A 56,929-nucleotide genomic window follows, 5' to 3' on the forward strand; every position below is an offset into this window, starting at 1 on the left:
GCCACCGACGCGGGCACCGCCCCATCCGCAGACCCGCCCGGTCAGCCACCGGGCGGGCCCCCGAGGGACGCCCCGGGATCGCTCCCGAAGCGCCGCGGACAGGTGGCGGCTAATGAGCACAAAATAGGAACATTGTCAAGGCGTGGGGGGCCAGAGCCCATCCCGGTCGTTCAGATGGCTTTGACGATATCCCACAAACGGACTTTGCCGGCTGCGAGCGGCCAGCTGCTTGCATACCGTCGGCTTACGGAATGGGGCGCAGTGCGCTGGCGAAAGGCTGTTCTCGACCCGTGCGGGTCACTCAGCTGCCTTGGATGATGGCGTGTCGGCAGAAACGGTTGGCTGCACACCCAGTCCGTGCACCTGCCGGTACTCACGCGGGGTTGTGCCGTAGCGATCCTTGAAGCGGCGGGCGAAGTGCGCCTGGCTGCTGAAGCCGCAGCCGTAGGCCAGCATGCCGACGGACAGGTGGGCGCAGGCAGGATCGGCCAAGCGCCGGGCGGCCGCCGCGAGCCGGCGCTCCCAGATGTAGTCGGAGATGTGCCGGCCGCGCTCGTGGAACAGCTCCTGCAGCCGACGCAGGGACACGCCGACCGCGGCGGCGAGCTGCGGTGGATCGAGGGTGGCGTCACCCGAGTGAGCCTCGACGTAAGCCTTGGCGCGTTGGACCGTAGCGTTGCCGTGGACGGAGCGGGGCACCTCCTGCGCTATCCGTTCGGCGAGACCGGCCACGACCAGATCGATCCCAATCGACGCCATGCGCGCCGCGCTGTCGGGACTGAGCCGATCTCCTACGCGGATCAATTCCTGGACGTAGGTGCTCGCGAGCGTCGTAGAGGCGAGGTTGGCCTCGACCGCGAGGGCAGTGAACAAGTGAGACGGGCCCAGTACATTCTCCAGGCGCTCGCGCGGTAGGTCGAGGACCAGGAAGCTGCCGGTCTCGATCGCGCTCACGCCCGGGCGATGATCGAACACGACGAAATCGCCGGTCCGACAGACCGCCTCGCGCCCATTCTGCTGGACGGTGTGGCGGCCGGATTGGGTGAAGGCCGCGTAGAGGCGATCACCGCCGCTCCGCCGAACCGCCTCGGGTGTCACTTCGGCCCGGGTAGAACTTTGGACGCTACGTGTGATCGGCAATGATCCGATCCCGGCGAACTCGATGCGGCCGTGGAACGGCGCAGCGTCGAGGTTCTGGATCTCAGTCGGCACCGTCTGATCGCTTATCATCTCCCGCCATTGGCGGAAGGCGATCCTGGGATGCAGACCCTCGGTCGAGAAAAGCGGTTGCATCCGCGATCTTGCCCACAACTCGCCCAACGATGGCGGAGATTTAAGGGATTTCCCGCCTATTGTATATAATATATTTAATTTGACCTCGAGCGATAGCTGAGAACGGGCCGGAGGACGTCCATTCTGGCGGAGAGCCGGTAGCCTCAACCTCTATGTCCGCCAAACGATCGTTTTCTCGACCATCGCAGGAAATTGATGTTGAGCAGCGTAAATCTCTGCTGCCCGGTCGGCTATTCAGATGTCGGTAAAATGGGTGTTTCAGGCGTCCATAGCAGGAATGCCGGAACGTCGGGTTTGGTGCGTCGCGCTACCAAAACCGGATATTCGCCGTCCAGCCAGATCATGCTGAACGTAGACTGTCCGTTTTTTGAACGCGCCCTTCAAGCCGACCCGCAGAGAGCCCCCTCATGCCAGACTTGCTGGTCTGCCGGTGCATGACCGCTTTCGGGAAACCCCAAGCCTTGATGACACGGCGGGCTCGAGACGATACCGCCGCCCTCCGCCACCTCCGCCGGATTCCCGAACGGCGACAGACGCGGCGATCCACCTCTGCGTCGGCAGAGCCATCGAATCGCAGTTCGAAAATCCGAGCCCGCGGCCCGATCACCCCACCAAAAGTCTCGTCACCACGCCGAAGCTTGGTCTAAAGCAGAATCCGGATGGGCGTCCGATCGAAGGCGCCTCGACGTTCGTGGGGAGCGACCTTGGCCGACGACGCCACGCTGCGGCGGCTGCTTGCGGGGATCGCCCGCGGAGAGGCGGACCAGCTGGCCGAACTCTACGATCGCACGAGCCCGAAACTCTATGGCCTGATCCTGCGTATCCAGCGCGATCGGGCCTCGGCCGAGGACGTGCTGCAGGACGTCTACATGCGCATCTGGCAGGCTGCAGGCACCTACAGGCCGGAGGCCGGGCCGCCGCTGCCCTGGCTCTGCACCATCGCGCGTAACCGCGCCATCGACAGCGTCCGGCGGGTTGTCGAGCATCAGGGGCCGGACCTGGACACGGGCGAGGATTGGGTGGCGCGGCTGATCGATCCGCACGATGGGGCGGCGGCGTTCATGGACCGGAGCGCCCTCCTGGCCTGCCTCGGCCGGCTCGATCCCCTGCACCGGGACTGCGTGGTGCTGGCCTATTGCGAGGGGCAATCGCGGGAGGACCTCGCCCGGCACTTCGACAGGCCGGTCAACACGATCAAGACCTGGCTGCACCGGTCGCTCGCCGGCCTCAAGACCTGCCTGGAGGCGGTCTCGTGAGCGGCGGCGGCGCGCCCGGCCCGGGGCCGACGCCCGATCCCGAGTTGCGGGCGGCCGAATACGCCCTCGGGACGCTCGACGCCCAGGAGCGGGCGGCCCTGGAGCGCGATGCGATCCGCGATCCCGAGACGGCCGGCCGGATCCGCGCCTGGGAGCGGCGTCTGGCGCCGCTGATGGGGGCCGTGCCGCCCGTGGCGCCGCCGCCGCGGGTCCGCGCGGCGCTGCTGCGCGCGCTGCCCGACGGGGCCGCTGGGGCCGGGGACCAGCTCCGCCAGCTGCGCCTTCGGTTGCGGCGCTGGCAGGTCGCCGCGGCAGGAGCCGGCCTGCTCGCCGCCGGCCTCGCGCTGTTCGTGGCGATCGGCCCCTCCCGGAGCCCGGCGGGCGGGCGCTATCTGGCCGTCGTGCAGGGGGGCGGGGCGGTGCCGGCGCTGATCGTGCGGGTCGACACGCGGACCGGCCTCGCGCAGGTCAGGCCGGTCGGGGCCGATGCGCCCGCGGGGCGGAGCCTGGAACTGTGGTACGTCGGCGCCGAAGGCCCGAAGCCCCTCGGCCTCGTCGGCGGGGCCCCCAGCCAGGTGCGGCTGCCCCACAGCGCGGCGCCGGACGGGGTGATCGCCGTCTCGGTCGAGCCGCCGGGAGGCTCGCCCAGCGGCCAGCCCACGGGTCCGGTGATCTACACCGGCAAACTGATCGCCGAATGACCGGAGGCCCGCAGCCCTCGCGGGCCGCGGGCCTTTACGCCTTACGGCATCAGCACGGCGTTGATGACGTGGATGACGCCGTTCGACTGCATGACGTTCGGGATGGTCACCGTGGCGGTGTTGCCCTTCTGGTCGGTCACCAGAACCTTCTTGCCCTGCACCTCGACGGCGAGCGGCTCGCCCTCGACGGTGGTCAGCACGCCCTGTCCGCCGCCCTTCTTGGCCAGCGCCATCAGGTCCTTGGCGGTGTAGACGCCCGGGACGACGTGATAGGTCAGGATCTTCGTCAACGTCGCCTTGTTCTGCGGCTGCACGAGGTTCTCCACCGTGCCCGGCGGCAGCTTGGCGAAGGCCGCATTGGTGGGCGCGAACACCGTGAACGGGCCCGGGCCGTTCAGCGTGTCGACGAGGCCGGCGGCCTTCACGGCGGCGACCAGGGTGGTGTGATCCTTCGAGTTGACCGCGTTCTCGACGATGGTCTTCTGGGCGTACATCGGCGCGCCGCCGACCATCGGGTTCTTGGCGTAGGCCGCGCCGCTGGCGCCGAGGCCGAGCGCGAGGGTCAGGGCGAGCGCCTTGGCCGTGCGGCGGCCGGTGTTCAGGGTGAGCATCGTGTGTCCTTCCGTCCGAGCCCCGATCCGCGGGGCAGCGCGCGCCCTTACGGGGCCGACGGAGGGAAAGTTTCGCGGGGGTGATGCAAACGCGCGGGATCGCGACGAACCGCCCTACGCCACCTCCGCCAGATCCCCGAACAGCGACAGCACCACCGGGCGCCGGTCGAGGTTGTAGGTGGCGGCCTCCCGGGCGGCGCGGCCGAACCGCTCGGCGACCTCCACCAGGGCCGCGAGGCGCACCGGCGGCTCGTCGCGGCGCCGGTCGAGCTCGGAGGAGACGAAGCGCAGCACCGCGTCCTGGGCGGCCTCGAACCGCGCCTCCGCGTCGCGCCCCGCCAGGGTCTCGGCGAGCTTGAGCACCCGGCCCCAATCGGGATTGCGCGCCCGCGCCAGCAGGGTCTCCACCTCCGCCACGAGGCCGGCGGTCACCGGATCGAGCATCGCCAGCGCCCGGGCGACCGAGCCCTCGCTCAACGACACCGCCCGGGCGAGCGCCAGGTCGTCGGGCTGCGGGAACGGTTCGGGCAGGGCACGCACCACCCGGGCGACCTCCTCAGGACCCAGAGGCCTCAGCATCAGCGCCCGGCAGCGGGAGCGGATCGTCGGGAGCAGCCGGCCGGGCTGGTGCGACAGGATCAGGAACAGGGCCCGGGGCGGGGGCTCCTCCAGCACCTTGAGCAGGGCGTTGGCGGCGTTGGCGTTGAGATCATCGGCGCTGTCGAGGATGCAGACCCGCCAGCCGGAATCGGTGGCCGTCGACGCGAACAGGTCGAGCGCCCGGCGGACCATGTCGACCGCGATCTTGGTCGGCAGCGCCTTGGCGCCCGCCACCCGGTGGCGGCGCAACGCCACGAGGTTCGGATGCGACAGGCCCGCGACCTTGCCGGTGACGGGATCGTCCGGCGCCACGTCGAGCCCGGCCGGCCCCCCGCCCCCGGGATGGGCGAGCAGGCGGCGGGCGACCCGGTAGGCCAGCGTCGCCTTGCCGATGCCGGGGGCGCCCGCGATCAGCCACGCATGGTGCAGGCGGCCCGCCGCGATCGACGCCGCGAAGGACTCCGCCGCAGCCGTGTGGCCGACGAGCGTCAAGGTCTCGCGCGGACGCGGGATGCCGGGCAGGTCGCCGGGCTCGACGTCGTCGGCGGCGCGGTCGATGGGCTTCATGGCGCGTCCCGAAATCTCGTCCCCGCGGGTTCCAGCCCCTCTGGCGACCCCGCTCCGGCTCCGCTTACAAAGATCGGCAGGCGGCGCCCAGCGCCTCGGGGCCGGTGGTGCATTGGCCTCGCACGGTGGGCCTCACCAACCCACTCCGCGACGGCCGCACGCGGCCCGATGCGGCCGGGAGTGCAGAGAATGGTTCTCTCTCTGGCATTCTCAAGATCGGAAAATGGCGAGTGGAGGTTCCGTCTCCAGCTCGCCATTCATCCCATGATCTTGAGTTGGCTACACCTTAACGGGTGAATGCCAGGGATCGGCGGTAGCCCCCGCCGGTCCCACTCCCGAAGATAGCGCAGGTGGGACGCGCCGCAAACCGTCCGGCCCGGTCACGCCGCATCGCCCCGCGCGCCCGCCCCTGGCAGCAGATCCGGCAGCCGCGCCGCCACCGCGTCGCGGATCGCCCCCTCGACCGAATCGGGGTCGCGGCTCGCATCGATCACCGCGCAGCGCTCCGGCTCGGCCCGGGCGATCGCCCGAAAAGCCTCCCGCAGGCGGATGTGGAAATCGAGGTTTTCCGCCTCGAACCGGTCGGCCCCCTGCCCCGTCCGGGCCCCGCGGCCGGCCGCGCGGGCGAGGCCGGCCGCGGGGTCGAGGTCGAGGATCAGGGTCAGGTCGGGCCGGGTCGGGCCGACCACGACCCGCTCCAGGGCGTCGAGCACACCCGGATCGAGGCCCCCGGCCGCCCCCTGGTAGGCCCGGGTCGAATCGATGAAGCGGTCGCACAGGACGGTCTCGCCCCGGCCGAGCGCCGGGCGGATCAGCCGGTCGAGGTGGTCGATCCGGGCCGCGTTGAACAGAAGGGCTTCGGCGAAGGGGCCGTAGGGCTTGGCGACCCCGCCGAGCAGCGCCGTCCGGATCTCCTCCGCCCGGGGCGAGCCGCCGGGCTCGCGGGTCACGCACACGCCGTGTCCGGAGCGCGCCCGCAGGGTCGCGGCGAGGCGGGCGATCTGGGTCGACTTGCCGGCCCCCTCCCCGCCCTCGAAGCTGATGAAGGCGCCCCGCGCCCCCGCGGAGTCGCCGATGCGTGGCACGGTCACGGCAGCACGGTCACGACGGGTTGGCGGCCCCGGCCACGGCCTTGTCGCCCCCCTTGTCGCTCCCCTTGCCGGCCCGGTCGAGGGCCTTGCGCACGAGCCCGGTGCCGAATTCCAGCGCCGCATCCATGGCCCGCTGCGGCAGCGTGCCGGGCTCCACCGCGGCGCCGGCATAGAGCGGCTGGTCGAGGGCGACCGTGTCGCCGCGCTGGACGCGCAGCACGCCGACCCGCTGGCCCTCCTCCACGGGGGCGACGAGCGGCCCGGTATAGATCGCCTTGGCGCTCACCCGGTCGCTGGAGCCGCGGGGCAGCAGCACCCGCACCGGCTTCTTGGCCACCAGCGGCACCGAGCCCGCTTGTCCGCCGAACACCGAGGCCTCGGCCACGGTCTCGCCGGGCGCGAAGACCTGCCGGGGCTCGAACGCGCGAAAACCCCATTCCATCAGCTTGCGCGACTCGGAGGCCCGGTCGCGGGCGGTCTTGAGGCCCGAGACCACCAGCACCAGCCGCTGGCCGTTCTGCACCGCCGAGCCGGTCAGCGCGTAGCCGGATTCCTCCAGGTAACCGGTCTTGAGCCCGTCCGCGCCGATATCGAGGGCGAGCAGCGGGTTGCGGTTCTGCTGGCGGATCTTGTTCCAGGTGAACTCCTTCTCGGAGAAGATCTTGTAGTAATCCGGGTAGGTCTCGATGATGTGCAGGGCGAGCTTGGCCATGTCCCGGGCCGTGACCTTCTGGTCGGGCGCCGAATAGCCGGTGGCGTTGCGGAAGGTCGAGTTGGTCAGCCCGATCTCCTTGGCGCGCTGGTTCATCAGCCCGGCGAAGGCCTCCTCGGACCCGGCCATGTTCTCCGCGATGGTGATGGCCGCGTCATTGCCCGACTGGACGATCAGCCCGCGGAGCAGGTCCGCCATCTTGATGCGGCTGTTGACCTGCGCGAACATCGAGGAGCCGCCGCCCCCGGCCCCGCCGCGCTTCCACGCGTCCTCGGTGACGGTGAACTCCGTGTCCATGGAGAGGCGGCCGGATTTCAGCGCCTCGAACACGATGTCGGTGGTCATCAGCTTGGCCATGCTGGCCGGGGAGAACCGCTCGTCGGCGGCCTTCTCGAACAGGACCGAGCCGGAATCGGCGTCGATCAGGATCGCGTGCGGCGCCGCGGTCTGGAAGCTCTGCGCGCCGGCGCCGGCGAGGCCGGCCCCCAGCGCACAGGCGGCCGCGAGAAGGGTGAGAAGGGTCCTGCGCATCGCCGCTCCGTCCCGCGCTCGTCGCCCGGCCGGAGGCAATCCGGCCGTATCCAATAACAAGCGTGACCATATTACGGTTTCGGCGCCGGATCGAACGCGAAATGCCGCATCGTCGACCGCCGCTTCAGGGGCGGACGTGGCCGGGGGTCAGTAGATCCCGGCCATGCGGGACGGCCGCGCCTTGGCGGCCGCCTGGGTTGTCGCGCCCTTGGCCGCCACGCTCTTGACGGGGGCGGCTTTGGCGAAGGTGATCTTGGCCGGAGCGACCGGGGCGGAAGCCGTCTTGACGGCGGCCTTGGCCGGCGCGGCCGCGTGCAGCGCCGACGCGCGCGGGGCCGCCGCGACCTTGAACGGCATGATCCTGGCCGCCGGGCCTTTGGCAGACACATCCCGGGCGGGCGCCGCGGAGGCGAGGCGTGCCATGGCCAGCTTGGCCGGAACCGGCATCGCCGCCCCGCCCTGGGCGAGCCGGGTGGGCTCGTGGGCGCCGGCCCGGCCGGGGGCCGAACCCGGGTGGTGAGCGGCCTCCGCCACGGCAACACGGCCGGAGGCGGCTGGCTTCAACGCCCCGCCATGCCCGGTCGAGGGCGGGGCGAGGGCGGCCGGGTTGAGACCGGCGACCTTCAGGCTTGCGCCCTGGGCCGCGACCGGCATCGGGTGGAACTCCCGCACCCGCTGGGCGGTGGGCTGAACCGCCGCCGGGACCGTCACGGCCGCCGAGGCCAGCACGATCGGGGCGCGGATCGGTGCCGGCCGCGGCGCCGGGGCGGGTTCCTCGCGCGCCTGCGCGGGTTCCGGCAGGGGTTCCTGCACGCGGTCTTGCACGGGTTCTTGCACGCGGTCCTGCGCGGGCTTGAAGGCGAGCGGCGCGGGGGTGGCGCGTTCGTAGCGCTCGGTCTCCGCGGCGGGGCCGAGATCGGCCACCATCACGGCGGAGCGGCCGGCCGGGCGCCCGTCGGTGCGCAGGCTCGCCAGCAGCTTGCGGTCGTCGCTGCCGGCGACCGAGGCCTTGCCGACATACTCGACGCGCACATGCGCGGTGCCCTTGCGGTGGAAGCCCAGGGCGTCGGCCGCCTCCTCGGAGACGTCCATGACCCGCCCGGCATGGTAGGGGCCGCGATCGTTGACCCGCACCACCATCGAGTAGCCGTTGTCGAGATTGGTCACCCGGGCGTAGCTCGGCAGCGGCAGGGTCGGATGGGCGGCCGCGATCGAGTGGCGGTCGAACACCTCGCCGTTGGCGGTCATGCGGCCGTGGAAGGCTGAGCCGTACCAGGAGGCGAGACCCTCCCGCACATAGCCCCGCGGATCCTCCTTGGGCACGTAGGTCTGACCGGCGACCACGTAGGGCTTGCCGGTGTAGCGGCGTCCGCCGCCCTTCGGGATGACGTCGCCCTCGTTGTAGAGGCGCGGGCTCGCTTTGACCCCGTATTTCGGATCGACGCCGTTGCCGGCGCTGAGCCTTTGCTGGGGCTGGGTGGCGCAGTTGGCGGTGGCCAGGGCCACGCCCGAGACCGCCAGGAGCCGCAGGGCCAGGCGCGCAGGCCGGGGAAGCGTCGTGCGCACCATCGTGGGGATCACCAAACTCTACGCGTGACCAGGGTCCGGCAGCGGACCGGACCCGGCCGTGCGAAGAGGCACCGGCCGGGTCCACCCACACTTGTATTGGTTGCGTAAAGGAAGCCTGAACGCTGTCCGCAGCCGGGGTTCAGGCGCCGCGTCCGGCGGGGCCGGGCGGGTTTTGCATGATCGCAGGGTGGATCGGTAAGGTTCTGACAAGGCAACGAAAAGCGGCTTCTGCGACACGCCGCTCCCGCCCTGAGCCGAGAGATTCAAGACTCTGGGCCGGCATCAAGTTTCTCGACGGAACGTGACCGGCCCCCCTCCCGCTCGGGAGAGGGGCCGGTCGCGCTCTGCGGCCAGTGTCGATGTCTGCTGGAGATATGTGAAGATCGTAGCCCCTGGAGAGGGGGAGCGGGCATGCGAATCCGATCGCGCGTTCTCACGGGCGATGTCCGGAGCCGCGAGCCCGCAAAAGGGGAAAGGCCCGGCGCAGTGCCGCCCGCCCTCAGCGGCCCTGCGTCTCGGTCAGCTGTGCGATCGAGCGGGCGCCGCGCTGCTTGAACAGCAGATCCAGCCCCTCCAGCATCAGGGCATGCATCTTGGTCCGCTCGGCGAAGGCGAGGTCGCGGAGCTGGTCGTAGACCGCCGGCTCCAGATAGACCGACATCTGCCGGGCGCGCTGCTTGAGCGTGGCCGCCGGCTTCGGCGCCGGGGGCGCGAGGGTGAGCGCGACGATCTCGGCGCCCTGCGGCCGGGGCGTCGGGGCGGATCGGGCGAGGGGCTTCGCCTGCGGGCTCGCCGAGGCGACGATCGCCGCGAGGCTGAGCTTAGGCGGCTTGGACATGCTGGCCCGTCCTCAGGGACTGCGTGCGGCGCTCGATCCAAGACCAGAGGCGGCGGACCTCCCCGGCGGCCTGGCCCTTGGGGTTGAACTCTGTGACGCCCTGGCCGAGGCCGATCGCGTCCTGATGGTCGGTGCGGGCCACGATGTTGACGTCGGGCAGGATGCCGAGCACCGCGAGCCCGTCCGCGGCGTCGCGGACCCGGTAGGAGCGCGGCGGGGTCTGGTTCAGCACGAAGGCGAACTTCTTCTCCAGCCGGTAGACCGCCGCCAGGGTCGGCTTGAACGCCCGCAGGTCCGCGGGGGTCGGCCGGCACGGGATGATGCAGAGGTCGGCCGCGCGAATCGCCGAGAGCGTGCCGGTGGAATCGACGCCGGGCGTATCGATGAACACGTAATCGTAGGCGGAATCGCGCAGGCGCTCCATCACGGCGTCGATCTGCGTAGCGTCGATCTGTGCCACCTCCGGGCCGTCGACCGTGCGGTGGTCCAGCCAGTCCGAGATCGTGGCCTGCCGGTCCATCTCCAGGATGCAGACCGTATGGCCCGCCTCCCGGGCGGCCACCGCCAGGGAGATGCACAGCGTGCTCTTGCCGCTGCCGCCCTTCTGCGTGACGAAGGTGATCGCTTTCATCCTGGGCGTCCTCCAGAAGGCCCCGCGCGTCCGTCCGGGCGCGTGCGACTCCGGGTCACTGCGCCGTCGGGGCCAACCTCAGGTGACCGATTCGCATACGTCTGCGATCCGAAACCCGGGGATGCCCTGACGCACGGTGTGTCCGATATGGTTAACGGGGCGTTAAGATCGGCCCTGGCGGCGATCCGCGCGGCGCAATCCGCCGCCTCCGGTCCCTCATCAACTTTAGGTTAAGATTTTTGCCCTGAAATGGGTTAACAGACTTCCCATGGGCGCGGCGATACTTTAGCTTAGGCCGGGCGACAACAGGGAGGCAGCGGAGGTTGAAAACCTCAAGTTTAAAGACACTGGATGTTCCTGCGAGCGATGGCATGGCCGAAGCCCCGATCCCGCAATCCGTTCTCGACGCCTCCGGCGTGGTCGGCACGTGGGTCCACGATTACTGGGCCGGGCAGCTGGAACTCTCGGCCTCCTTCGCGGACCTGCTCGGCCTCGACCCGGAGGCCGCCGCCAGCGGCGTCTCCCTCGAAACCTTCCTCGACCGCACGCATCCCGAGGATCGCGTCCGGATCGAGAGCTATCTGCACGCGGCTGCGGTGATCGGCGGTTCGATGGAGGCGGAGTTCCGGACCCGGGACAGCCGCTCGGGTATCCGCACGCTGCTGATGCGCGGCCGGATCGAGCGCGATTCGGACGGCCGGGCCACCCGGGGGCGCGGCATCGCCATCGACCGGACCGAGGAGCAGGCGGCCAACCTCGTGCAGAGCGAGCGCGTGGTGAACCGGATGGCGGAGCACGTCATCGCCCTGCGCGACCTCGCCCGCGCCCTGCACCGGCCGGCGCTCACCGATCGGATCGAGCACCTGATGATCGAGATCGGCTTCGAGCTCGCCCGCTTCCTGCCGGAGCCCGAGGACGAATCGCGGCATTAGCGCGGGGATTCAAAGGGCTCCGTCCTCGGGCGGATTCTCAGGGCGGAGCCCTGGGGCTTGGTCCTGGGGCTTGGTCCTGAGACGGTCACCAGGGCTCCGCCCTGGACCCGCGAATGGGCGCGTCCTTTCGAAACCACGACTGGAGCCGCCGCCGCCGGCAAGCTACTGTCCCGGCAAAGACTTGCCGGGGAGGACGGGATGGCCCGCGATACGATCTACGACCGCGATCTCGATCGCGTTCCGGCCAATCACCAGCCGCTGACCCCCCTGCTCTACCTGGACCGGGCCGCGCGGGTCTTCCCCGACCAGATCGCGGTGATCCACGGCGCCCTGCGGCGGCCGTACCGGGCGCTCTATGCCCGGGCCCGCCGCCTCGCATCGGCACTCGCCGCCCGGGGGATCGGCCGCGGCGACACGGTGGCGGCGCTCCTCGCCAACACCCCCGAGATGATCGAGTGCCACTACGGCGTGCCGATGACCGGGGCCGTGCTCAACACCCTCAACACCCGCCTCGACGCCGCCGCGATCCGCTTCTGCCTGGAGCACGGCGAGGCCAAGGTGCTGATCACCGACCGGGAGTTTTCCCGCACGGCCGCCGCGGCGCTGGAGGGATTGGCCACCCAGCCGTTCGTGATCGATGTCGACGACCCGGTCTATGACGGACCCGGCGACCGGCTCGGCGCGACCGATTACGAGACGTTCCTCGCCGGCGGCGACCCCGAGCACGATTGGTCCCTGCCCGGGGACGAGTGGGACGCGATCACGCTGAACTACACCTCGGGCACCACGGGCGACCCGAAGGGCGTGGTCTACCACCACCGCGGCGCGGCTTTGCTGGCGCTCGGCAACGTGGTCACGGGCGGCCTCGGGCAGCACCCGGTCTATCTCTGGACCCTGCCGATGTTCCACTGCAACGGCTGGTGCTTCCCCTGGACCCTGTCGATCGTGGCCGGCACCCATGTCTGCCTGCGGCAGGTCCGGGCCGACGCGATGTACCGGCTGATGGCCGAGCACGGGGTCACGCATCTCTGCGGCGCGCCGATCGTGATGCAGATGCTGATCAACGCCCCCGATGCCGAGCGCCGGGAGCTGAGCCGGCGCGTCGCCTTCTTCACGGCGGCCGCGCCGCCCCCCGAGGCGGTGCTCGCCGGCATGTCGGAGGCCGGGTTCGACGTGACCCACCTTTACGGGCTGACCGAGAGCTACGGCCCGGCGGTGGTCAACGCGTGGCATGCCGACTGGGACGCGCTCGCGGCCGACCAGCGGGCGGCCAGGAAGGCCCGCCAGGGCGTGCGCTATCCCGTGCTGGAGGCCCTCGACGTGCGCGATCCCGACACGCTGGAGCCGGTGCCCGCCGACGGGCGCACGATCGGCGAGGTGATGATGCGCGGGAACGTGGTGATGCGCGGCTACCTCAAGAATCCGGCGGCCACGCAGGCCGCCTTCAAGGGCGGCTGGTTCCGCACCGGCGACCTGGGGGTGAAGCACCCGGACGGCTACGTCCAGCTCAAGGACCGCTCGAAGGACATCATCATCTCAGGGGGCGAGAACATCTCGTCGATCGAGGTCGAGGACGCCCTGTTCAAGCACCCGGCGGTGGCGGGCGCCGCGGTGGTGGCCAAGCCCGACGCCAAGTGGGGCGAGACCCCCTGCGCCTTCGTGGAGCTGAAGCCCGGGGCCTCGCCCAGCGCCGACGAGCTGATCCAATGGTGCCGGGGCCGGCTCGCGTCCTACAAGCTGCCCCGCCACGTGGTGTTCGGCGAGTTGCCGAAGACGTCCACCGGCAAGGTGCAGAAGTACATCCTGCGCGAACGGGCCCGTCAGGACGAGGCCTGAGCCCGGTCCGGCTCGCGCGGGCAAGGTCGGGTTTCGAAAGGGCGAGCCCTTTCGCGGGTCCAGGGCGGAGCCCTGGTGAATGCCTCAGGGCTCCGCCCTGAGAACCCGCCCAAGGGCGAGCCCTTGGGGAACCCCGGACTTCGATCAGGCCTGCGGCGGATCCCGACGGTCGGTGCGCACCGGGACGCGGACGGCCCGCAGGTCGGCCGCGATCTGGGCGAAGAACGCCTGGAACGACACGAGGCTGAACAGGGCGATGGAGGCGACCAGGGCGGCGGAGACCAGGGTCTTGGCGGTTGCGGGGTCCACGGCTTGAAGTCCTTGGCTCTAGTCTCGCCCTGGGAGATCCGGGCGAGGGACCGGCGAACACGTCGCCGGCACCGTCTCAAGGTGGGCGCGCGGGCGCCGCGGCGCCAGCACCGCCAAGGTCGCGTCTGGCATGCGCCTGGGTTCAGGCTCGTTAAGACCCATACAACCGGCCCGTGTGCAGCTTTCTGCGGTGGCCGAGCGTTGCGTTTCCCGCAATAAGCGCCCGCGCGGAGCAGGGTGCACCCGGGAGAGACGGCATGGCCGGAAACGGCATCGCGAACGGCGCCCGCGTGGCGCTGCTCGCCGTACAGGTTTCGGCCCTGGCCGTGGGGGCGGCCCGCGCCCAGGGGACGGTGCCGGCCGAGGTGCCGGTGCAGAAGGTGACACAGGGGCCGGCGCCCTCCCCCGCCGCGCCGCATTCCGGTCCGGCCCAGGGCGAGCTGGTGACCCGGGCGGGCTATTTCTACATCGGCGGCCGCTACCAGAAGCTCGGCGACAAGACCGTGATGGTCGGCCAGATGTTCGTGCAGTCGCGGACCCCCGCCCGGATCACCCAGCCCTATCCGGTGGTGATGGTGCACGGGCTCGCCCAGACCGGCGTGAATTACCTCGCCACCGCGGACGGGCGTCCGGGCTGGGTCCAGCGCTTCGTCGAGAAGGGATTTCAGGTCTACGTGGTCGATCAGGTCGGGCGCGGGCGCTCGGGCACCAACCCGGAGGTCTACGGTCCCTATGACCGGCTCGGGACCCGCAGCCTGGAGCGGACCTACACGGCCCCGGAGGTCTACGACCTGTACCCGCAGGCCAAGCTCCACACCCGCTGGCCCGGGGGACCCGGGGTGCAGGGCAACGCCGCCTTCGACCAGTTCTTCGCCAGCCAGGTGCCGTTCCTCGCCAACAGCCAGCAGACCGAGGAATGGGTCGACCCCGCCTTGGTCGCGCTCCTCGAGAAGATCGGGCCGGCGATCCTGCTGACCCACGGCCAGGCGGCCCTGTTCGGCTGGGCGGCCTCGGATGCCCGGCCCGACCTCGTGAAGGCGCATGTGGCGGTCGAGCCGAGCGGACCGCCGTTCTTCGACGTGCAGTTCCGCGGCGGCAAGGAGTTCTGGGAGAAGGCGGGTGACGGGCGCGCCCGCGCCTACGGGCTGACCCGCATGCCGCTGACCTTCGACCCGCCCGTCAAGGCGCCCGAGGATCTGGTGGTGGTGCAGGACGCCAAGGGGTCGGAACCCAAGGGGTCGGACTCCAAAGCGGGGGACGGGCGCATCCGCTGCTGGCTCCAGGGCGAGCCGGCCCGGGCCTTGCCGAACCTCGCGAAGGTGCCGACCGTGCTGGTGACCGCGGAGGCCTCGTTCCACGCCGCCTACGATGCCTGCACGGCTGCCTTCCTGACCCAGGCCGGCGCCAAGCCCGACGTGATCCAGCTCGCCGACCGGGGCCTGCGCGGCAACGGCCACATGATGATGCTGGAGACGAACAGCGACGCCGTGGCGGACCTGCTGGCCGAGTGGCTCGCGGGGCGGGTGAAGTAGGCGCCGGGCCTGTCCTTCGGCGCGGCGCCCTCCCCCTCTGCGCCACCGGATTCACACATCGCGCGTGGCGCTACGCCGGCAGGACGAGCCGCGGGTTCCCTCTTCCGCACGGGAGAGGGGGCCAGTCGCGCACTGCCGTCAGCCTCGGTGACCGCGCCAGATCCGTGAATGTCGTAGCCCCCTGCGGGGGAGGGAGACGCGCGGCCATCCGTCAGACCGATCGGCCGCGATCCGCCTCTCCGCGAGCCCACCACCAAGGCGTGTCGCCACAGCAACAGACCTCGCCCAAAGCGTGAAGGCCGCTTGCGGCCAAGCAGGGCCGCGCGTACTCCAGGCGTAAGAAAACGCAATTTAAACAGTAGTTTAGCACAATTCTAAACAGCCCGTCAGCAACGCTGGAGCCCGTTCCGGCGAACGCGGTCGGCTGCCCGCTTCGTCCGACACGGCCAGGTCCCATGCGCGTCGCTTACCCCCACCCGAAGATCCGCGGCGCCGCCCTGCGCGCCCTCCTCGCCGGCGCCTCGCTCGCCGTCCTGGCCCAGGCCGCGAGCCCGGCGCTCGCGCAGGACGCGACGCCGCCGCGGCGCGGCGCGGGCACCAACCCCCCGGCCGGGGGCAGCGTCCAGCTCGAGGAGCTGAGCGTCGAGAGCCAGGGCGGCGGCGCCCCGGTCGCGGCCCGGGCCGGCGCCGGTGCGCGGGCGGTGGAGAGCCCGACCGGCCCGATCGACGGCTACGTGGCCCGACGCTCGGCCACCGCCACCAAGACCAACACCCCGCTGATCGAGACCCCGCAATCGATCACCGTGGTCGGGCGCCAGCAGCTCGACACCCAGAACGCCCAGACCCTGACGCAGGCGACGCAATACGTCGCCGGCACCTACGCCGGCACCTTCGGCGCCGATACCCGCCTCGACTTCTTCCAGTTGCGCGGCTTCGTGGTCAGCGATTACGGCCTCTATCTCAACGGCCTGCAGCTCCTGAACTACGGCTTCGCCTACAGCCGGGTGGACACGTTCGGGCTGGAGCGGATCGAGGTGCTGCGCGGCCCTTCCGCCGTGCTGTTCGGCGCCGGCAATCCCGGCGGCCTGATCAACCAGATCAGCAAGCGCCCGACCGAGAATCCGTTCGGCTACGTCGAGGTCGGCGGCGGCTCGTTCGACCAGCGCTACGCCGCCTTCGACGTCGGCGGCCCGGCCGACCGGGAGGGCCACTGGTTCACCCGGCTCACCGGCTATGCCCGCAACGGCGGTACGCAGGTCCAGGGGGCGCCGGACGACAGCTACTACATCGCCCCGGCCTTCACCTATAAGCCGGACGGGTCGACCAAATTCACGGTCCTGTCGAGCTTCCAGCACGACAACACGGCGGTGACGGCGAACTTCCTGCCCTATTACGGCACGGTGCGGCCGACCGTGCTCGGCCTGCGCATCCCGCGCTCGCTCAACGTGGGCGATGCCGGCTTCAACACCTACCAGCGCGACCAGGCCTTCATCGGCTACGAGTTCGAGCACGTCTTCGACGACACCTGGGCGGTCCGCCAGAACGCCCGCTATGCCTACACGCAGAGCTACCAGAATTCCTATATCGGCCAGCTCGGCTACACCGACCCGTTGCAGACCCAGCTCGGCCGCTACCTGTTCCGGGACAACGCCAAGATCGCGCAGCTCGACGTCGACACCCAGGCCGAGGCCAAGTTCTCGGACGGGTTCTTCCGCCACGACTTCCTGATGGGCGTGGAGTACCGGAACTTCCAGATCCACGACAACCAGGCCTCGGGCTTCCCCGGCCCCGACCTCAACATCCTCGCGCCGTCTTACGGCCCGCAGGCGGTCTCGGCCTCGCCCTACCTGATCAACGCCGACTCGTTCCAGCAGGTCGGCCTCTACTTCCAAGACCAGATCAAGCTCACCCCGGAGCTGACCCTGATCCTCGGCGGCCGCCAGGACTTCGTCCAGAACACCGTCTACGACCGCCTGAATCCGGCCAACACCAACGGCCGCAACGACAGCGCCTTCACCTATCGCGCGGCGGCGATCTACAATTTCGACTTCGGCCTCGCGCCCTACATCATGTACGCGACCTCGTTCCAGCCCGAGATCGGCGTGGACATCAACAACCGGGCCTTCAAGCCCGATACCGGCGATCAGGTCGAGGGCGGCGTCAAGTTCGAGCCGCCGGGCCAGGGCTACTTCCTGACGCTGGCGGGCTTCGACATCCACCGCAACAACGTCCTTACCCCCAACCCGCTGAACACGATCTTCCAGACGCAGGTCGGCGAAGTGCGCTCCACCGGCTTCGAGGCGCAGCTGGTCGCCAACATCGCCGACGGGCTCAACCTCGTGGCGTCCTTCACCAAGTTCGACTTCAGCACCATTCGGGATGCCGATCCGGCGCGGGTCGGCAAGACGCCGGTCAACATCCCGCAGACGCTCGCGTCGCTGTTTGCCGACTACACCATCCCGGTCGGGCCGTGGCGCGGCTTCGGCTTCGGCGGCGGCGTGCGCTATGTCGGCAGCTCGTTCGCCGACGTCGGCAACACCCTGCGGGTGCCCGACTACGTGCTGTTCGACGCGCAGGTGCATTACGATGTCGAGAACTGGCGCTTCCAGGTGAACGCCTCGAACATCGGCGACCGGCGCTACGTCGCTTCCTGCCAATCGAACGTGTCGTGCTTCTACGGCGACGCCCGGCGGGTGCTGGCGAAGGTCAGCTACAAGTGGTGAGGTGAACCTGTATCGGGTCTCGGTTTGAAAGGTCGGGCCCCGGCTCTTTCAGGTGTCGGATTGAGGCCCGGGGCATGGCGTCGAGCCGACCTGCACCGACCCTGGTCCCGGGCGCGTGCAGCGGCAGCGGAAGGGGCGACCCGGGATCCAGCGCAGGACGGCGCGCAGCGTCGATCCGGATCGACCCGGGCCGCCGGCGCGGCGCATCCTGTGCTGGATCCCGGATCAGGGTCCCCTGCGCTCCATCTGTCCGGGACAGGGCGCGCGCGTCATGGCCCGGAGGCGCCCATCGCGCGCCACACGCTCGGCCCAACACCATGAGAGGGCCGGGGCGAGCCCTTTCGCGGGTCCAGGGCAGAGCCCTGGTGCCCGTTCAGGGTCGGACAGGCTCCGATGCGGGCCCCTTGTGCCCGCGGCCCCGCATCGCCCATAAGGCCCGCGATGACCTTCGGGGTTCGGCATAGGCGTTCCGCGCGGGCGCGGGGCTGGTGGGCGATCGCCGTCCGCATGCTCGCGCTCGTCCTGGCGCTGTCGGTCGCCGGCCCGGGCGTCGGTCTCGCGGCCGATCTCGCCTTCCACGCGGGCGGCCATCACACCGCGGGCGAGGGCGCGGCCCTCGACGCGCCGGCCGCCACGACCGCCGTCGATCCGGGCGTCGCCGCGCATGTCCATTGCGGCTGCCATCTGGTCGCCCGCCTGGACGCCGCGCTGATGGTACCGCCCTCTCCGCCGGGCCGTCCGCTGCGGGCCCGCCTCGCGCAAGGCCACAGCTCCATCGACCCCGACCGGCTGCCGCGGCCCCCGCGCGCGTGAGCTGACGCCGCCGATCGGCGCGCGTCCGCCCGGAGGCCGGAACCGGCCCCGGGCCCGCCCCACGCGAAACCTGACCGGGCTTTCCGGGACCGCCCTGCGCGGCATCCCGCCGTCCCGGCCGCTCCCATGGCCGATCCATGCGCTTCCTCCCGTCCGCCGCCCTCGGCGCGGCCCTTCTGGCCGCCGGCATCGCCCTCGGCGCCGCCGTTCCCGCCCTGCCCGCCCTCCTCCGGCAGGCCCTCACCGGCGCCGGGCTCGCCCCGGACAGCCATGACCGCCCCGCGGCGCCGGATCGTCCGAAGGCCACCGCGGATGGCTTGGCGCACGATGACCCTCCGCACGGCGCGGATCACGCGGCCGAGCACGCGGAGGACGTGATCCGCATGCGGCCCGACCAGATCGCCGGCCAGGACATCGCGACGGCGCGGGTCGGCGGCGGTACCCTGGCGCGCCACCTGCTGGTCCCCGGCACCATCACCCCCGACACCGACCGGATCGCCCGCGTCCCGGCCCGGGTGGTCGGCACCGTGGCGGAGATGCGCAAGCTCCTGGGCGATTCCGTGCAGAAGGATGAGGTCGTCGCCATCCTCGACAGCCGGGAGGTCGCCGACGCCAAGAGCGAGTACCTCACCGCCCAGGTCCAGGCCGAGTTGCAGACGATCAATTTCGAGCGCCAGCAGAAGCTGCTCGCCTCGCGCAGCGCCTCGGAGGCCGCCTTCGAGACCGCCCGGGCCGCCTATCTGGAGACCCGGCTGCGGGTCGACCTCGCCCGCCAGAAGCTGTCGGCCTTGGGGCTCGACGCCGCCGAGGTGGCCGCCGCCCAGAAGCGCGACGAGGCGACGCCCACCCAGTCGAGCCTGCGCCGCTATCCCCTGCGGGCGCCCCTCGCCGGCCGGATCGTCGAGCGCAAGGTCGATGTCGGCACCGCGGTCGGCAAGGAGGGCGATCCGGCCGACCTCTACACGGTGGCGGACCTCGCGACGGTCTGGATCGAGCTGTCGGTGCCGACGCTGGACCTCGCCCAGGTGCGGGAGGGCGCCCGCGTCGCCGTCACCCCCGGCCGGGCCGGCGCGGCGGGCGCCCGCGCCGAGGGCCGCGTGATCTTCGTGAGCCCCTTCCTCAACGCCGAGACCCGCTCGGCCCGGGTGGTGGTGGCCCTGCCGAACCCGGATCTCGCGTGGCGACCCGGCACCTTCGTCACCGCCGAGGTGGAGATCGCCCGGGACACGGTGCCGGTCCGGATCCCCAAGGCATCCGTCCAGACGATCGCGGGCCGGAGCGTCGTCTTCGTGCGTAGGGCCGATGGCTTCGAGAAGCGGCCGGTCACCCTCGGCCAGTCCGACGACGAGGCCTACGCGGTCACGGCCGGGCTCGAGGCCGGCGCCGAGATCGCGACCGGCAACACCTTCCTGCTGAAGGCCGAGCTCGGCAAGGCCGAAGCCGGCCACGACGATTGAGGATCGCGCCATGATCAGCCGCATCCTCGCCCTCTCGGTCCGCCAGCGCTGGCTGGTGCTGCTCCTCGTGCTGCTGGCCTCCGGCTTCGGCGCCGGCGCGCTGACGCGGCTGCCGATCGACGCCGTGCCCGACATCACCAACAATCAGGTGCAGATCAACACCCTGGCGCCTTCCCTGTCGCCGGTCGATGTCGAGCGGCAGGTCACCTACCCGGTCGAGACCGCGCTGGCCGGCATCAAGGGCCTCGACTACACCCGCTCGCTCTCGCGCAACGGCTTCTCGCAGGTCACCGCGGTCTTCGCCGAGAGCCTCGACATCTACTTCGCCCGCCAGCAGGTCGCCGAGCGCCTCGCCCAGGTGCGGGAGGACCTGCCCTCGGGGGTCGAGCCCCGGATGGGGCCGATTTCCACCGGCCTCGGCGAGATCACCATGTGGTCGGTCCGCTACGCGCCGCCGGGCGCGCGCGCGACCGTGCCGGCGGGCAAGCCGGGCTGGCAGCCGGACGGCTTCTACCGGACCCCGGAGGGCCAGGATCTCAGGACGGAGCTGGAGCAGGTCGCCTACCTGCGCACGGTCGAGGACTGGATCATCCGGCCGCAGATCAAGGCGGTGCCGGGGGTGGCCGGCGTCGACGGGATCGGCGGCTTCGAGAAGCAGTACCACGTCCAGCCGGACCCGACGAAGCTGACCGCCCTCGACCTGTCCTTCACGGACGTCGCCCGGGCGCTCCAGGCCAACAATGCCGACCAGGGCGCCCGCTACCTGGAGGACAATGGCGAGAGCTACGTGGTGCGCGCCTCCGGCCGGCTGGAGAGTCCGGCGGCGATCGCCGACGTGGTGGTGGCGAGCCGCGGCGGCGTGCCGGTGCGGATCCGCGACATCGCCACGGTGCGGATCGGGCGCGACCTGCGCACCGGCTCAGCCAGCGAGAACGGGCAGGAGACCGTCATCGGCACCGCCCTGATGCGGATCGGCGAGAACAGCCGGACGGTTTCGTCCGCGGTCGGCACCCGCCTCGACCAGATCCGCCGCGCCCTGCCCCCCGGCATCGTGGTCGAGACGGTCCTCGACCGGACGCAGCTCGTCGAGGCGACGATCCGTACCGTCGCGAAGAACCTCGCGGAGGGCGCGGCCCTCGTGATCGTCGTCCTGTTCCTGCTGCTCGGCAACATAAGGGCGGCGCTGATCGCGGCCCTGGTCATCCCGGTCGCCATGCTGATGACCGTGACCGGCATGGTCGAGGCAAAGATCTCGGCCAACCTGATGAGCCTCGGGGCGCTCGATTTCGGGCTGATCGTCGACGGGGCGGTGATCATCACCGAGAATGCGCTCCGCCACCTCGCCGAGCGGCAGCATGCCCTGGGACGCCCCCTCGCCCTGGAGGAGCGCCTGGAGACGGTGCGGGAATCCGCCGAGGAGATGATCAAGCCGTCCCTCTACGGGCAGGCGATCATCATCCTGGTGTATCTGCCGCTCCTGACCTTCTCGGGGGTCGAGGGCAAGATGTTCCAGCCGATGGCGCTCACCGTCATCCTGGCGCTGGCCTCCGCCTTCGTGCTGTCGCTGACCTTCGTGCCGGCCCTGATCGCCATCGCGCTGACCGGCCGGGTCACCGAGGCGGAGAGCCCGATCCTCCGGGGCCTGAAGGCGCTCTACCGCCCGGTGCTCGCCGCGGCGATCCGGGCGCCCGCGCCCTTCGTCGGGGCGGCTCTGCTGCTGCTCGTCGGCGCCGGGCTGCTCGCCGCACGGCTCGGGACCGAGTTCATCCCGCTGCTCGACGAGAAGAGCATCGCGCTCAACGCCACTCGGATCCCCTCGACATCGCTGACCCAGTCGCAGGCGATGCAGCTCAAGGTCGAGCAGGCGATCAAGAAATTCCCGCAGGTCGCCACGGTGTTCTCGAAGACCGGCACCGCCGAGGTCGCCACCGACCCGATGCCGCCGAATTCCTCCGACACCTTCGTGATGCTCAAGCCGCAGGCGGACTGGCCCGACCCGACCCTGTCGAAGGCCGAACTGCAGGCGCGGATCGAGGCGGCCCTCGGCGACCTCGCCGGCAACGTCTACGAATTCTCCCAGCCGATCCAGCTGCGCTTCAACGAGCTGCTGGCCGGGACCCGGGGCGACCTCGCCGTCAAGGTGTTCGGCGAGGATTTCGGGCCGCTGCTGGAGACCGCCAACCGGATCGCCGCGATCCTGCGCGGGATCCCGGGCGCCGACGACGTGAAGGTCGAGCAGATCGCCGGCCTGCCGGTCTTCGAGATCACGATCGACCGGGAGCAGGCGGCGCGGCTGGGCCTGAGCACCGGGGCGATCCAGGAGGTGATCGGCGCCGCCATGGGCGGGAAGGAGGCCGGAATCGTGTTCGAGGGCGACCGGCGCGTGCCGATCGTGGTGCGGCTGACCGATCAGGTCCGCGAGGACCGGGAGGCCCTGGAGAACCTGCCGGTGCCGCTCCCCGTTTCCTCGCCCGCGGGCCCGAACGGCCGGACCGCCTCCGTGCTGCTGCGGCAGGTGGCACGCTTCTCGGTCAGCGAGGGGCCGAACCAGATCAGCCGCGAGAACGGCCGCCGCCGGGTCGTGGTCACCGCCAATGTCCGCGGGCGCAACATCGGCTCCCTGGTGGCGGAGGCGCAAGCACAGGTCGCCGCGCAGGTGCCGCTGCCGGCGGGCGCCTCCCTGGCCTGGGGCGGCCAGTTCGAGAACCTCGCCTCGGCCCGGGCGCGCCTCGCCGTGGTGGTGCCGGTCTGCTTCGGGTTGATCTTTCTGCTGCTCACCGGAGCGCTGGGCAGCGCGCGCGACGCGCTCCTGGTGTTCAGCGCGGTGCCCCTGGCGCTGACCGGCGGGATCGCGGCCCTGTGGCTGCGGGGGATGCCGCTCTCGGTGCCGGCGGCGGTCGGGTTCATCGCGCTCTCGGGGGTGGCGGTGCTGAACGGCCTCGTGATGCTGACCTTCATCAAGCAGCTGATGACCGAGGGCCGGCCGCTGTCGGCGGCGATTCGCGAAGGCGCCCTCACCCGGCTGCGGCCGGTGGCGATGACCGCGCTCGTCGCCTCCCTGGGCTTCGTACCGATGGCGCTCGCCACCGGCACCGGGGCGGAGGTCCAGCGCCCGCTCGCCACCGTGGTGATCGGCGGCCTGATCAGCGCGACCCTGCTGACCCTGGTGGTTCTGCCGGCGCTCTACGCGCGGTTCGGCCGCCGCAACGCGGCCGGCTCCGCGGACCGCATGACGCCACCGGCTGGGGCGGCGCGGGCCACGATCCTTGGCGGACGCGCCAAGGTGTCCTGAAAGCGCCTGTTTCCATCCGGGGACGGCAGCATTTCCAGAGTCGCGGTCGTGAATGCTGTCCGACACACCATGAAGCTCTGACGGAATGTCAGGCGTCGATTCGGCGCGAAATAACGCGGGCCTCCGCATGGGCGGTTCTTCTGCTGTGCGACTTGACATTGCGGCGCAACATCAAGGAAGTAATTCCCGAAGCTGAACCATTCAAGACGTGGACGCGGAGCGAGTTCCTATGAAAATAGGCATCCGTCAGAGGATATACTCAGGGTTTGCCTTGATTATATTGTTGACCGTCGCTGTTGGTGGATATTCTATCTATCAGCAGGGTGTCGTGAACGATCAGTATGCTGTCCGCGGTCGTCTGGAGGAGATCGCGCGTCTGGTCCTCATAGACGATGGACTGTCCAGCCGCTTGGTCGACCTCGGTGAGGGTTACCGGCTTGCACCCACGCCCGAGCGGATCGCCGAGCTGGAGCAGATGCGAGGCGAGATCGAGGCGACCGGGGATAAGCTGGTCGCATTGTCGCTCTCGCCGGAGCGGCGCAAGATCTACGTCGAGATCCGCGACAACGCGCGCGCCGCGAAGCCGGAAGTGGGCCGCCTTGCGGCGGCCGGCACGGCCTTCGCCCAGGCCAAGGCGCGCCTGTTCACGGGCGGTGACGAACTGACCGGCGCGACCAATACCCTGGTGGACGACGTGCGCGCGCGCGGAGGCGAAGCGCTGCTGGGCCGGGCTCAGGTCGTCGAGAGCGCCATGCTGCTGGTGCGCGTCGCCAACTGGCGCTTCCTGGCGACGTTCGATCCGAACGGGCCGTCCATCTTCGCGAAGAATGTCGAGAAGGCCGAAGCGGCCCTGAAGGCGTTCCAGGATGCCGAGGGCGCCGCCGCCTTCGCCAACCCGATCAAGGCGGTGGTGGAGAAGCTGGCGGCGTACCGCACCAACTTTCAGGCGACCGTCGCGGCCCGGGATGGACTGAACACGGTGTTCGAGACCGGTCTCAAGCCGCCCGCCACCACGATCGACCTGCGCTGTGACGTCGCGCGCGACGCGGTCAACGCCGCGATCGAGGAGAACGGCCGTGCCGTGGAGGCCGTGGTGCGGCGGGCGCGGACCGTCCAGATTGCGCTCGTGGGGATGACGCTGGTTCTGGGGGTGATCGCGAGCCTCGTGATCGGCCGCGGCATCATCGGCCCGGTGGCCGGGATGACGGCGGCGATGCGGCGCCTCGCCGAGGGCGATACCGCCGTGGCAGTGCCCTCCCAGGACGCCACGGACGAGATTGGCGCCATGGCCAAGGCCGTCGCGGTGTTCCGCCAGAACGCCATCGCCCGGGCCGAACTGGAGGCCGCCCAGGCGGCCGAGCAGGAGGCCCGCCAGCGCCGGGTCGAGCGGGTCGACCAGCTCGTCCGCACCTTCGAGCAGAAGGTCGCCCAATCGCTCGACATCGTCTCCACGAGCGCCACCGAACTCGACGCCACGGCGCGCTCCATGACCCAGGTGGCCGACGACACCAACACGCAGGCGGTCGCCTCCAGCGCCGCCGCGGAGCAGACCGCCACCAACGTCCAGACCGTGGCGGCGGCGGCCGAGGAGATGGTCTCCTCGCTCCAGGAGATCGAGCGGCAGGTGGTGCGCTCCAACGAGGTCGCGGGCTTCGCCGCGCATGAGGCGGAGGCGAGCAACGCCGCCATGGCCAGCCTGCGCGCGGCCGCCGAGCAGATCGGCGCGGCGGTGACGACGATCTCGGGCATCGCCGGGCAGACCAACCTGCTGGCGCTCAACGCCACGATCGAGGCCGCGCGGGCCGGGGAGGCGGGCCGCGGCTTCGCGGTGGTGGCGGCCGAGGTCAAGGAACTCGCGGGCCAGACCGCCAAGGCGACCGACGAGATCGGCGGGCAGATCGCGGCGATCCAGGCGGCGACCGCCCAGGCCGCGGAGGCGATGGCGCAGATCGCGCGCACGATCGCGAGCGTGAGCGAGATCAGCGGCTCGATCGCCTCGACGGTGGTGGAGCAGACGGCGGCGACCAGCGAGATCTCGCGCAATGCCGGCCAAGCCGCGAAGGGGACGCAGGACGTCTCGTCCAACGTGGCGCGGGTGCTGGCGGCCGCTGGCGAGACCGGCAGCGCCGCCGCCCAGGTGCTGAACGCGGCGGCCGAGCTGGCCAAGCAGTCCCTTGCCGTCAAGCAGGAGGTGGACGGTTTCCTGCGCGACATCCGGGCGGCCTGAGTGGCGGCCTGGGCCCGGGTCCGTGGCGGCCTTAAACGGCCCCGCGGAGCCGGGCCGGGCGGCTCCGGAAAGCCGGACGCCGCCAGCGGCGATCCGTCTGACGCTGCGCCGTCACGGCTTCACCCGCAGCACGTTCACGGCCTTGGCGCGTAGGTGGACGGTGTCGCTCTCCTTGAGGCCGAACTCCTCCGGCGAATCGAGGGTCATCACCGAGGCCATGCGGTCGGTGCGCAACGCGGCACCGGGCAACGTCCGGCACCGGGCAACGTCCGGCACCAGGGCTCTGCCCTGGACCCGCGAAAGGACTCGCCCTTTCGAAACCATGACGGGATCGGTTCGCGGGGCTTGCCCAGGAGTGCGGCCGATGGTGGGCCCGGCAGGACTCGAACCTGCAACCAGACCGTTATGAGCGGTCGGCTCTAACCATTGAGCTACAGGCCCGGCGGGGGGAATCCCCCCGTCAAACCGATACCCGAACGGCCCGGTTTCGTCACCCCATCCAAATCTGGATGCGGTCGCCCGCTGCGCGACCAGCATAGGCCCTATCGGTCTTGGGGCCTGGGCCCGTGTGAGGCGCGTGTGGGGCCGGGAGCCGTCGCGGGACCGCAGCGGTCGGTCAAGCCTGCATAGTGGCGCAACCGACGCGATTGGTGATCTTGCGCACATCGCCTTCTCCCCAGCTCTCGCCCGCGAGTCCGGCCCAGCTATCTGAAATGGTTCCAGCCTTCGCAAAGCCGGGACCCCCATGACCATTCCCCTCAGGCTCACCCTGAACGGGCAGCCGCGCGAGATCGCCCTCGACGATCCGCGGGTGACCCTCCTCGATCTCCTGCGCGAGCGCCTCGGCCTGACCGGCGCCAAGAAGGGCTGCGACCGCGGCCAGTGCGGTGCCTGCACGGTGCTGGTGGACGGGCGGCGGATCAACAGCTGCCTGACGCTCGCCGCGAGCCTCGACGGGGCCGAGATCCTGACCATCGAGGGGCTGGCCGAGGGCGACCGGCTGCATCCGGTCCAGGCGGCCTTCATCGCCCATGACGGCTTCCAGTGCGGCTTCTGCACCCCCGGCCAGATCATGAGCGCGGTCGGCCTGATCCGCGAGGGCCATGCCGGCACCGATCCCGAGCGCATCCGCGAGGGCATGAGCGGCAATCTCTGCCGCTGCGGCGCCTATGCCGGCATCCTCGATGCGGTCCAGGACGCGGCAGCCCGGACCGAGCAGCGGGAGGACGCGGCGTGAGAAACTTCGATTACATCCGCCCGGAGAGCGTGCCCGAGGCCGTGGCGGCCGGGCAGGTTCCGGGCACCGCATACCTCGCCGCCGGCACCAACCTCGTCGACCTGATGAAGGGCGGCGTCGCGACCCCGGAGCGGATCGTCGACATCACCCGCCTGCCCGGCCTCTCGGCGATCGAGCGCCTGCCGGACGGCGGTACCCGGGTCGGCGCCCTGGTGCGCAACAGCGACCTCGCCTACGACCCGGGCTTCGCCAAAACCTACCCGATGGTGGCCGAGGCCCTGCTGGCCGGCGCCTCGGCGCAATTGCGCAACGCCGCCACGGTCGGCGGCAACCTGATGCAGCGCACCCGCTGCCAATATTTTACCGACGCGGTCTCGCCCTGCAACAAGCGCGCGCCGGGCTCCGGCTGCGCGGCGCTCGGGCACGCCACCCGGATCCACGCGGTCCAGGGCTGGAGCGCGCACTGCATCGCCACCCACCCGTCCGATTTCTGCGTGCCGCTCGCCGCCCTCGACGCGGTGGTGGAGATCGCCGGGCCGGACGGCGCCCGGGCGGTGCCGCTCACCGCGTTCCACCTGCTGCCCGGCGACCATCCGGAGCGGGAGACCGACCTGCGGCCCGGGGAACTGATCACCGCCCTGCGCCTGCCCCCCGAGGCGGCATCCTTCCGGGGCCACGCCCGCTATCTCAAGGTCCGCGACCGCACCTCCTACGCCTTCGCGGTGGTCTCGGCGGCGGCCGCCCTGACGCTCGAGGCCGACGGCCGGATCGGGCAGGCGCGGCTCGCCCTCGGCGGGCTGGCGCTCAAGCCCTGGCGGGTGGTGGAGGCGGAAGCCGCGCTTGCCGGACAGGCGCCCTCCCCCGAAGCCTACGCGAAGGCCGCCGACGCCGCGCTCGCCGGCGCCAAGCCCACCGGCGAAGCCAACGCCTTCAAGATCGAACTCGCCCGCCGGGTGGCGATCCGCGCCCTCGCCCAGGCCGCCGCGGGCACCCCCGCCCGGATCCCGGCGCTCCCCGCCTCCCCGTTCGGCATCGTCTGAGGAGACCCGCATGACCGCGACCGCCTCGCCTTCGAACCTCCCCGCCGGCGGCATCCGCCACGGCTCCAGCATCGGCCAGCCGCTCACCCGGCGCGACGGCCCGCTCAAGGTGACGGGCCAGGCCCGCTTTTCCGCCGACAACCTGCCCCCCGGCACGCTGCACGCGGCGCTCTGCGTCGCCCGGATCGCGAAGGGCCGCGTCACCGGCCTCGACGTGGCTGCCGCCGAGGCCCATCCCGGCGTCGTGGCGGTGATGACCCCGCAGAACGCCCCGAAGCTCGCCAAGGACCCGGACGCCAAGGACGGCCCGTTCACGTTCCGCCTCGATCTCCTGCAGAACGACCGCGTCCGCTACGCCAACCAGCCGATCGCCGTGGTGATCGCCGAGACCCTGGAGGCGGCGACCGAGGGCGCCCGCCTGCTCGCCCCGACCTACGCGGCCGAGACCCCGCGGATCGGGCTCGATGCGGGCGACGTGTTCACGCCGCCCTCGGTGGGCGTCGGCGCGCCCCCGGCCGAGTCTGACGGCGACGTCGAGGCCGGCCTCGCCGCCGCATCGAAAACAATCGCCGCGACCTACGAGACGCCGGCCCAGTACCACAACGCCATGGAGCCGCACGCGGCCGTGGCCAGCTGGGACGGGGATCGCCTGTCGCTCCTCATGCCGACCCAGGCGCTGGCCATGTCGCAGGGCCGCCTCGCCGGGCTGTTCGGCATCAGCCCCGAGGACATCCACATCGACAGCCCCTATCTCGGCGGCGGCTTCGGCTCGAAGGGCGTGCCCGCCGGGCCGCAGGTGCTGGCCTGCATGGCGGCCAGGCTCGTGGGCAAGCCGGTGAAGCTCGTGCCGACCCGGAGCCAGATGTACGGCCCGATGGGCCATCGCGGCCCGACCCGGCAGACGCTCCGCCTCGGCACCGACGCGGCCGGCAAGCTCACGGCCCTCGATCACCACATCCTCACCGCCTCGTCGAGCTTCGACGACTTCTTCGAGCCGGCGGGCCGGGCGACCAGCACCCTCTACGCCAGCCCGGCCCTCGCGATCCGGCACGAGGCGGTGCGCCTCGATACCGGCACGCCGCTGTTCATGCGCGCCCCCGGCGAGGCCACCGGCAGCGTCGCCCTGGAGAGTGCGCTCGATGAGATGGCGTTTGAGCTCGGGATGGATCCGCTGGAATTCCGCCTCGCCAACTATGCCGAGGTCGAGCCGCTCACCGGCAAGCCGTTCTCGTCCAAGGCCCTGCGGGAGTGCTACCGCCGCGGTGCCGAGGCCTTCGGCTGGGCCGGGCGCCCGCTCCAACCCCGTCAGACGCGGGACAAGGACGGGTTCCTGGTCGGCACCGGCATGGGCACCGCCACCTTCCCGGCGCTGATCTTCGAAGGCATGGCCCGGGCCGAGATCCGCGCCGACGGCACCGGCACGGTGGAACTCGGGGCGATCGACATGGGCCAGGGCGCCTGGACGGCGCTCGCCCAGATCGCCGCCGACGGGCTCGGCATCGGGATGGAGGCCCTGACCTTCCGGATGGGGTCTTCCGATCTCCCGAATGCCGGCATCGCGGGCGGCTCCGGCCACACCGCGACCGCCGGCGGCGCGATCCACGCGGCCGCCGCCGACGTGATCCGCCAGCTCACGGATCTCGCCACCAACGACCCCGCCTCCCCGCTCTACGGCGCGGGCAATGCCGGCGTGACCGTCGCCGACGGCCGTCTGACCCGGCGCGACGACCCGGGCCGGAGCGAATCGATCGCCGACATCCTCAAGCGGGCCGGCCGGGCCAGCATCGAGGGCCAGGGCAAGGCCGGGGCCGATCCGGCCGCGCAGGCGGCCTACGCGATGCACGCCCACGGGGCGGTCTTCGCCGAGGTGAAGGTCGATCCCGATCTCGGCCAGATCCGGGTGAGCCGCCTCGTCGGCGCCTTCGCGGCGGGCCGGGTGATCAACCCGCGCCTCGTCCAGAGCCAGTATTACGGCGGGATGATCTGGGGCCTGTCCTTCGCGCTGCACGAGCGGGCCGAGATGGACCCGCGCACCGGGCGCTTCCTCAACGACAACCTCGCCGAATACCATGTGCCGGTGAACGCCGACGTGCCCGCCCTGGAGGCGATCCTGGTCCATGAGGACGATTCGGTGGTGAACAACCTCGGCGTGAAGGGCGTCGGCGAGATCGGCATCACCGGCACGGTGGGGGCCATCGCCAACGCGGTCTGGCACGCCACCGGCGTGCGGGTGCGCGCGATGCCGATCACGCTCGACAAGCTGCTCGGCTGATCCCGGAGGCCGGACGCTTAAACTCAGACAAGTCCGGCGATCTGAAACACCCCGATGCGTCGTCCCGCGACGCATCGGGGTGACACAGTTTCTCCCTGCGGCTATTCAGCGCGTCGCCCATATGTCATACATATGCGGGCTGATCGCTCTGAAGAGGCGGCGGCCGCAATCAGGGGGGACGTGTCATGAGGGAATCGGTTTCCATCACGGCTTTGCTCGTGGGCGCGATGCTCGCGTGGGGCGGCGCGGTCCAGGCGGCTTCGCTGACCGTCGGCTTCTCGCAGATCGGCTCGGAATCCGGCTGGCGCGCCGCCGAGACCACGGTGACCAAGGCCGAGGCCAAGAAGCGCGGCATCACCGTCAAGATCGCCGACGCGCAGCAGAAGCAGGAGAACCAGATCAAGGCGATCCGCTCCTTCGTGGCGCAGGGGGTCGACGGGATCCTGCTCGCGCCCGTGGTCGCCACCGGCTGGGACGCGGTGCTCAAGGAGGCCCGGGACGCCAAGATCCCGGTGATCCTGCTCGACCGCGACATCGACCCGTCCGGCAAGGACCTCTACCTCACCGCCGTCACCTCCGACAGCGTCGAGGAGGGCCGCGTCGCCGGCAACTGGCTGGCCAAGACGGTCGGCGAGAAGCCCTGCAACGTGGTCGAGCTCCAGGGCACGGTCGGCGCCAGCGTCGCCACCAACCGCAAGAAGGGCTTTGACGCCGCCATCGCGCCCCACGCCAACCTCAAGCTCGTGCGCAGCCAGACCGGCGACTTCACCCGCGCCAAGGGCAAGGAGGTGATGGAGAGCTTCATCAAGGCCGAGGGCGGCCATTCGATCTGCGCGGTCTACGCCCACAACGACGACATGATGGTCGGCGCCATCCAGGCGATGAAGGAAGCGGGCCTCAAGCCCGGCCGGGAGATCCTGACGGTCTCGATCGACGCGGTGCCCGACATCTTCAAGGCGATCGCGGCGGGCGAGGCCAACGCCACCGTCGAGCTGACCCCCGACATGGCCGGCCCCGCCTTCGACGCCCTCAAGGCCTACAAGGAGAAGGGCACCGTCCCGCCGAAGTGGATCCAGACCGAGTCGAAGCTCTACACGGCGGCCGACGATCCGCTGAAGGTCTACGAGCGCAAGAAGGGCCTCGGGTACTGACGCGCCCCGCGCCGCGATCCCTGCGAGCGTTCCCGTGTCCGACACGCCCCTTCTCAGCGTCCGCGGGCTCTCCAAGAGCTTTGCCGGGCACTAGGCCCTCGCGGGGGTCGACTTCACCCTGCGCCGGGGGGAGATCCACGCTCTGCTGGGCGAGAACGGCGCCGGCAAGTCGACCTTCATCAAGACCGTGACCGGAATCGTCCGGCGCGATGCCGGCGCGGTCCGGCTCGACGGCATGCCGATCGCGCCGCGCTCGGCGGAGGAATCCGCCCGGGCCGGCATCGCCACGGTCTACCAGGAGGTCGGCCTGCTGCCGAACCTCACCGTGGCGCAGAACCTGTTCCTCGGCCGGGAGCCGACCCGGTTCGGCCTCGTCCGCGGCCGGGCGATGCGCCAGCGCGCGTCGGAACGCCTGGCCGAGTTCGGCCTGTCGATCGAGGTCGGGGCGCCGCTCGGGAGCTTCCCGGTGGCGGTGCAGCACCTCGTGGCGATCGCCCGGGCGGTGGACCTCTCGGCCCGGGTGCTGATCCTCGACGAGCCGACCGCGAGCCTCGACACCCACGAGGTAACGGTGCTGTTCGGCGTGATGCGCCGGCTCGCCGAGCGCGGGATCGGCATCGTGTTCGTGACCCACTTCCTGGAGCAGGTCTACGCCATCACCGACCGGATCACGGTCCTGCGCAACGGCCGGCTGGTGACCGAGCGCGAGACCGCGCAGTTTCCGCGCCTCGACCTCGTGCGCACCATGCTGGGGCGTGACCTCGCCGAGGAAGAGGCGCGGGCTGAGACGGGGCCACGGGTCCGGCGGACGGCCGGGCCTCCGGTCCTGCGCGCGGAGAAACTCGGCAAGGCCGGCTATCTCCAGCCCGTCGACCTGTCGGTGGCGGGCGGCGAGGTGGTGGGGCTCGCGGGCCTCCTCGGCTCGGGGCGGACCGAGACCGCCCGCCTGCTGTTCGGGGCCGAGCGCCCGGACCAGGGCCGCATCCTCCTCGACGGCAAGCCCGTCCGGATCGCCGGGCCCCGGGACGCGCTCAAGCACCGCCTCGGCTACTGCCCGGAGGAGCGCAAGACCGACGGCATCGTCGCCGACCTGACCGTGCGGGAGAACATCGTGCTGGCGCTCCAGGCCCGGCAGGGCCCGTTTCGGCCGCTCGGCCAGGCCGCGCAGGACCGGATCGCTCGCAACTTCATCGCCAAGCTCGACATCCGGCCGCCGGATCCGGAACGGCCGATCGGGCTCCTCTCCGGGGGCAACCAGCAGAAGGCGCTGCTGGCGCGCTGGCTCGCCACCGAGCCGCGGCTGCTGATCCTCGACGAGCCGACCCGGGGCATCGACGTCGGGGCGCATGCGGAGATCATCCGGCTGATCCGGAGCCTGTGCGAGGCGGGCCTCGCCCTCCTGGTGATCTCCTCCGAGCTGGAGGAGATCGTGACCTATTCCGACCGGGTGATCGTGATGCGTGACCGCGCCCAGGTGGCCGAACTCGCCGACGGGGCGATCGACGTCACCGCCATCCTCCGGGCCATCGCGGCGGAAGCGCCCCGGACGGCGTCCGCTTGCCAACCGGAGCCCGCTTGATGCGCGCCCTCCGGGCCGGAGCGCCCCAGCTCCTCGCCTTCCTGGCGGTCCTCCTGGCCGACCGACTGGTCGCGCCGCAATTCCTCGCCGTGCATTGGCAGGACGGGCGCCTGTTCGGCAGCCTCGTCGACGTGTTCAACCGCGGCGCGCCGGTGGCGCTCCTGTCGCTCGGCATGGTGCTGGTGGTGGCCACCGGGGGCATCGACCTGTCGGTCGGCGCCGTGATGGCGATCGCGGGCGCCGTGGCGGCCAGCCTCGCCGACAGCCAGCCCCTGCCCCTGGTACTCGCGGCGGCCTTGGCCACCGGGCTCGTCTGCGGGCTGTGGAACGGCCTCCTCGTGGCGGTGCTGCGGATCCAGCCGATCGTCGCCACCCTGATCCTGATGGTGGCCGGCCGCGGCATCGCCCAGCTGATCACCGAGGGGCGGATCATCACCTTCGCGTCCGCCGACCTCGCCTTCCTGGGAGGCGGCGCCCTCCTCGGAGTGCCGATGCCGGTGGTGCTGGTCTTCGGCATGCTGCTCGTGACCCTCGCCCTGGTGCGCGGCACGGCGCTCGGCCTGATGATCGAGGCGACCGGCGGCAATGCCCGGGCGAGCGCGCTCGCCGGCATCGACACGCGCGCGGTGACGCTCGCGGTCTATGCCTGGAGCGGGTTCTGCGCGGCGCTGGCCGGCGTCGTCGCGGCGGCCGACATCCTGGGGGCCGACGCCAACAATGCCGGGCTGTGGCTCGAACTCGACGCGATCCTGGCCGTGGTGGTGGCGGGCTCCTCGCTCCTCGGCGGCCGGTTCAGCCTGTGGCTGGCGGTGCTCGGGGCCGTCCTGATCCAGGCGATGAACACCGGGATCCTCCTCTCCGGCCTGCCGCCGGAACTCAACCTCGTGGTCAAGGCCGTGGTGGTGCTGGCGGTGCTGCTGCTGCAATCGCCGCGCCTCGCCGGCCTGTCCCTGCTGCTGCGGAGCCCGCGATGAGCCGCAACCTCCCGGTCCTCGTCGCCGCGCTGCTGTTCGCGGCCGGCTACGGCCTCTGCGCGACGCAATACCCCGCCTTCCTGACCACCCGGGTCGTCGGCAACCTGCTCGCCGACAGCGCCTTCCTGGGGATCGTCGCGGTCGGCATGACCTTCGTGATCATCGCGGGCGGCATCGACCTGTCGGTCGGCTCGGTGGTGGGGTTCACCACGGTGTTCCTGGCGCTCGCCATCACCCGCTGGGGCCTCCCGCCCCTCGCGGCCTTCGGGCTCGTGCTCGCCGCCGCCACCCTGTTCGGCGCCGCGATGGGGGCGCTGATCCACGTCTTCGCGATGCCGCCCTTCATCGTGACGCTCGCCGGCATGTTCCTGGCCCGGGGCGCCGGCTTCCTGCTCTCCACCGAATCGGTCCCGATCGACGCACCCCTCTACGGCGCGGTCTCCGACCTCGCCCTGGCACTGCCCGGGGGCGGGCGGCTGACCCTGACCGGGGGGATCATGCTCGCGGTGTTCCTGGCGGGCGGGGTGCTGCTGCACGCGACCCGCTTCGGCGCGACGGTCTACGCGCTCGGCGGCAGCCGCCAGACCACGGCGCTGATGGGCGTGCCGGTCGGGCGCAACACGGTCGCGGTCTACGCCCTGTCGAGCCTGCTGGCGGCGCTCGCCGGGATCGTGTTCTCCCTCGACACCGCCTCGGGCACGCCGCTCTCGGCGGTGGGGGTGGAGCTCGACGCGATCGCCGCGGTGGTGATCGGCGGCACGCTGCTGACCGGCGGCCAGGGCGGCCTGCCGGGCACGGTCCTCGGCGTGATGATCGGCGGCCTGATCCAGACGGCCATCACCTTCGACGGCACCCTGTCGAGCTGGTGGACGAAGATCGCCACGGGGCTGCTGCTCTTCGCCTTCATCGCCCTCCAGCAGGGCTCGGTGGCGCTGGCCGGCCGCTCGGAACGGCGGGCCCGGGCCTGAGGCGTTTACCGAGCAGCGCGGCCGCGCTCGCCGGCGCCGCGGGGCCTGCCCACCGGGGACGGAGACCCGGAATCCTCACGCCACATCCTCCAGTCGGATCGGCAGGCTGCGGATGCGGCGGCCGGTGGCGTGGTGGACGGCGTTGGCGATCGCCGCGTTCACCCCGATGATCCCGAGCTCGCCCAGGCCCTTCAAGCCGAGCGCATCCACCTGATCGTCGGGATCGGGCACCAGCAGCGCCTCCACCTCCGGCGCGTCGGCCGCCGTGGGCACGAGGTACTCGGCCAGATCCGGATTGCGATAGGCGGCGCCGTCGACCACCGTCTCTTCGAGCAGAGCCGAGCCGAGGCCCCAGATCATCCCACCCATGAGCTGGCTCTTCGCGGTCAGCGGGTTGAGGATCCGCCCCGCCGCGAAGGCGCCGGTGAGCCGGGCCACCCGGATCTCCCCGGTCTCGGCATGGACATGCACCTCCGCGAATTGCGCGCCAAAACCCCAGGACACGGCCTTGCCGCCCCCGCCGAGGGTGAGCCCGATATGGCCCTGCCGCAGGCCAGCGAGCGCCTTCTCCCGGTCGCCGCCCGCCGGCACGAACGCCGCGACCGTCTCGACACCCTCGGGCCCGACGGCCTCGGCGAGCGTGATCCCGATCCCGTCCGACGCCGCGAGCCGCCCGCCCGCGAGGCGGAGGCCGCCGGGATCCTGTCCGGCGAGGCGCCCGCCCTGCCCGGTCGCGGCCTGCGCCAGGGTCTCGCGGATCTGCCGGCAGCCGAGCGCCAGGGCGTTCATCAGGCTGGTCGTGGTGCTCGACCCGCCCGAGATGCCGGCCGCCGGCAGGTCCGTGTCGCCGAGCCGGACCGTCACCCGCTCGACCGGTACGCCGAGCCCGTCCGCCGCCCCCATGGCGAGCAGGGTGGTGATGCCGTTGCCGATCTCGTGATGCGCGCAGGCCACCTCCACGGAGCCGTCCGGGCCGAGCCGGACCCGCATCGTCGCGGCGGCGATTTTTACGGGTCGCACCGAGGTCGCGCAGCCGAGGCCGACCAACCAGGGGCCATCCCGCATCGAACCTGGGCGCGGCACCCGGCGCGACCAGCCGAAAGCCTGCGCGCCCGCCGCGAAGCAGGCCATCAGCGGCCGGGTCGAGAACGGTTGTCCCGAGACCGGATCGACCGCCGTATCGTTGCGCCGGCGCAGCTCGATCGGGTCCATGCCGAGGGCCACCGCCATCTCGTCGACGGCGCTCTCCAGGGCGAACAGGAACGGCACCTCCGGCGGCGCCCGCATCGGGCCGGGCGTGTTGCGGTCGACCCGCACGGCCCGCTCCTCCGTGCGGATGTTCGGGCAGGCGTAGAGGCTCGCGGTCACCTCCGCGCCCTCCATCACGAAGGGATCGAAGCGCGAGGTCACGGTCTCGGCCTCGTGGACGAAGGCGGTGAACCGGCCCGACCGATCGGCGCCGAGGCGGATCCTGTGGCGCGATTCCGGCCGGTAATTGGCGATGGTGAAGCATTGCCGCCGGCTCGGCACCAGGGAGACCGGCCGGTCGAGGCGCTTGGCCGCGAGCGCAACCAGCGCCGTGTGCTGCGACAGCGCGAATTTCGAGCCGAAATGGCCGCCGATCAGGCCCGCCACCACCCGCACGTTCGCGGGATCGAGTCCCAGCTGCGCCGCGAGCCCGTGCTGGACCGCGCCGACATAGCGGGTCGGCTCGTGCACCGTGAGCCGATCGCCGTCCCAGGCGGCCCGGGTGGTGAACAGCTCGATCGGGTTGTGATGCTGGACCGGGGTCTCGTAGCGCGCCTCGACGCGCAGGGCCCCCTCAGCCAAACCGGCCTCAACTTCGCCCCGTTCGATGTCCTCATGCTGAGCTTTCAGGTCGGCGAGGCGCACGGTCTCGGCGCCCGGGGCGTCGAAGCCGCCGGCGGCGGGCTCGGCCGCGTAGGAGACCTTGACCGCACCGGCCGCCGCCTCGGCGGCCTCCTGAGTCTCGGCGACCACGAGGGCCACGATCTGGCCGGCATAGGCGATCGCCTCGGACTCCAGCGGCCGGTGCGAGCTGTTGGCGTAGCCACGGGCCATCAGGTGCTTCACCGGGGCCACCGCGCCGGACAATTCCCGGTGGGTGAAGATGGCAAGCAGGCCCGGCACCGCCTTCGCGGCATCGCAGTTGAACCCGGTGATCCGGCCCCGGGCGATGGTGCTGGTCACCAGGGCGGCGTGGGCGGTATTCGTCTCCGGGCCGGTGCGATCGGAGCTGTAGAGGGCCCGGCCCGTGACCTTGTCGGGGCCCTCGACCCGGATGTGCGGTCGGCCGAGATAGCCCTCGGTGTCCTGCGCGCCCGAATCCATGCCGCCCTCCCCCGCCGCGGCCGGTGGGGCCGCGTCAGGGGGAGAATTGCCGCGGGGGCGGTTCGGCTCCCCGGATGGTGGGGCGACAGGATGCAGCGGCAGCCGTGCGAGGGCTGCCCTATCCGTCGTGCCGGCCCGCCTTCACGGCCTCGGTCAGGATCGCGTTCATCCGGGTCTGCCAGCCGCGCCCGGTCGCCTTGAACGCGTCGACCGTGGCGGGATCGAGCCGGATCGTTACCGGCACCTTCGGGTTGGGAGCGACGGGGCGTCCTGCCTTGCGGACGGAGGAGACGGCGGCGAACTCCTCCGCGGTCAGGACGTTGCGGGCCGGGCGCATCTCTCGCAATTCGGCCTCCGTCAGGACGGGGGCGTCCGAATCGATCAGGGGCGACTTGCGAGCCATAGCGCGCGTTCCTTTGGCTCTTGGCAGGGCCGAAGGTAATCGGCCTGGGGCCTTCATACGCGCGCGCCGCACAATCCGCAATAAGTGTACGTACGAAAATTCACCGACGACGTCGGATTGATCAGCCTTCGCCTGAAGCGGGATCCCGGCCGCGCTGGCAAGGGCCAGCGCGGCCGGGATCAGCTCAGTTCAGGACCTTCCCGTCCGGGCCGACCTTGACCTCCTGCTCCTTGTCGGCGCCGGCGACCTTGATCTCGTACTGGACCGCGGAGCCGTCCTTCTCGACCTCGGCCTCGTAGGCCTTGCCGCCGCCGGCCTTCTGCTCGGCGATGGTGAGGGCGTCCTTCAGGGAGGTCTTGGCGTTCTGGAAGTCGGAGGCCTTCAGGCGGGTGAAGTAGCGCTCGAAGGGCTGGTTCTCGGTCTTGTAGAGCGCGCCGGTGTCGGCGTTGATGCCGTACTCGACCAGCTTGCCGCTCGGGTAGACGACCTTCACGCTGTAATGGGCCGGGTCCTTGCTGTCGGCCTTCTCGAAGTCGGCGTCGATGGCGCGGCCGCCCTTCTCGTCGCCCTGCGACTCGGCGGTGGTCAGCGCCTGGGCGAGGCCGACCTTGGCGATCTTGGCGACCTGCCACTCCTTCATGTTGCTGTCGGCCTTGGAGGCCGGCTCGGCGGGGGTCGAGGTGGCGGTCTGGGCCAGCGTGAGGCTCGTGGAGAGCGCGAGCAGGCCGGCGGCGGCGGCGAGACGGGTGATCATGGCGGGTGTCCCTTTGGCGGGTTCATTCACGGGAGCGTGAAACGCCGGCTCCGGGATACGGTTGCCTCCCCAGGGGAAGAAAAGCCGTCCGCCGTCCGGATGGCGCGGCCCACCGCTCCGCCTGTATGACGGGCTGACCGAGCCGAGATGGAGCCGCCCATGACCGCGAACGAACCCGAGGCGCTGGACGAGTTCACGCGCCTGCACGCCAAGCTGTCCGCCCTGGAAATCGTGCTGGGCGTCCTGATCGGGCGCCTGTCGGAGGAGAATCCCGAGATCCGCGAGGACGTGAAGCGCGACGTGGCGGCGATCCTGTCCGACCTGCCGATCGATGGCCCGAGCGAGGAGATGATCGCCGCCGAGGTCCGCCGGGCCGCCGAGGTCCTGACCAGCGTCTCCATCGGTTGATCCCTGGTCCGGGGATCCCAAAGGGCGAGCCCTTTGGCGGGGCGTCGGGGCGGCGCCCCGACATCAGGCTTCGCCCTCAGCGCGGCGGCATCCGCAGCGCCCCATCGAGGCGGATCGTCTCGCCGTTGAGCATCGGGTTCTCGCAGATGTGCCGGACGAGGGCGGCGTATTCGGCCGGGCGGCCGAGCCGCGGCGGGAACGGCACGCTCTGGCCGAGCGTGTCCTGCACCTCCTGGGGGAGCCCCGCCATCATCGGCGTCTCGAAGATGCCGGGGGCGATCGTCACCACCCGGATGCCGTGCCGGGCGAGTTCCCGGGCGATCGGCAGGGTCATCGCGACCACCCCGCCCTTCGAGGCCGCGTAGGCGGCCTGCCCGATCTGGCCATCGAAGGCCGCGATCGAGGCGGTGTTGACGATCACCCCCCGGGCGCCCTGGTCGTCCGGCGCCTCCCGGGCGATCGCCTCGGCGGCCAGCCGGATCATGTTGAAGGTCCCCACGAGGTTGACCGAGACCGCCCGGGCGAAACTGTCGAGCCGGTGCGGCCCGTCGCGGCCGACCACCTTCTCGCCGGGCGCGATCCCGGCGCAGTTCACGAGCCCGTGCAGGTGCCCGAACGCGTCCAGGGCGGTCCGGATCGCCGCGGCGCCGTCGGCCTCGCGGGTGACGTCGGTCGCGGCGAAGCGCGCCGTCGTGCCGAGTTCCGCCGCCACCCGGGCGCCGGCCTCCCGGGCGATGTCGGCCACCACCACCCGGGCGCCCGCCGCCACGAGGCCGCGCGCCGCCGCCTCCCCCAGGCCCGAGCCCGCCCCGGTGACGATGAACACGCGATCCTGAATCATCCTGGCCTCCCCCGATGGGTCCGGGTCGCCGCGGATGCGCTGCGTCCGGCCCTGACGGACACGACGTAGCGCGCGCCGGGGGGACCCGAAAGCCGCCCGCCATGAGGTCTTGGACCCTCGACCGACAGTTGACGTGTGAAAAATTCCCACATATGACGTGTCCAAGTCGTCGCGTCGTATTGTTTCGTATTTCCATCTGTTTCTGGCGCCGATCGACAGACCATCGAACTATTCCGGGCCGTGTCTCCGGTCGAGGGCCGTCGACCCGCCGCGCTGGACCCGAAACCCTGCACGCGCCCGGTCTCCCGGGCGGCCGATGCCTCATGCCTGCACAGGATTGCCCATGCGCGCACCCTGGTTCGAGACCGCCGCCCGCCACTGGCGACATGGCCGGCTCGTTGGACGGTACTGGGATGCCCGGTCTCCGGCGATCCGCGCGGCCCTGCGCGCCGCCACGCCGGACAGCGTGCTGCTGGCGGGCAATTCCCATGCGGAGTATATCGGGAACCCGGATCTCGGCGGGCGGCCCAGCATCAACATCGCGGTCGGCGGCAGCACGGCGGCCGATTGCGCCCGGCATCTCGCGGTTCTGCACGGCACGGTCCTGCACCGCGCCGACCGGCACCTCCCGGTCCGCTGCGCGGCCTCCGTGCTGATCATCGGCACCAACGACATCATGGGCTGGCGCCATCCGGAACAGGCCCGGAGCGCCGATCGCTTCAGCGTGAAGGTCCGGCGCATCCTGGGTTTCCTGGAGGCATGGTCGACGCAGATCTTCGTCGCCGCGGTCCCGCCGGTCGGCGCCTGGGCGACCGGCCGGGATCCGGCCGCCGTCGCGGTCTTCTCCGACAGGCTCGCGGCGCTCTGTGCCGAGCGGGGCCACAGCTTCTTCGATCCGTTCGCTGCGCTCCGCGCCGGCACCGGGGGGCTGGCTGGATCGGGTCTCTACCGGGACGGCGTGCACCTGGCCGATTACACCCGCCTGGCCGCCGAGGTCGCCCGCTTGGCGGTGATCGATCCGGCCCCGTCCGGGCCGCCCGGGATCCGCCCGGCCGCGCCGAATCCGGCGGCCAATCTCCGGGTCCTTCGTGCGGCCTGGGTCGGCCGCCCGTGAGGGGACCTGCGCGCCTGTCCCCGCTCTTCCGGATCCGTCCGGGGCGACGTGGGATCGGGCGGCCCCGGCCGTTGCGCGTCTGGCCCGGGGAGGCGGCTTTGTGGCTCGCCGAGAACGGCGTCCGGCGCCCCCGGGCGGCCCGGCACGCGCTGGCGGCACTGGCGCGTCCCGGCACGCGGGGCCGATACGCGGCCCGCGCGGTGAGCGGCGGCACGGTCCTGATCGGCCCGGTCAGCGCCCTGGCCCTGCGTAACGCGGAGGCCGAGGTGCAGTTCGTCTTCCAGGTCACGCCCTACGGGTACGGCGAGGAGGCCTTCTAGGGCCAGCCGCCCGCGTCCGGCGGGTGCGACCGTACCTCCAGCCCCTCACGGCGGGCTCGTGCAGAGCAGGGCCGGCGCGCAGACCGTCCGGAAACCCGCCCGGGCGAAGAGCGCCTCGCTGGCGCTGCCGGTCGGGCCGTGAAGGAAGATCGGCAGGAAGACCTGGGTCGCCCCGCGCGCCCGCGCCGCGTGCAGAGCCGCAACGGTCACGGCGGTCCCCAGACCCCGGCGCTGCCGGTCGAACCGGGTGGCGACGTTGTACAGCCCGGCCGTGTCGCCGCGCAGGTAGAGGCTCGCACAGGCCGCCGGGCCGGTGACGTCGCGCAGGACGAGGTGAAGCCGCACAAGGCCGGGCCGCGCCTTCGCCGCGCGCAGGGCCGGCAGGTAGGTGCGGCGCAGATGCGTCCGCACCGCCGGATCGTCCGACAGGTTGACGAAGACCCCCTCGAAATCCGGTCCCGGTGCGGGCGTGGCCTGCAGGGCGACCGCGCCGTCCGCGGGGGACGGCGCCGGCGGCGGCCGTGCCACCATCCAGCGCGCCGGGCGGAGGATCGCGGGCTCGAACAGGCCCCGCAGCAGGGCGACCTCCTCGGCATCCCGGGCCAGGAAAGCCGGCGTCCGGGCGCGCCCCAGTGCCGCCGCGCCGGCCCAGGCGAACTGCTCGGGCCGGCGCACCCCGTAGGCGAAGTTCAGGCTCGGATCCGGGACGCTGCGCGACCAGACGTAGCCCGCACCCCCGGGCCCATGCGCGACGCCGTCGATCAGGGAGCCCGTGAGCGCCGCCACATGGGCGTCGCGCAGGGCCTCGAAGGCGGGCTCGTCATCCCGCATGGTCAGGCGACCGGGCCCGGCGTCCTCGCCGCGCCCGTATTGCTCAGGTTGCGTTCCCGGACCGCCAATCTCGACCTCGTAGGGATTCCCGATATGGCTCCGCTATCACGCAGGGGATCGGCCTAACAATGTTTATTGTCCAGAATTATAACGGTTAAAACCTGGGAAATATTGTGAATTTCGGCCATGGATTGTGATGTTTGCTGGTATTTTAGCGTATATCGTTGAATGATTGCTGATTTCGATCCGCCGTCCGGCGCGGCGCAGATCGCTTTGCGGCACGCCAGGAGGCGGGCGACCCTGTATGCTGGCGGCCCCTCGATTCGGATCATGCGGCGCGCGCGCACCATCGGTCCGCATCTGCGCGGCAGGAGAGTCAGCCCGGCGATGCCGTCCTTCGACACGCCTGTTTCTGTCGGCGCCTTCGCGCTGCTGTTCTTCGCCTTCGCGGTGAAGCAGCTCGGGGCGGATTTCCTGCTCCAGAACGCCTGGATGGCGCACGGCAAGGACCGGACCTCGGCCTGGGTCGCTCCGCTCTGTGCCCATACCGGCCTGCACGGGCTGGGCACGCTGCTGATCGCGCTGCCGGTCAAGCCAGCCCTCTGGTGGCTGGCGCTGGTGGATTTCGCCGTCCACACGGTCATCGACCGCGGCAAGGGCCTGATCGGCCAGCGCACGCAGTTCCCGGTCACCGACGCCCGGTTCTGGTGGCTGATCGGCCTCGACCAGTTCCTCCACACCGTGACCCATATCGGGCTGGCCGCGATCCTGGCGGTGGCCTGAGCCGGGTGGGGCTTTCCAGGTCAGGCCTGATCGGCCCAGGTGTGAGGTGGATGCCTCTGCAGCTTGAAAGCGGATCCGCCGAAACCCACGCATCCGAGCCGGTCAGGCGGGCGATGCGTGGCGGCAGATCCTGGCCGAGAGCCTCTGGACCGCTTCGGACACGATCCGTCGCAGAAGCACGACGGCTCACCGGCCCGTCGGGGGCCTGTGCTCCGCCACCGGGCCCGAGGGTCCGAGCTCATCCATGAACGTCGCGAGGTAGGAGCGCCACAGCTTGGCGTAGCGCAGGGATTGGTGACCATGCGTTTCGGAGGAGGCCGGGACCAGCACGAAACGCGCCCCCGATACCCGCCGGATCGCCGGCTCCATCGCGCCGAGCTCGACCGGATTGAGCGCATCGTCGGCGAAGTTGATCGCCAGGAGCTTCGCCTTGATCGCCCCGAGCTGGGGCGCCGGATCGTAGTCGAACGACGAATCGAACCAGTACAGCCAGTCGTTGGCGTCGACCTTGCCCGCGTAGGTGGCGGCGAGCCGGTCGTAGAGCTTGACTGCATCGGCGTTGCTCGGCGCCTCCCGCTGCTGGCTGAGCACGCTCTCGGTCATGATGTTGAAGAGCGGCAGCACCTTGGTGAACTGGGTCGGCGGCTTCTCGTAGTCCCCGCCCTTGTAGTCCGGATCCGAGCGGATGGCCTCGATCAGGAGGCGCCGCCAGAGCGCGTTGCGTCCGCTGACCGGGATCGGCTGGCTGGCGACCGCCACGAGGCCGTCCATCATGTCGGGGTGGCGCTCGCCCCACATCCAGGTCTGCATCCCGCCCATCGAGGTGCCGATCACCGCCCGCAGGTGCTTGATCCCGAGCCCTTCGGTGACGACGCGGTACTGCCCCTCGACCACGTCACCGTAGCCGTAGCGGGGGAAGCGGCCGCGCAGGCCATCCGAAGGCTTCGTCGAGCCGCCGCGCCCGAGGCCGTCGGTCAGGACGACGAAGTACTGCGCCGCGTCGAGCGGTGCGCCCGGCGCGAACAGCTCCGGGCCCATCGTCGGGGCGAGGAACTGCTTGCCGGTGCCGGTGGTGCCGTGGAGCACCAGCACGGCGTTGTCGATGTGCCCGGCCGCGTCGCGGTGGGGATTTCCCAGCGTCGTGTAGTGCAGCCGGGCCTGCGGCAGGACGGCGCCGCTCTCCAGCTTGAAGTCCGAAAGGACGAGATCCGCCTCGTGCGGGTTCAAGTAGGGTGCCGGTTCGCCCGCCGCTCCGGTCGCGAACGCGATCCCCCAAGCGGCGAGCGTAACCCGCGCGAGACCAGGCAGGCCGCCCGAGGCTGTCGTCGTCATGGATCCAAACCTCTTCCCTGTGGGTACACCGGTCGTTCCGGCCATCGCGACGAACGTCCCGGGCGGGTCACCACGCCCGGTTGGTGACCTGAATCTCACCGACACCGTCACAGGGGCCGTGCAGGACGTCCCCCGGCTTCACCCCACTCACTCCGGCGGGGGGGCGGTCATTTGCGGGTCGCCGGGGGGAACTCGACGGCCCGCGACAGGCAGGCCAGCGCCTCCGCGACCGATCCGGTCATCGGGTTGCGAGCGCCGCGCTGCCGGAACTCGCCGTTGACGCTACATCGCCGCCTCCGGCGACGACCGCACCGGCCGGCTTGGCGAAGAAGGCTTGGCGAAGAAGGCTTGGCGGAGAAGAACGGCGGTTCGCGGTCGGATTCGTGGCCCATCTCCCCGGCATGGGCCGCGGAGGTGCAGCCGACACACCAGAGCCGCCGCACCGGAAAGGCTGCGGCCGCGTCGCTGACGGGACTGGCCACGACGGCGGGTGGCCCGATGACGAAGCGCATCACGGCTTCTCTAACCAATCGTGCATATTGGTTAGAAGGTGGTGCGAGGGGCGTCAAGGCCGCCGTCCTTGGCTGACGGCCCCGGTCCCAGCCGCTAGACTGGAGCCATGGATGACGACGCGGCCCCGGTTCTGACGCTCCTCCAGGCCTACCTCGCGAAGACGCGGCTGCCTGCGGACGGCCGGTTGCCGCCGGAGCGGGTCCTGGCCGAGGCGCTCGGGACGTCGCGCGGCGCGTTGCGGAAGGCGCTGGCGCTGATGGAGGCCGACGGCCAGCTCTGGCGCCACGTCGGCAAAGGCACCTTCCTGGGGTCGCGCCCGCTCGCGGCCATCGATGAGGTGGCGGCGCTCGCGACGCGTGCGACGGCCTCCGACCTCGTCCAGGCCCGCCTGGTGTTGGAGCCCGAGCTGGCAGCCCTCGCCGCCCTCCGTGCCGGCCCCAGCCATGTCGCCGCGCTCTCCGACGCGCTGCGGGCGAGTTGCGCTCCCGGGCAGACCTGGCGCGGCTACGAATTGCAGGATGCGCGCCTCCACCGAGAGGTCGCCCTGGCTGCCGGGAACCCGCTCCTCCTCTTCCTCTACGACCACCTCGCCGCCATCCGGCGCGTGATGACCTGGGACCGCCCGCGTGTCGATGAGGATGGGCCGCCTGTCGATCATCCCTCCTTTGCCGAGCATGACCGGATTGTCGCCGCGATCGCCGCACGCGATACAGCCGCGTCGCGGCGCGCGATGGCAGCCCATGTCACGGCCGTGCATGCCGCGATGGCGCCCGCGTGATCCGATCCTGGCCGTGAGCGATCCATTGGGTTCGGAGCCGCGCGACCGAAAAAAGTGGACGCTCTCCCGCCGACCCAGGTCGGCCCTAACCACAGGGAGCGGCGCTTCCCAAACGCGGTCATCGCCGCGCATGGGCGTTTCACAGCACGCCCCCTCAATCGCACACGCGTTCCACGAGTGATAATAAGCATCCGGGCCGTGCTGTATGGATGTTCACGAACCGGGTGCGCAGGTCCGTGAGAGCACGTTGAAGAGGATCGCCGACATCTTCACCCGAACAAACGTGTCCAAGGTCGTAGAGGCATTGATGGTCGGTATCATACGCCCTTACTGACACCAGTGGGTTCGCCCGCACGATGGGCGCAACTTCGTTGATGGCCGCGTGACGGGGGCAATCTACCTCGTGAAGAAAGATCGGACTGGGCGTCCAATAAATGCCAAGCGGTTGAGGTAAATCGTAGGATCCGAGCAGCATAGTCTCGCCGGGACGAGCGAGTTGCAGGCAATGCCTGCACGGAAATCCGCCCCTCGCCGTTGCGACGACCCTACGAACGCGATTGCCGCGATCATCTGTTCCACTGCCTCGAAAGCGATCGGCCGTCTCGGTCGCAATCGCAACACATCGAAACGTTGTCATGGGCGCACCTCCGGAGCGCGTCCGTAAAACCCGGTGCGGTGTGTCGCATCCCGCTTCTTGCTATCCAATCGCCGCAACTCTTCGCGCTGTTGAGGGCCGCCCCGTATCGGTCGCGAGCGAAGCGCCGACGTCCGCTTGCATGCGAGTTCACGCGGACACGGACCGGCCGGAACCCACCGCCCGCGGCCATCTGCGGTCGTCGCGTTCGCGCGCAGGGCCGTGCCAATCATGGCGCGATGAAGTGAGGCACCAGCGGCGACGTATCGTTGGAGATCGGGCCCGCGCTCTCGCGCAGGATCATCCCACTCGGGGACCGTCGCGGATCAACGCACGCTGGGTCTGGAAGCCGCCGAGCCGGTTGATCGCCTGTGTCCTCTGGCGCGACGTTGGAGTTCAAGGCGGCGAGCGTTAAAGCCCAGGCCATGTTCGATGACGCGGCCGCTCGGCGCTATCTTGCGGGCTTGGCCCCGGTCGCCCGGGGGTCGGTGCGCTGGCTCATCTATGATGAAACGCGGCACTGGGTTTCGGTCGTGGATGGCGAGATCGCCCCGCTGCGAGACGACTGCGCGCATGCCGTCAACGCCATGAGGATGGGGGACGCCAGCGCATCCTTCGGTGATGCGATCCGCGAGTTCCTTGCCGCGGGGACGGATTGCACCCCGCAGGTTGTCGCCCTTTCATGCGCCGTGTTGATGCAGACCATCGGCGATCTCGATGCGGTCTTCGCTCAGATACAGTCTTGTGTGATGGCGACTCTCGTCTACGCGGAGGATGTGGTCGTTCGGCCGGTCGCCCCGTGACCCCGTCCGGCACGGTCGCGGAGCGGGAGGCCATTTCCGCGTCAGATCCAGACAATTCGCGTGTTGGTCGATAGGGGCCTTCAACCGGTGCCGTGCATCCTGTGCCGCGAGAGCTGAGGGCCCCTGGGATGAACGAGCGTCGGGCGGAAGATCGGACCTGCCTCAACATCCCCGGCATGATCCTGGTCGACGAGCACAGGACTTTGCCCTGCCTCATCGCCGACCGCTCGGCGACCGGAATCCGGGTCACGTTGCCAAACCCCGAGAACCTGCCGGACGTTTTCATCCTCACCTTCGATGACACCCGTGAGGCGCTCGTCTGCCGCGCGGCTTGGCGCAAGGCTGACCAGATTGGCTGCATCGCCGACGTGCTGGTGACCGCTTGGCTGGTGCAACCGTTACGTCGCCCGCCGGTGGCCTGGCACTGATCCGCGCCGCGGCTCCGCCGCCTGCAGCGGCATCTGTCGCGCGGGGGCGCCGCGCTGTCCCCGGCCGATCGCCTCCGGCATCTCCACCCGCCGTGCGGGAAGCCACCGGTGCGCGCGGATGGTCTCCCCGCAGCCCGGCATCGCCTGAAACGCTTCTTCGGACACCCCTCGACGTCGGGGCACGGAAAGGGCTCCCGGGGGGCTGGTCCGTACCGGGGTGAACCAGGGCCGCCCGCGGGAAACGGCGCCGGGCCCGAACGATGGCCCAGGCGTTCGAGGCCCGGCAGGCCGGACAGCCTGAGGGCGGCCCGCCGAACGCGCCGCCGGCGCCCCAGCCGCCGGGGCCCATCAACCCGCGATCGTTTCGCAAGCGGGACGCCGCCGGGAACCGTGCATCCCGGCGTTTGGGGCTCGGCGATCCCGTCGAGCAGGGCGGAGGGGTCGTCGGAGCACGGCGCGTTGGGTCCCGCTAGTGGTTTGCGCGTTCGCGCAACCTCCGCGAGGCGTCCGTGTTGTCGACCGCACCAGCGGAACGCGCCGCCCCCGCCAGGGCGGCCTCGCGTCGGCGAGCGCACCAGCCCCCGCCAACGAGGCGTCCATGACCGATCCGACGCTGTTGCCATCCGAGGTCGGGAACGCCCGTCGCCTCGACGTTCTGCACGACTATGCCATCCTCGACACGCCACCCGAACAGGGGTTCGACGACATCGTCGAGCTCGCGCGCCTGACCTGCGCGGTTCCCGTGTCGCTCGTCAGCCTCGTGGCCGGCGACCGCCAGTGGTTCAAGGCCCGCTCGGGCTTCGACCCCTGCGAGACCACGCTGGACAAGTCGGTCTGCGCGCATGCCCTGGCCGAGCCGGACCTCCTGGTCATACCGGACCTGACGCTGGACCCGCGGACGCGGGACAACCCCCTCGTGACGGGCGAGCCGCGCCTGCGCTTCTATGCCGGGGCGCCCCTGCAGGCGCCGGGCGGGGAGCGCCTCGGCAGCCTCTGCGTGATCGACCTGGAGCCGCGCCCGGCCGGCCTGACCGAGCCCCAGGCGACGGCCCTTCGCGCCCTCGCCGGACAGGTCATGACCCAGATGGACCTGCGCCGGGCCATGGCCGAGCGCGAGCGCGTCCTCGCTGGACAGGCGGCGCTGATCGGGCAGCAGAACGCGCTGATCTCCACGCAGGCCGCCATCACGCGGGCGAACGGGGACCGGGACGTCATCCTCGACGTCCTCGTGGCCGGCGCCATGGAGGCCGTGCCCCAGGCCGAGGGCGGCGTCATCGAGATGCGCGAGGGCGATGAACTCGTCTACCGCTCGACGCGCGGGACGCTGGCGGACCATGCCGGCCTCCGGGTGCCGGTCGACGGCAGCCTGTCGGGCCATTGCCTCAGGACCTCGAAGCCGGTGTTGTGTCCGGACGCCATCCTGGACCCCCGGGTCAGGCAGGAACTCGTCCCGATGCTCGCCCTGCGGTCGGCCGTGTGCGTGCCCATCACCCGCGGGGACAAGACTATCGGCGTCCTCAAGCTCCAGTCGAGCCGGCCCGACGCCTTCACGGGCCGGGAGCTGCGCGTCGCCGTCCTTTTCGCCGGGACCGTCCCGGCGGGCTTGGCCGAGGCCGGCGAGGCGGAGGCGCGGCGGGGCATCCGCGCCGGCGAGGCGACGCTCCGCACGGTGATGGAGACGCTGCCCGTCGGCGTCCTGATCGCGCAGGCCCCGTCCGGCCGCATCGTCGGGCACAACGCGCGCGCCGCCGCCATCCTCGGGCACGGGCTGACCCCGGCGCAATCCGGAGAGGGCCCGGCCCGCTGGGTCGGGTTTCACCCGGACGGGCGCCCCGTCGCCCCGGGCGAGTGGCCGCTCCTGCGGGTGGCGCGAGACGGAGAGCCCCGGGCCGAACTGGAGGTCGACTACCAACGGGGCGACGGAACACGCGCCTGGGTCAACTTCACCGGCGCCCCGATGTACGACCACGATGGCCGCCAGATGGGTGGCGTGGTGGTCGTCACCGACATCGACGGGCGCAAGCGGGACGAGCTCGACCTCGCCGCCGCCAAGAGGGCCGCCGAGGAGGCCAACCGGGCCAAGAGCGAGTTCCTGGCGAATATGAGCCACGAGCTGCGCACCCCGCTGTCGGCGGTCATCGGCTATTCCGAGATGCTGCAGGAAGAGATGGAGGATCTCGGCCAGGAGGACCTGCTCCCCGACATGCGCAAGATCGAGGCGAACGCGCGCCACCTGCTCGGTCTGATCAACGACGTCCTCGACCTCTCGAAGATCGAGGCGGAGCGGATGGAGACCTACGTCGAGGTCTTCGAGGTCGAGACCGTCATCCGCGACGTCGCCACGACCGTGGAGGCTCTGGTCGCTCGCAAGGGCAACACGCTGACCCTCGACCTCGGCACCGGCCTCGGCGAGGCACGGACCGACGTGACCAAGCTGCGCCAATGCCTGATCAACCTCCTGAGCAACGCCGCCAAGTTCACCGAGGGCGGGCAGGTCACCTTGTCGGCGGCGCGAGACGAGCGAGACGGCGCCGCCTGGCTGAGATTCGCGGTCTCGGACACCGGCATCGGCATGACCCCCGAACAGCAGGCGCGGCTGTTCGAACGCTTCACCCAGGCCGACGCGTCGACCACGCGCAGGTTTGGCGGCACGGGCCTCGGCCTGTCCATCACCCGCGCGTTCGCGGGGATGCTGGGTGGGGCCATCACGGTGGCGAGCGCGCCGGGGCGGGGCACGACCTTCACGGTCTCGGTGCCGGCGCGCATCACCGGGACGAATGACGAGACGCCGCCCGCCATCGACGATACCGTCCCGGAATCCGTCGATGCGGCTGCCGACGGCGCCGTCCTGGTCATCGACGACGACGCCGCGACACGTGAACTCCTGACCCGCTTCCTGGAGCGGGACGGATACCGGGTCGCGGTGGCTGCGGACGGCCGGGAGGGCCTCGACATGGCCCGGAGCCTCGCGCCGCGCGTCATCCTCCTCGACGTGACAATGCCGCAGATGGACGGCTGGGCGGTCCTGCAAGCCATCCGGGGCGATGCGGCGTTGCACGATACGCCCGTCGTCATGGTGACGGTCCTCGACGAGCAGACACGCGCCGACGCGCTCGGTGCCACCGACTACCTGCAGAAGCCGGTGGACTGGAACGAACTCCACACGGTGATGGATCGGTTTCGCCCCCGGGCCATCGCCGCGGATCGAGGCCTGCCGCGAGCGCGCTCCGCCGACACCGGTTCGGCGGAGCGCGCGTCAACACAGGGGCTGAGAGCCGTGCTCGATTGAAACGCGATCGGGCACGGCTCTAGTCGATGACCTCGACGACCCGGCGCGTGCGTGGATCCACCAGCACCGGGTGATCGTTCACGATGGTGTAGTTGTAACGCGGCAGGGCGAATTCGGGGGGGACGTCGTAGTAGACGACACCGTCCTCGGGGAGGACGGTCCCGACCGTCAGGCTGCCCGGATAGGCGAAGGACGGACGCCGCTCGCCCGCGGCATAGATGCGAAAGCGCTCACGTCGGTCGATGCCGAGGATGCCGTTGGCCGTGCCGACCGCCGCACCGACTGCACCGCCGACGACGGCCCCCAGGGGACCGGCGATCATCGCGCCACGATTCGCACCCTCCTGCGCGCCGCGTTCCAGCCCCTGGGCCTGGGCGGCTGCCGCCCAGGCCAACGTCGCCGCCGCGACGGCCACTCGAACCTTGCCTGCCATTGTCCATTCCCCATGATGCCGGTCGGCCCGGCGTCCGCGTTGCCCGTCGGTCGGGCGGCTCAGCGGCTGCTGGTCAGAGCCCGCACCGGTGCGCCTGCCAGATCGACCGTCGAACCGACCGTGTCCCGCAGGCCGGAGCCGACATTGGACAGGTGCGCGCCGTAAGTCTCGCGCGTCTGCGGGTCGACGATGGCCACCGGGGCCGCGACCGCCAGCGCGGCACCGGTCGCGACCGTGGAGGCGGCCCCGGCCGCCGTGCTCACCAGCTTGTCCCCGAAACCGACCTGTCCGTCGGAGATCGGCTGGCCGTCCGAGAGGCGCTTGCCCAGCAGGGCCACGACGTCACCGGAGGCGAACTTGCCGTGATTCAGCGGGTCGTCGCCCTTCACGGACGAGAGGTTCAGGACACCGATGTTCTGGCGCTCCAGCTCGGTCCGGTAGGGCTCGGCGTTCGGGTCGATGGCGCCCAGGCGGACGCTGTCGCCCCAGACCAGCCGCGAAACCGCCAGGGCTTGGTCGTCGCCGGACACCATCAGCGTCAGCCGCGGCCGGTTCGGGCCCATATCGTGAAACGCCTCCCGGGCGAGGTCCATGTCGACGTCGGGCGCGGCCAGGATGACGTTGCGGATCTTGGGCGCGACGCGCCGGTCGCGGATGGCCATCTGGCGGAGACTTTCCAGCGTCAGCCAATTCCCCATCGAGTGGGCCAGCACCGTGATCTCGCCGACGTTCGGGTCCTTCGACAGGTCCCGCAGCAGGGTCTCAAGGCCGTTGCGCGAGAAGTTGGTGCTTTCCCGGTCATAGCCGTAGGCCAGGACGCTGCCCTTGGACGGCCACGTGAACAGCACGGGCGCGACCTCGGCCCCGGAATCGTGGACGATCTGCGCGAAGCGGAAGACGGCGTCCTCAAACTTGTTGTTGAAGCCGTGCACGAACACGAGCACGTGGCGCTTGGCACCGCGCCGGACGGCTCGTCCGGTCCAAGCGGCGACCGTCGCGCGGTCGACCGGCTCGGCGCGGAGGGCGACGAAGTCGGTGGCCGGATTGCCGGGGAGTGACCTCGGCCATTGCACGGAACCGGGCCGGCGCGTGGCGTCGGGCGGGATGGAAACGGCCAGGTCGGTGTAGGTGACGGCGTTGCCACGCTCGCCGGAGAACAGGACGCCGCGGTCGCTTGCGGACTTGCGGGTCGTTGCCACCAGCATGTCGACCCGCGACGTGCCGGGAACCGTCTCGACGGCGGCGATGGGGAGCAGGACTCCGGTCGGTCGGCCCGCGCACGCACCCAACATGACCAAAGCCGCCGCCGCGCCGATGCCATGCATGACCGGCCGCTTTCCCATAGACGTCACGAGCACCGGCATCCCCGCGGCAAATCCGATCCAACCTGGGCGGGATACGGGTTAATGAGGCCCTAACCCCCCGGACCGGAGGCCGCGTGATATTGGCGGCCTTCGGTCGCGACCGGTGCTAATCGACGATGCCATCGCCGCAGGAAGGGCTCGGACCCGCGGGAGACACGCGTCTGGCGCGCCTCCGGCAGGCCCGACATCGTCCCGGCGCGATGGCGGCCGGGTCAGTCATGGCCCCCTTCGACCGTTCGGCGATGAAGTGGCCGAACCTCGGGGACCGAACGCTCACGCGGCGTCCCGCTCGGCCTTGGCCGTGTGACCGGCCGCCGAGAGGCACGCCTCGACCGCGTCGCGCAGCGACGACACGTAGGCATCGGCCCCGACCTCCCGCCCGACGGCTTCATCCGTCAGGACCTTCTCGCCCACCGGCCACAGGCCGACCAGGATCGGCACACCCGGCGCCCGGCGCCGCAACCGCTCCAGCAGATAGCGCAGGTGAGAGGGATTGCCGGTGATGTCGAGGTAGGAGACGCAGACCATCGCCACATCCGTCATGTCGAGGTCGCGGATGCCCTCGCGCGAGGCCGCCCTGTACGGAGCGACCTGGGCCCCCAGACCATGCTTGCGCAGGAGTTGGGCCAGCATCGCCGAGGATGCCTCGTCGAGCGGACCGCGACCCGCAAGGCACAGGATCGGAGCCTCCCCGCGCCAGCCCTCCGGGAGCTCCCCGCGGGGCGCCGCCTGGCCGGGTACGGCCTCGGTCTTCACGTGCGTCCGTTCCGCCAGCGTGAGGGTATCGGCTGGGCTCACGGCCTTGCCGTCATGGCTGGGCTCGACATCGTCGTGGTCCTCGAAGTCCTCGACGAGGGAGCGCGACGAGGAGCGGATGTTCTCAAGCTGCGCCGGCGTCACGACCCCGCGGGCGAAGTCGTTGGCGGCGAGTTGAAGGCCCTTGAGGGCGACCTCATCGTAGTAGGACGACAGCGAGCGGTCCTTGAGCATCCCCTCGGCGAGTTCGCGGACCTCGTCCGGATCGCCGGCCAGCATGCGCTGGTAGAAGTTCTCCACCGGGGTCAGCGGCGGTCGGTCGCCGAGCAGGATGTCGAGGAACTCCAAGCTGTCGACATGGCGGCCGAGCACGACGAGGCACACGGTGAACGGGGTCGCGAGAATCAGGCCGATGGGCCCCCACAGGAATCCCCAGAACAGCGTCGAGACGATCACCGCGAAGGGCGAGAGGCCGGTGGAGTGGCCGTAGAGCAGCGGCTCGATCACTTGGCCGAACACGGGCTCGGCGATCAGGAACAGCGCCGCGGTGGCGATGACCATCGACCAGCCCGGGTCGACCGCGGCGGCCAGGGCGACCGGGAAGATCCCCGAGACGAAGGCGCCGATATACGGCACGAACCGCATCAGCGCCGAAAAGACGCCCCAGAGCAGGGGGTTGGGCACGCCGATGAACCAGAGGCCGACGCCGACGATGACGCCGAAGGCGGCGTTCATACCCAGCTGAGCGAGGAAGTAGGTCCCCAGCCGCTTCGCCGCGTCGTCCATCGCCACGGTCGTGCGGTGGAGGTCGCTCGATCCGAACAGGCGGATCATGCGGTTGCGCAGGTCCTCGCGCTGCAGGAGCAGGAACACCACGACGACGAGCACGATGCCCACCGTGGTCAGCGGCTCGAAGACCGGGCCGAGCACCTTGCGGGCCAGTTCCAGGGGCGAGATCTCGGGTTCCTGGATGCGCACGAGCTGCGCCTTGGGCGTGTCCCCCGCGGGACCCGTCGCGGCGGCGGTGCCGGAGGCATCGGCCTTCTGCGTGGCGTTCTCGACCTGGTGGCTGAACCGCGCGATGACCCGGTTGGCCTCACCCAGCCAACCCTCCTGCAGCCCGGCGAATTTCTTCTGCACGGTGGCTTGGTACTGGGGGAGGTTGCCCGCAAGGCCCGCGACCTGGGTTCCGATGACGGCACCGATACCCCCGATGACCCCGAGGGCCAGGAGAACGGCGACGATGACCGAGGGCACCCGGCCGAGCCTCGCCCGCCGCAGCAGGTTGACCACCGGGCCCAGAACGAAGCTGAGAAGCACCGCCAGCACGAGGGGGATGAAGACCTCGCGACCAAAGTACAGGGCTTCGACGAGCACGACGCCCACGGCGAGGGTCAGCAGGCCGCGCAGGCCGGGCACGAGGGGCGGTGGTACCTGGGCCGGTGGCTTTACGGCGTCCGTCACGTCCGTCGGCATACGCTGAACTCCCTGCCGCCGGGCAAGGACCGGCACGCCCCTGCCTAACGCCGCTCAGGTCATTTCGTACCGGTATACTTTCACCGCACCCCACGGCCGGAGGATGCGAGGTCAAATGTCCCGATACTTGTCAGATATCGGACATCTTTGCGCCAGGAAGTCCGCTACTGGACAATTGAGTCGCCCCGGCCTGGACCGCTCCCGTGAACGCCCGAACCTCGTCCCTCATCGACGGCAACCTGCTGCTCGAAGCCCTCGATGCCGGCGACCGCGGCCTGCTGGTGCCACACGCCGAACGCCGCGAGGTCCGGCGCGGCGAGGTGCTGTTCCGTGCCGGTGACGATGTCAGCCACGTCACCTTCCCCGCGCACCATTGTGTCGTCACCCTGGTGGTGCCGCTCATGGACGGGAAGTCGGTCGAGACCGCCACGGTCGGTCGCGAGGGCGCCATGGGGGGCGTCGTCAGCCATGGCTACCTGCCTGCGTTCGGGCAGGCGGTCGTCCAGGTCGGCGGCCCGGTCATCCGGATCGACGCCGCGCGCCTGTCCGAGGCCAAGCAGGCCTCGAAGGGCATTCGTGACCTGTTCGTGCGCTACGCGGACTGCCTGCCCGCGCAGGTGCTCCAGTCGGTCGCCTGCAACGCCGCCCACACCATCGAGCGGCGCTGCCTGCGCTGGCTCCTGACCCTGCAGGACCGGATCGGCACGTCCGAACTGCCGGTCACCCACGAACTGCTGGCCGACATGCTGGGGGTGCGCCGTGCCTACCTGACCGAGGTCCTGGGGCGCATGCAGCGCGAAGGCCTGATCACCATCGGCCACGGACGCATCACCCTCCCGGACCGGGAGCGCGCCGAGACTGGCTCGTGCGAGTGCCACGCAGCGGTGCGGCGTCACTTCGGCGAGGTGATGGGGGCCGTGTACGCGCCCGGCGGCCGCATCATCGCCGTCGATGTCGGCGACCCGGAACGGCTGCGGCCTCCGTCCGCACTCGTGAAGGACGCAACCCCGTGAACCATGTCCCGCGTCCCGCCCGGATCGAGGAGGACGCGCGGATCGCCGCGCTCGCCGCCTTCGACATCCTCGACACCCCGCCCGAGCGTGGGTTCGACGACATCGTCAATCTCGCGCGCCGCCTCTGCGCGGCACCCGTCGCCCTGGTCAGCCTCGTCGACCGCGACCGCCAGTGGTTCAAGGCACGCTCCGGCTTCCCGGCCCGCGAGACCGACCTCGACCGCTCCGTGTGCAAGTTCGTCCTCACGGAACCAGGCATCCTGCAGATCCCGGATCTGACCCGCGACCCGCGGACCAGCACCAACCCGTTGGTGACGGGCGAGCCGCACCTGCGGTTCTACGCCGGTGTGCCGCTGCGCACGCCCCAGGGGCAGGTGCTCGGCAGCCTGTGCGTGATCGACCATGTCCCGCGCCCGGGCGGCCTTGCCCCGGAGCAGGTCGAGGACCTGGAGGCGCTCGCCAGGCAGGTCATGGACCAGCTCCTGCTGCGCCGGTCGCTGTCGGACCGCGCCCGCGCCGGGCGACAGGGCGAGGCGGTCGCCGTGACCCTCGCCGGCGTCGCGGCGGCGGGCGGCGACCTCGTCGCGAGCTTCCGGGCCGTCCTTGCGGGCGCCATGCGTGCCGTGACCGCCGCAGAGGCCGGCGCCGTCGAGATCCGCGAAGGCGACTCCCTCGTCTCCCGCGCCGTCTCGGACGAGCTCGCGCCGCATCTCGGGCTGCGCCTCCCGATCCAGGGAAGCCTCGCAGGCGCCTGCTACCGGGACGACGTCCCGCTGCTCGTCGCGGATGTGTTGAACGATCACCGGGTCGAGCGTGAGCTCGCCGAGAAGCTGCGAATGCGCTCCTGCCTGATGGTGCCGGTGCGCAGGGGCGGCGTCGTTGTCGGGGTCCTGAAACTCCAGTCGAGCCGTCCCGACGCCTTCGCCGAGGATGACCTCCAGGTCCTGGGCGTCTTTGCCGGCTCCGCCGCTTCCAGCCTCGCCGAGGCGGGTGAGCGCGTCGCCACGCAGGCGGCGGCCCAAACCGAGTACCGGCGCCGTGCCGTGTTCGACAGTGCGCAGGACTATGCCATCATCCTGCTCGACCTCGACGGCCGGATCACGGACTGGAACGCGGGTGCGACCCGCATCCTGGGGTGGCACCGCGAGGAGATGTGCGGCGAGACCGCTGACGCTTTCTTCACGCCCGAGGACCGGCGCGACGGCATCCCGGCCCTGGAGATGCGGTCCGCCCTCGAGAAGGGCACCGGCATTGACGAGCGCTGGCACCTGCGCCGCGACGGCGAGCGTTTCTGGGCCAACGGCGAGATGATGGTGCTGCGCGACGAGGGCGGCGCGGCCATCGGCTTCGTGAAGATGCTGCGCGACCGGACCGAGCAGAAGGAAGCCGCCGCCCGCCTGCGGGAAAGCCAGGACCGATACCGTTTGGCGGCCCAGGCGACCAACGACGCGATCCGGGACTGGGACCTCGTCGGCAACCACGTCCTCTGGAATGAGGCCCTCACCGACGCCTACGGCCATGCCCCGAGGGACGTGGAGCCGACCGGCGACTGGTGGATCGCA

The 56,929-nt window shown here is 71.0% G+C and carries 47 protein-coding genes, 1 tRNA gene and 1 pseudogene (1 of these 49 cut by a window edge); 27 read left to right on the forward strand and 22 right to left on the reverse strand.

All coding sequences use genetic code 11. The annotated features are described in order from the left end of the window. Positions 1-297 precede the first annotated feature (297 nt). Positions 298-1,293: a helix-turn-helix domain-containing protein gene (locus tag MKK88_RS18180; protein ID WP_244002141.1), complete on the reverse strand. Its 996-nt coding sequence runs from the start codon at positions 1,291-1,293 to the stop codon at positions 298-300. A 704-nt stretch (positions 1,294-1,997) separates the two neighbouring features. Between MKK88_RS18180 and MKK88_RS18185 the strand changes: the two genes are divergently transcribed. Continuing rightward, positions 1,998-2,549 carry a sigma-70 family RNA polymerase sigma factor gene (locus MKK88_RS18185; protein WP_244002143.1) on the forward strand — a complete coding sequence of 184 codons (552 nt, stop codon included), beginning with the start codon at positions 1,998-2,000 and terminating at the stop codon, positions 2,547-2,549. After that, on the forward strand, positions 2,546-3,250 hold the full coding sequence (locus tag MKK88_RS18190; RefSeq protein WP_244002145.1) for an anti-sigma factor domain-containing protein: 705 nt from the start codon (positions 2,546-2,548) through the stop codon (positions 3,248-3,250). Before MKK88_RS18185 ends, MKK88_RS18190 begins: the two co-directional genes overlap by 4 nt. Positions 3,251-3,291: 41 nt before the next feature. Here MKK88_RS18190 and MKK88_RS18195 read toward each other — a convergent pair whose 3' ends face one another. The 7 genes from MKK88_RS18195 to MKK88_RS18225 form a co-directional block, all read right to left on the reverse strand. After that, a complete protein-coding gene (locus MKK88_RS18195) occupies positions 3,292-3,861 on the reverse strand; it encodes a fasciclin domain-containing protein (protein ID WP_244002148.1) in 570 nt (189 codons plus the stop codon). 114 nt (positions 3,862-3,975) lie between these two features. Continuing rightward, a complete protein-coding gene (locus MKK88_RS18200) occupies positions 3,976-5,028 on the reverse strand; it encodes a DNA polymerase III subunit delta' (RefSeq protein WP_244002149.1) in 1,053 nt (350 codons plus the stop codon). A 380-nt stretch (positions 5,029-5,408) separates the two neighbouring features. After that, the gene (gene tmk / locus MKK88_RS18205) at positions 5,409-6,119 is read right to left on the reverse strand and encodes a dTMP kinase (protein WP_244002151.1); all 711 of its coding nucleotides are present in this window, start codon (positions 6,117-6,119) and stop codon (positions 5,409-5,411) included. 10 nt (positions 6,120-6,129) lie between these two features. Next, on the reverse strand, positions 6,130-7,362 hold the full coding sequence (locus tag MKK88_RS18210; RefSeq protein WP_244002153.1) for a D-alanyl-D-alanine carboxypeptidase family protein: 1,233 nt from the start codon (positions 7,360-7,362) through the stop codon (positions 6,130-6,132). Positions 7,363-7,509: 147 nt separating this feature from the next. Then, positions 7,510-8,931 (reverse strand): septal ring lytic transglycosylase RlpA family protein, encoded by a 1,422-nt coding sequence (locus MKK88_RS18215; protein WP_244002155.1) that lies wholly within the window; start codon positions 8,929-8,931, stop codon positions 7,510-7,512. A gap of 499 nt (positions 8,932-9,430) precedes the next feature. Continuing rightward, positions 9,431-9,769 (reverse strand): ribbon-helix-helix domain-containing protein, encoded by a 339-nt coding sequence (locus MKK88_RS18220; protein WP_244002157.1) that lies wholly within the window; start codon positions 9,767-9,769, stop codon positions 9,431-9,433. After that, positions 9,753-10,400: a ParA family protein gene (locus MKK88_RS18225; protein WP_244002159.1), complete on the reverse strand. Its 648-nt coding sequence runs from the start codon at positions 10,398-10,400 to the stop codon at positions 9,753-9,755. The genes MKK88_RS18220 and MKK88_RS18225 overlap by 17 nt, the downstream gene beginning before the upstream one ends. A 371-nt stretch (positions 10,401-10,771) precedes the next feature. Between MKK88_RS18225 and MKK88_RS18230 the strand changes: the two genes are divergently transcribed. Together MKK88_RS18230 and MKK88_RS18235 are read left to right on the forward strand one after the other, a co-directional pair. Then, positions 10,772-11,332, forward strand: a complete 561-nt coding sequence (locus MKK88_RS18230) for a PAS domain-containing protein (protein WP_244002161.1) — start codon at positions 10,772-10,774, stop codon at positions 11,330-11,332. 198 nt (positions 11,333-11,530) lie between these two features. Continuing rightward, positions 11,531-13,168 carry an acyl-CoA synthetase gene (locus MKK88_RS18235; protein WP_244002163.1) on the forward strand — a complete coding sequence of 546 codons (1,638 nt, stop codon included), beginning with the start codon at positions 11,531-11,533 and terminating at the stop codon, positions 13,166-13,168. A 144-nt stretch (positions 13,169-13,312) separates the two neighbouring features. Here the strand turns inward: MKK88_RS18235 and MKK88_RS18240 are convergent, their stop codons facing one another. Further along, positions 13,313-13,477 carry a hypothetical protein gene (locus MKK88_RS18240; RefSeq protein ID WP_244002165.1) on the reverse strand — a complete coding sequence of 55 codons (165 nt, stop codon included), beginning with the start codon at positions 13,475-13,477 and terminating at the stop codon, positions 13,313-13,315. Positions 13,478-13,734: 257 nt separating this feature from the next. Here MKK88_RS18240 and MKK88_RS18245 point away from each other — a divergent pair, with 257 nt between their 5' ends. The 6 genes from MKK88_RS18245 to MKK88_RS18270 all read left to right on the forward strand — a co-directional run bounded on the left by MKK88_RS18245 (position 13,735) and on the right by MKK88_RS18270 (position 25,521). Next, complete coding sequence (locus tag MKK88_RS18245; RefSeq protein WP_244002167.1) at positions 13,735-15,009, forward strand: alpha/beta hydrolase; 1,275 nt, start codon at positions 13,735-13,737, stop codon at positions 15,007-15,009. Between the two features lie 455 nt (positions 15,010-15,464). Further along, positions 15,465-17,732, forward strand: a complete 2,268-nt coding sequence (locus MKK88_RS18250) for a TonB-dependent siderophore receptor (RefSeq protein ID WP_244002169.1) — start codon at positions 15,465-15,467, stop codon at positions 17,730-17,732. Positions 17,733-18,239: 507 nt separating this feature from the next. Then, positions 18,240-18,545: a hypothetical protein gene (locus MKK88_RS18255; protein ID WP_244002171.1), complete on the forward strand. Its 306-nt coding sequence runs from the start codon at positions 18,240-18,242 to the stop codon at positions 18,543-18,545. Between the two features lie 137 nt (positions 18,546-18,682). Beyond that, entirely contained in the window at positions 18,683-20,002 is a 1,320-nt protein-coding gene (locus tag MKK88_RS18260; protein ID WP_244002173.1) for an efflux RND transporter periplasmic adaptor subunit, read from the forward strand. 10 nt (positions 20,003-20,012) lie between these two features. Further along, positions 20,013-23,294, forward strand: a complete 3,282-nt coding sequence (locus MKK88_RS18265) for an efflux RND transporter permease subunit (protein ID WP_244002175.1) — start codon at positions 20,013-20,015, stop codon at positions 23,292-23,294. 229 nt (positions 23,295-23,523) lie between these two features. Continuing rightward, on the forward strand, positions 23,524-25,521 hold the full coding sequence (locus MKK88_RS18270; protein WP_244002177.1) for a methyl-accepting chemotaxis protein: 1,998 nt from the start codon (positions 23,524-23,526) through the stop codon (positions 25,519-25,521). Between the two features lie 111 nt (positions 25,522-25,632). On the opposite strand, the gene MKK88_RS18275 is transcribed toward MKK88_RS18270, so the two are convergent. Further along, the gene (locus MKK88_RS18275) at positions 25,633-25,797 is read right to left on the reverse strand and encodes a hypothetical protein (RefSeq protein ID WP_244002178.1); all 165 of its coding nucleotides are present in this window, start codon (positions 25,795-25,797) and stop codon (positions 25,633-25,635) included. 89 nt (positions 25,798-25,886) lie between these two features. After that, positions 25,887-25,962 (reverse strand) — tRNA-Ile (locus MKK88_RS18280). Positions 25,963-26,266: 304 nt separating this feature from the next. On the opposite strand from MKK88_RS18280, the gene MKK88_RS18285 reads away from it, so the two are divergent. The 7 genes and pseudogenes from MKK88_RS18285 to yjfF all read left to right on the forward strand — a co-directional run bounded on the left by MKK88_RS18285 (position 26,267) and on the right by yjfF (position 34,742). After that, positions 26,267-26,758, forward strand: a complete 492-nt coding sequence (locus tag MKK88_RS18285) for a (2Fe-2S)-binding protein (protein ID WP_244002179.1) — start codon at positions 26,267-26,269, stop codon at positions 26,756-26,758. After that, positions 26,755-27,798 carry an FAD binding domain-containing protein gene (locus tag MKK88_RS18290; protein WP_244002181.1) on the forward strand — a complete coding sequence of 348 codons (1,044 nt, stop codon included), beginning with the start codon at positions 26,755-26,757 and terminating at the stop codon, positions 27,796-27,798. The genes MKK88_RS18285 and MKK88_RS18290 overlap by 4 nt, the downstream gene beginning before the upstream one ends. A gap of 10 nt (positions 27,799-27,808) precedes the next feature. Continuing rightward, the gene (locus MKK88_RS18295; RefSeq protein ID WP_244002182.1) at positions 27,809-30,070 is read left to right on the forward strand and encodes a xanthine dehydrogenase family protein molybdopterin-binding subunit; all 2,262 of its coding nucleotides are present in this window, start codon (positions 27,809-27,811) and stop codon (positions 30,068-30,070) included. Between the two features lie 185 nt (positions 30,071-30,255). Beyond that, complete coding sequence (ytfQ, locus tag MKK88_RS18300; protein ID WP_279602395.1) at positions 30,256-31,221, forward strand: galactofuranose ABC transporter, galactofuranose-binding protein YtfQ; 966 nt, start codon at positions 30,256-30,258, stop codon at positions 31,219-31,221. A gap of 34 nt (positions 31,222-31,255) precedes the next feature. After that, positions 31,256-32,800 (forward strand): annotated as a pseudogene (locus MKK88_RS18305) (sugar ABC transporter ATP-binding protein). Continuing rightward, positions 32,800-33,774, forward strand: coding sequence for an ABC transporter permease (locus tag MKK88_RS18310; protein WP_244002184.1), 975 nt, complete (start codon positions 32,800-32,802; stop codon positions 33,772-33,774). Before MKK88_RS18305 ends, MKK88_RS18310 begins: the two are co-directional and overlap by 1 nt. Continuing rightward, complete coding sequence (gene yjfF, locus MKK88_RS18315; protein ID WP_244002186.1) at positions 33,771-34,742, forward strand: galactofuranose ABC transporter, permease protein YjfF; 972 nt, start codon at positions 33,771-33,773, stop codon at positions 34,740-34,742. The genes MKK88_RS18310 and yjfF overlap by 4 nt, the downstream gene beginning before the upstream one ends. A gap of 75 nt (positions 34,743-34,817) precedes the next feature. On the opposite strand, the gene MKK88_RS18320 is transcribed toward yjfF, so the two are convergent. From MKK88_RS18320 to MKK88_RS18330, 3 genes are all read right to left on the reverse strand, one after another. Next, positions 34,818-37,094: a xanthine dehydrogenase family protein molybdopterin-binding subunit gene (locus tag MKK88_RS18320; protein WP_244002188.1), complete on the reverse strand. Its 2,277-nt coding sequence runs from the start codon at positions 37,092-37,094 to the stop codon at positions 34,818-34,820. Between the two features lie 118 nt (positions 37,095-37,212). Further along, complete coding sequence (locus MKK88_RS18325; protein ID WP_244002190.1) at positions 37,213-37,497, reverse strand: BrnA antitoxin family protein; 285 nt, start codon at positions 37,495-37,497, stop codon at positions 37,213-37,215. 184 nt (positions 37,498-37,681) lie between these two features. After that, positions 37,682-38,251: a PepSY domain-containing protein gene (locus MKK88_RS18330; RefSeq protein ID WP_244002192.1), complete on the reverse strand. Its 570-nt coding sequence runs from the start codon at positions 38,249-38,251 to the stop codon at positions 37,682-37,684. Positions 38,252-38,410: 159 nt separating this feature from the next. Between MKK88_RS18330 and MKK88_RS18335 the strand changes: the two genes are divergently transcribed. Beyond that, positions 38,411-38,659 (forward strand): hypothetical protein, encoded by a 249-nt coding sequence (locus MKK88_RS18335; protein WP_244002194.1) that lies wholly within the window; start codon positions 38,411-38,413, stop codon positions 38,657-38,659. Between the two features lie 76 nt (positions 38,660-38,735). On the opposite strand, the gene MKK88_RS18340 is transcribed toward MKK88_RS18335, so the two are convergent. Further along, positions 38,736-39,500, reverse strand: a complete 765-nt coding sequence (locus tag MKK88_RS18340; protein ID WP_244002195.1) for a 3-hydroxyacyl-CoA dehydrogenase — start codon at positions 39,498-39,500, stop codon at positions 38,736-38,738. A 343-nt stretch (positions 39,501-39,843) separates the two neighbouring features. Here MKK88_RS18340 and MKK88_RS18345 point away from each other — a divergent pair, with 343 nt between their 5' ends. Both MKK88_RS18345 and MKK88_RS18350 read left to right on the forward strand, forming a co-directional pair. After that, entirely contained in the window at positions 39,844-40,614 is a 771-nt protein-coding gene (locus MKK88_RS18345) for an SGNH/GDSL hydrolase family protein (RefSeq protein ID WP_244002197.1), read from the forward strand. Between the two features lie 71 nt (positions 40,615-40,685). Then, complete coding sequence (locus MKK88_RS18350) at positions 40,686-40,934, forward strand: hypothetical protein (RefSeq protein ID WP_244002199.1); 249 nt, start codon at positions 40,686-40,688, stop codon at positions 40,932-40,934. A gap of 45 nt (positions 40,935-40,979) precedes the next feature. Here MKK88_RS18350 and MKK88_RS18355 read toward each other — a convergent pair whose 3' ends face one another. Beyond that, positions 40,980-41,765, reverse strand: a complete 786-nt coding sequence (locus MKK88_RS18355) for a GNAT family N-acetyltransferase (RefSeq protein WP_244002201.1) — start codon at positions 41,763-41,765, stop codon at positions 40,980-40,982. Positions 41,766-42,152: 387 nt separating this feature from the next. Here MKK88_RS18355 and MKK88_RS18360 point away from each other — a divergent pair, with 387 nt between their 5' ends. Further along, positions 42,153-42,548 (forward strand): DUF3307 domain-containing protein, encoded by a 396-nt coding sequence (locus tag MKK88_RS18360; RefSeq protein ID WP_244002203.1) that lies wholly within the window; start codon positions 42,153-42,155, stop codon positions 42,546-42,548. Between the two features lie 186 nt (positions 42,549-42,734). Here MKK88_RS18360 and MKK88_RS18365 read toward each other — a convergent pair whose 3' ends face one another. Together MKK88_RS18365 and MKK88_RS18370 are read right to left on the reverse strand one after the other, a co-directional pair. Then, positions 42,735-43,880 carry an alpha/beta fold hydrolase gene (locus MKK88_RS18365; protein ID WP_244002204.1) on the reverse strand — a complete coding sequence of 382 codons (1,146 nt, stop codon included), beginning with the start codon at positions 43,878-43,880 and terminating at the stop codon, positions 42,735-42,737. A gap of 167 nt (positions 43,881-44,047) precedes the next feature. Then, positions 44,048-44,392, reverse strand: a complete 345-nt coding sequence (locus MKK88_RS18370) for a hypothetical protein (protein WP_244002206.1) — start codon at positions 44,390-44,392, stop codon at positions 44,048-44,050. A gap of 107 nt (positions 44,393-44,499) precedes the next feature. Here MKK88_RS18370 and MKK88_RS18375 point away from each other — a divergent pair, with 107 nt between their 5' ends. Next, positions 44,500-45,171 carry a FadR/GntR family transcriptional regulator gene (locus MKK88_RS18375; RefSeq protein WP_244002208.1) on the forward strand — a complete coding sequence of 224 codons (672 nt, stop codon included), beginning with the start codon at positions 44,500-44,502 and terminating at the stop codon, positions 45,169-45,171. Between the two features lie 154 nt (positions 45,172-45,325). Here MKK88_RS18375 and MKK88_RS18380 read toward each other — a convergent pair whose 3' ends face one another. Continuing rightward, complete coding sequence (locus MKK88_RS18380; protein ID WP_279602396.1) at positions 45,326-45,808, reverse strand: DUF1203 domain-containing protein; 483 nt, start codon at positions 45,806-45,808, stop codon at positions 45,326-45,328. A 386-nt stretch (positions 45,809-46,194) separates the two neighbouring features. On the opposite strand from MKK88_RS18380, the gene MKK88_RS18385 reads away from it, so the two are divergent. The 3 genes from MKK88_RS18385 to MKK88_RS18395 all read left to right on the forward strand — a co-directional run bounded on the left by MKK88_RS18385 (position 46,195) and on the right by MKK88_RS18395 (position 50,325). Continuing rightward, on the forward strand, positions 46,195-46,608 hold the full coding sequence (locus MKK88_RS18385) for a hypothetical protein (protein ID WP_244002212.1): 414 nt from the start codon (positions 46,195-46,197) through the stop codon (positions 46,606-46,608). Between the two features lie 128 nt (positions 46,609-46,736). After that, on the forward strand, positions 46,737-47,036 hold the full coding sequence (locus MKK88_RS18390; RefSeq protein ID WP_244002214.1) for a PilZ domain-containing protein: 300 nt from the start codon (positions 46,737-46,739) through the stop codon (positions 47,034-47,036). A 598-nt stretch (positions 47,037-47,634) separates the two neighbouring features. Continuing rightward, on the forward strand, positions 47,635-50,325 hold the full coding sequence (locus MKK88_RS18395; RefSeq protein WP_244002216.1) for an ATP-binding protein: 2,691 nt from the start codon (positions 47,635-47,637) through the stop codon (positions 50,323-50,325). 19 nt (positions 50,326-50,344) lie between these two features. On the opposite strand, the gene MKK88_RS18400 is transcribed toward MKK88_RS18395, so the two are convergent. The 3 genes from MKK88_RS18400 to MKK88_RS18410 form a co-directional block, all read right to left on the reverse strand. Next, positions 50,345-50,758, reverse strand: a complete 414-nt coding sequence (locus tag MKK88_RS18400; protein WP_244002218.1) for a DUF1236 domain-containing protein — start codon at positions 50,756-50,758, stop codon at positions 50,345-50,347. A gap of 59 nt (positions 50,759-50,817) precedes the next feature. Next, the gene (locus MKK88_RS18405) at positions 50,818-52,083 is read right to left on the reverse strand and encodes an alpha/beta hydrolase (RefSeq protein ID WP_244002220.1); all 1,266 of its coding nucleotides are present in this window, start codon (positions 52,081-52,083) and stop codon (positions 50,818-50,820) included. 312 nt (positions 52,084-52,395) lie between these two features. Then, positions 52,396-54,354: an AI-2E family transporter gene (locus tag MKK88_RS18410; protein WP_244002222.1), complete on the reverse strand. Its 1,959-nt coding sequence runs from the start codon at positions 54,352-54,354 to the stop codon at positions 52,396-52,398. A 203-nt stretch (positions 54,355-54,557) separates the two neighbouring features. Here MKK88_RS18410 and MKK88_RS18415 point away from each other — a divergent pair, with 203 nt between their 5' ends. Both MKK88_RS18415 and MKK88_RS18420 read left to right on the forward strand, forming a co-directional pair. Further along, complete coding sequence (locus tag MKK88_RS18415) at positions 54,558-55,367, forward strand: Crp/Fnr family transcriptional regulator (protein WP_244002224.1); 810 nt, start codon at positions 54,558-54,560, stop codon at positions 55,365-55,367. Further along, on the forward strand, positions 55,364-56,929 hold the beginning of the coding sequence (locus MKK88_RS18420; RefSeq protein WP_244002226.1) for a PAS domain S-box protein. It continues 2,013 nt past the right edge of the window; the window shows 1,566 of its 3,579 coding nt (coding positions 1-1,566); its start codon is at positions 55,364-55,366; its stop codon lies off the right edge, out of view. Before MKK88_RS18415 ends, MKK88_RS18420 begins: the two co-directional genes overlap by 4 nt.

The organism is Methylobacterium sp. E-005 (assembly GCF_022829725.1).
Classification (GTDB): Bacteria; Pseudomonadota; Alphaproteobacteria; order Rhizobiales; family Beijerinckiaceae; genus Methylobacterium.

Bases quoted from the DNA above. Each gene is read 5' to 3' on its own strand.
- MKK88_RS18245 (WP_244002167.1), top strand. From the start codon at position 13,735: ATGGCCGGAAACGGCATCGCGAACGGCGCCCGCGTGGCGCTGCTCGCC.
- MKK88_RS18355 (WP_244002201.1), bottom strand. From the start codon at position 41,765: ATGCGGGATGACGAGCCCGCCTTCGAGGCCCTGCGCGACGCCCATGTG.
- MKK88_RS18195 (WP_244002148.1), bottom strand. From the start codon at position 3,861: ATGCTCACCCTGAACACCGGCCGCCGCACGGCCAAGGCGCTCGCCCTG.
- MKK88_RS18370 (WP_244002206.1), bottom strand. From the start codon at position 44,392: ATGCGCTTCGTCATCGGGCCACCCGCCGTCGTGGCCAGTCCCGTCAGC.
- MKK88_RS18295 (WP_244002182.1), top strand. From the start codon at position 27,809: ATGACCGCGACCGCCTCGCCTTCGAACCTCCCCGCCGGCGGCATCCGC.
- MKK88_RS18395 (WP_244002216.1), top strand. From the start codon at position 47,635: ATGACCGATCCGACGCTGTTGCCATCCGAGGTCGGGAACGCCCGTCGC.
- MKK88_RS18215 (WP_244002155.1), bottom strand. From the start codon at position 8,931: ATGGTGCGCACGACGCTTCCCCGGCCTGCGCGCCTGGCCCTGCGGCTC.
- MKK88_RS18310 (WP_244002184.1), top strand. From the start codon at position 32,800: ATGCGCGCCCTCCGGGCCGGAGCGCCCCAGCTCCTCGCCTTCCTGGCG.
- MKK88_RS18265 (WP_244002175.1), top strand. From the start codon at position 20,013: ATGATCAGCCGCATCCTCGCCCTCTCGGTCCGCCAGCGCTGGCTGGTG.
- MKK88_RS18235 (WP_244002163.1), top strand. From the start codon at position 11,531: ATGGCCCGCGATACGATCTACGACCGCGATCTCGATCGCGTTCCGGCC.
- MKK88_RS18270 (WP_244002177.1), top strand. From the start codon at position 23,524: ATGAAAATAGGCATCCGTCAGAGGATATACTCAGGGTTTGCCTTGATT.
- MKK88_RS18225 (WP_244002159.1), bottom strand. From the start codon at position 10,400: ATGAAAGCGATCACCTTCGTCACGCAGAAGGGCGGCAGCGGCAAGAGC.
- MKK88_RS18220 (WP_244002157.1), bottom strand. From the start codon at position 9,769: ATGTCCAAGCCGCCTAAGCTCAGCCTCGCGGCGATCGTCGCCTCGGCG.
- MKK88_RS18360 (WP_244002203.1), top strand. From the start codon at position 42,153: ATGCCGTCCTTCGACACGCCTGTTTCTGTCGGCGCCTTCGCGCTGCTG.
- MKK88_RS18400 (WP_244002218.1), bottom strand. From the start codon at position 50,758: ATGGCAGGCAAGGTTCGAGTGGCCGTCGCGGCGGCGACGTTGGCCTGG.
- MKK88_RS18375 (WP_244002208.1), top strand. From the start codon at position 44,500: ATGGATGACGACGCGGCCCCGGTTCTGACGCTCCTCCAGGCCTACCTC.
- MKK88_RS18250 (WP_244002169.1), top strand. From the start codon at position 15,465: ATGCGCGTCGCTTACCCCCACCCGAAGATCCGCGGCGCCGCCCTGCGC.
- MKK88_RS18380 (WP_279602396.1), bottom strand. From the start codon at position 45,808: ATGACAACGTTTCGATGTGTTGCGATTGCGACCGAGACGGCCGATCGC.
- yjfF (WP_244002186.1), top strand. From the start codon at position 33,771: ATGAGCCGCAACCTCCCGGTCCTCGTCGCCGCGCTGCTGTTCGCGGCC.
- MKK88_RS18325 (WP_244002190.1), bottom strand. From the start codon at position 37,497: ATGGCTCGCAAGTCGCCCCTGATCGATTCGGACGCCCCCGTCCTGACG.
- MKK88_RS18285 (WP_244002179.1), top strand. From the start codon at position 26,267: ATGACCATTCCCCTCAGGCTCACCCTGAACGGGCAGCCGCGCGAGATC.
- MKK88_RS18180 (WP_244002141.1), bottom strand. From the start codon at position 1,293: ATGCAACCGCTTTTCTCGACCGAGGGTCTGCATCCCAGGATCGCCTTC.
- MKK88_RS18320 (WP_244002188.1), bottom strand. From the start codon at position 37,094: ATGGATTCGGGCGCGCAGGACACCGAGGGCTATCTCGGCCGACCGCAC.
- MKK88_RS18345 (WP_244002197.1), top strand. From the start codon at position 39,844: ATGCGCGCACCCTGGTTCGAGACCGCCGCCCGCCACTGGCGACATGGC.
- MKK88_RS18255 (WP_244002171.1), top strand. From the start codon at position 18,240: ATGCTCGCGCTCGTCCTGGCGCTGTCGGTCGCCGGCCCGGGCGTCGGT.
- MKK88_RS18340 (WP_244002195.1), bottom strand. From the start codon at position 39,500: ATGATTCAGGATCGCGTGTTCATCGTCACCGGGGCGGGCTCGGGCCTG.
- ytfQ (WP_279602395.1), top strand. From the start codon at position 30,256: ATGAGGGAATCGGTTTCCATCACGGCTTTGCTCGTGGGCGCGATGCTC.
- MKK88_RS18390 (WP_244002214.1), top strand. From the start codon at position 46,737: ATGAACGAGCGTCGGGCGGAAGATCGGACCTGCCTCAACATCCCCGGC.
- MKK88_RS18405 (WP_244002220.1), bottom strand. From the start codon at position 52,083: ATGCATGGCATCGGCGCGGCGGCGGCTTTGGTCATGTTGGGTGCGTGC.
- MKK88_RS18210 (WP_244002153.1), bottom strand. From the start codon at position 7,362: ATGCGCAGGACCCTTCTCACCCTTCTCGCGGCCGCCTGTGCGCTGGGG.
- MKK88_RS18200 (WP_244002149.1), bottom strand. From the start codon at position 5,028: ATGAAGCCCATCGACCGCGCCGCCGACGACGTCGAGCCCGGCGACCTG.
- MKK88_RS18410 (WP_244002222.1), bottom strand. From the start codon at position 54,354: ATGCCGACGGACGTGACGGACGCCGTAAAGCCACCGGCCCAGGTACCA.
- MKK88_RS18335 (WP_244002194.1), top strand. From the start codon at position 38,411: ATGACCGCGAACGAACCCGAGGCGCTGGACGAGTTCACGCGCCTGCAC.
- MKK88_RS18260 (WP_244002173.1), top strand. From the start codon at position 18,683: ATGCGCTTCCTCCCGTCCGCCGCCCTCGGCGCGGCCCTTCTGGCCGCC.
- MKK88_RS18230 (WP_244002161.1), top strand. From the start codon at position 10,772: ATGGCCGAAGCCCCGATCCCGCAATCCGTTCTCGACGCCTCCGGCGTG.
- MKK88_RS18365 (WP_244002204.1), bottom strand. From the start codon at position 43,880: ATGACGACGACAGCCTCGGGCGGCCTGCCTGGTCTCGCGCGGGTTACG.
- MKK88_RS18330 (WP_244002192.1), bottom strand. From the start codon at position 38,251: ATGATCACCCGTCTCGCCGCCGCCGCCGGCCTGCTCGCGCTCTCCACG.